The 56,647-nt window shown below is 73.3% G+C and carries 51 protein-coding genes and 1 pseudogene (1 of these 52 cut by a window edge); 27 read left to right on the top strand and 25 right to left on the bottom strand.

Annotated features, from left to right (window positions below; all coding sequences use genetic code 11):
• Nucleotides 1-604 carry the 5' portion of a Tat pathway signal sequence domain protein gene (locus ACF1A1_RS32220; RefSeq protein WP_392004535.1) on the bottom strand. Its footprint begins 788 nt before the window's first position, so only the first 604 of its 1,392 coding nucleotides appear in the window; its start codon is at nt 602-604; its stop codon lies off the left edge, out of view.
• Between the two features lie 385 nt (nt 605-989).
• Between ACF1A1_RS32220 and ACF1A1_RS32215 the strand changes: the two genes are divergently transcribed.
• From ACF1A1_RS32215 to ACF1A1_RS32200, 4 genes are all read left to right on the top strand, one after another.
• Nucleotides 990-3,047 carry a discoidin domain-containing protein gene (locus ACF1A1_RS32215; protein WP_392004534.1) on the top strand — a complete coding sequence of 686 codons (2,058 nt, stop codon included), beginning with the start codon at nt 990-992 and terminating at the stop codon, nt 3,045-3,047.
• A 32-nt stretch (nt 3,048-3,079) separates the two neighbouring features.
• Complete coding sequence (locus tag ACF1A1_RS32210) at nt 3,080-3,685, top strand: TetR/AcrR family transcriptional regulator (protein WP_392004533.1); 606 nt, start codon at nt 3,080-3,082, stop codon at nt 3,683-3,685.
• 115 nt (nt 3,686-3,800) lie between these two features.
• Nucleotides 3,801-4,304, top strand: coding sequence for a DUF1360 domain-containing protein (locus ACF1A1_RS32205; protein WP_392004532.1), 504 nt, complete (start codon nt 3,801-3,803; stop codon nt 4,302-4,304).
• 3 nt (nt 4,305-4,307) lie between these two features.
• On the top strand, nt 4,308-4,460 hold the full coding sequence (locus tag ACF1A1_RS32200; RefSeq protein WP_392004744.1) for a hypothetical protein: 153 nt from the start codon (nt 4,308-4,310) through the stop codon (nt 4,458-4,460).
• A 75-nt stretch (nt 4,461-4,535) separates the two neighbouring features.
• On the opposite strand, the gene ACF1A1_RS32195 is transcribed toward ACF1A1_RS32200, so the two are convergent.
• Genes ACF1A1_RS32195 through ACF1A1_RS32140 form a run of 12 tightly spaced genes read right to left on the bottom strand, consistent with a single transcriptional unit; the run spans nt 4,536 to nt 17,308 of the window.
• Entirely contained in the window at nt 4,536-5,432 is an 897-nt protein-coding gene (locus tag ACF1A1_RS32195) for a glycosyltransferase family 2 protein (protein ID WP_392004734.1), read from the bottom strand.
• Between the two features lie 29 nt (nt 5,433-5,461).
• Nucleotides 5,462-6,388, bottom strand: a complete 927-nt coding sequence (locus tag ACF1A1_RS32190; RefSeq protein ID WP_392004531.1) for a glycosyltransferase family 2 protein — start codon at nt 6,386-6,388, stop codon at nt 5,462-5,464.
• Nucleotides 6,378-7,376: a glycosyltransferase family 9 protein gene (locus ACF1A1_RS32185; protein ID WP_392004530.1), complete on the bottom strand. Its 999-nt coding sequence runs from the start codon at nt 7,374-7,376 to the stop codon at nt 6,378-6,380. Before ACF1A1_RS32185 ends, ACF1A1_RS32190 begins: the two co-directional genes overlap by 11 nt.
• Nucleotides 7,373-8,800: a D-glycero-beta-D-manno-heptose 1-phosphate adenylyltransferase gene (rfaE2, locus tag ACF1A1_RS32180; protein WP_392004529.1), complete on the bottom strand. Its 1,428-nt coding sequence runs from the start codon at nt 8,798-8,800 to the stop codon at nt 7,373-7,375. Before rfaE2 ends, ACF1A1_RS32185 begins: the two co-directional genes overlap by 4 nt.
• Nucleotides 8,797-9,438, bottom strand: a complete 642-nt coding sequence (locus tag ACF1A1_RS32175) for an SIS domain-containing protein (RefSeq protein WP_392004528.1) — start codon at nt 9,436-9,438, stop codon at nt 8,797-8,799. The genes rfaE2 and ACF1A1_RS32175 overlap by 4 nt, the downstream gene beginning before the upstream one ends.
• Nucleotides 9,435-10,670, bottom strand: a complete 1,236-nt coding sequence (locus tag ACF1A1_RS32170) for a glycosyltransferase (protein ID WP_392004527.1) — start codon at nt 10,668-10,670, stop codon at nt 9,435-9,437. Before ACF1A1_RS32170 ends, ACF1A1_RS32175 begins: the two co-directional genes overlap by 4 nt.
• Nucleotides 10,667-11,629 (bottom strand): glycosyltransferase, encoded by a 963-nt coding sequence (locus ACF1A1_RS32165; protein ID WP_392004526.1) that lies wholly within the window; start codon nt 11,627-11,629, stop codon nt 10,667-10,669. Before ACF1A1_RS32165 ends, ACF1A1_RS32170 begins: the two co-directional genes overlap by 4 nt.
• Nucleotides 11,626-12,633, bottom strand: coding sequence for a glycosyltransferase family 9 protein (locus ACF1A1_RS32160; RefSeq protein WP_392004525.1), 1,008 nt, complete (start codon nt 12,631-12,633; stop codon nt 11,626-11,628). Before ACF1A1_RS32160 ends, ACF1A1_RS32165 begins: the two co-directional genes overlap by 4 nt.
• Nucleotides 12,630-13,637 carry an HAD-IIIA family hydrolase gene (locus tag ACF1A1_RS32155; protein ID WP_392004524.1) on the bottom strand — a complete coding sequence of 336 codons (1,008 nt, stop codon included), beginning with the start codon at nt 13,635-13,637 and terminating at the stop codon, nt 12,630-12,632. The genes ACF1A1_RS32160 and ACF1A1_RS32155 overlap by 4 nt, the downstream gene beginning before the upstream one ends.
• The gene (locus tag ACF1A1_RS32150) at nt 13,634-14,647 is read right to left on the bottom strand and encodes a glycosyltransferase family 2 protein (RefSeq protein ID WP_392004523.1); all 1,014 of its coding nucleotides are present in this window, start codon (nt 14,645-14,647) and stop codon (nt 13,634-13,636) included. Before ACF1A1_RS32150 ends, ACF1A1_RS32155 begins: the two co-directional genes overlap by 4 nt.
• Complete coding sequence (locus ACF1A1_RS32145) at nt 14,644-16,278, bottom strand: carbamoyltransferase (protein ID WP_392004522.1); 1,635 nt, start codon at nt 16,276-16,278, stop codon at nt 14,644-14,646. Before ACF1A1_RS32145 ends, ACF1A1_RS32150 begins: the two co-directional genes overlap by 4 nt.
• Before the next feature lie 34 nt (nt 16,279-16,312).
• Nucleotides 16,313-17,308, bottom strand: a complete 996-nt coding sequence (locus ACF1A1_RS32140) for an NAD-dependent epimerase/dehydratase family protein (RefSeq protein WP_392004521.1) — start codon at nt 17,306-17,308, stop codon at nt 16,313-16,315.
• Between the two features lie 356 nt (nt 17,309-17,664).
• Here ACF1A1_RS32140 and ACF1A1_RS32135 point away from each other — a divergent pair, with 356 nt between their 5' ends.
• Nucleotides 17,665-18,228, top strand: coding sequence for a hemerythrin domain-containing protein (locus tag ACF1A1_RS32135; RefSeq protein WP_392004520.1), 564 nt, complete (start codon nt 17,665-17,667; stop codon nt 18,226-18,228).
• 496 nt (nt 18,229-18,724) lie between these two features.
• Nucleotides 18,725-20,038: an MFS transporter gene (locus ACF1A1_RS32130; protein ID WP_392004519.1), complete on the top strand. Its 1,314-nt coding sequence runs from the start codon at nt 18,725-18,727 to the stop codon at nt 20,036-20,038.
• A 478-nt stretch (nt 20,039-20,516) separates the two neighbouring features.
• Here ACF1A1_RS32130 and ACF1A1_RS32125 read toward each other — a convergent pair whose 3' ends face one another.
• Both ACF1A1_RS32125 and ACF1A1_RS32120 read right to left on the bottom strand, forming a co-directional pair.
• Nucleotides 20,517-21,026: a hypothetical protein gene (locus ACF1A1_RS32125; protein WP_392004518.1), complete on the bottom strand. Its 510-nt coding sequence runs from the start codon at nt 21,024-21,026 to the stop codon at nt 20,517-20,519.
• A gap of 253 nt (nt 21,027-21,279) precedes the next feature.
• Entirely contained in the window at nt 21,280-21,858 is a 579-nt protein-coding gene (locus tag ACF1A1_RS32120; RefSeq protein WP_392004517.1) for a hypothetical protein, read from the bottom strand.
• A 437-nt stretch (nt 21,859-22,295) separates the two neighbouring features.
• On the opposite strand from ACF1A1_RS32120, the gene gndA reads away from it, so the two are divergent.
• A complete protein-coding gene (gene gndA / locus ACF1A1_RS32115; RefSeq protein WP_392004516.1) occupies nt 22,296-23,738 on the top strand; it encodes an NADP-dependent phosphogluconate dehydrogenase in 1,443 nt (480 codons plus the stop codon).
• 46 nt (nt 23,739-23,784) lie between these two features.
• Here the strand turns inward: gndA and ACF1A1_RS32110 are convergent, their stop codons facing one another.
• Both ACF1A1_RS32110 and ACF1A1_RS32105 read right to left on the bottom strand, forming a co-directional pair.
• On the bottom strand, nt 23,785-25,230 hold the full coding sequence (locus ACF1A1_RS32110; protein ID WP_392004515.1) for a glyceraldehyde-3-phosphate dehydrogenase: 1,446 nt from the start codon (nt 25,228-25,230) through the stop codon (nt 23,785-23,787).
• Nucleotides 25,231-25,524: 294 nt separating this feature from the next.
• A complete protein-coding gene (locus ACF1A1_RS32105; protein ID WP_392004514.1) occupies nt 25,525-25,926 on the bottom strand; it encodes a DUF3291 domain-containing protein in 402 nt (133 codons plus the stop codon).
• A gap of 58 nt (nt 25,927-25,984) precedes the next feature.
• On the opposite strand from ACF1A1_RS32105, the gene ACF1A1_RS32100 reads away from it, so the two are divergent.
• A complete protein-coding gene (locus ACF1A1_RS32100) occupies nt 25,985-26,602 on the top strand; it encodes a MerR family transcriptional regulator (RefSeq protein WP_392004732.1) in 618 nt (205 codons plus the stop codon).
• Between the two features lie 554 nt (nt 26,603-27,156).
• On the opposite strand, the gene ACF1A1_RS32095 is transcribed toward ACF1A1_RS32100, so the two are convergent.
• Nucleotides 27,157-27,477, bottom strand: coding sequence for a DUF2795 domain-containing protein (locus ACF1A1_RS32095; RefSeq protein WP_392004513.1), 321 nt, complete (start codon nt 27,475-27,477; stop codon nt 27,157-27,159).
• Between the two features lie 319 nt (nt 27,478-27,796).
• Here ACF1A1_RS32095 and ACF1A1_RS32090 point away from each other — a divergent pair, with 319 nt between their 5' ends.
• Entirely contained in the window at nt 27,797-28,195 is a 399-nt protein-coding gene (locus ACF1A1_RS32090; RefSeq protein ID WP_392004512.1) for an SseB family protein, read from the top strand.
• Nucleotides 28,196-28,498: 303 nt separating this feature from the next.
• Here ACF1A1_RS32090 and ACF1A1_RS32085 read toward each other — a convergent pair whose 3' ends face one another.
• The 5 genes from ACF1A1_RS32085 to ACF1A1_RS32065 all read right to left on the bottom strand — a co-directional run bounded on the left by ACF1A1_RS32085 (nt 28,499) and on the right by ACF1A1_RS32065 (nt 33,220).
• Entirely contained in the window at nt 28,499-28,888 is a 390-nt protein-coding gene (locus tag ACF1A1_RS32085) for a MarR family winged helix-turn-helix transcriptional regulator (RefSeq protein WP_392004511.1), read from the bottom strand.
• Nucleotides 28,889-29,029: 141 nt separating this feature from the next.
• Nucleotides 29,030-30,061: a LacI family DNA-binding transcriptional regulator gene (locus ACF1A1_RS32080; protein ID WP_392004510.1), complete on the bottom strand. Its 1,032-nt coding sequence runs from the start codon at nt 30,059-30,061 to the stop codon at nt 29,030-29,032.
• Nucleotides 30,058-30,963, bottom strand: coding sequence for a carbohydrate ABC transporter permease (locus ACF1A1_RS32075; protein WP_392004509.1), 906 nt, complete (start codon nt 30,961-30,963; stop codon nt 30,058-30,060). Before ACF1A1_RS32075 ends, ACF1A1_RS32080 begins: the two co-directional genes overlap by 4 nt.
• A complete protein-coding gene (locus ACF1A1_RS32070) occupies nt 30,960-31,895 on the bottom strand; it encodes a carbohydrate ABC transporter permease (RefSeq protein ID WP_392004508.1) in 936 nt (311 codons plus the stop codon). Before ACF1A1_RS32070 ends, ACF1A1_RS32075 begins: the two co-directional genes overlap by 4 nt.
• Complete coding sequence (locus ACF1A1_RS32065; RefSeq protein ID WP_392004507.1) at nt 31,892-33,220, bottom strand: ABC transporter substrate-binding protein; 1,329 nt, start codon at nt 33,218-33,220, stop codon at nt 31,892-31,894. Before ACF1A1_RS32065 ends, ACF1A1_RS32070 begins: the two co-directional genes overlap by 4 nt.
• A 228-nt stretch (nt 33,221-33,448) precedes the next feature.
• Between ACF1A1_RS32065 and ACF1A1_RS32060 the strand changes: the two genes are divergently transcribed.
• The 16 genes from ACF1A1_RS32060 (at nt 33,449) to ACF1A1_RS31985 (ending at nt 51,789) form a co-directional block, all read left to right on the top strand.
• Nucleotides 33,449-35,470, top strand: coding sequence for a beta-galactosidase (locus tag ACF1A1_RS32060; RefSeq protein ID WP_392004506.1), 2,022 nt, complete (start codon nt 33,449-33,451; stop codon nt 35,468-35,470).
• A 165-nt stretch (nt 35,471-35,635) separates the two neighbouring features.
• Nucleotides 35,636-37,204 (top strand): arabinogalactan endo-beta-1,4-galactanase, encoded by a 1,569-nt coding sequence (locus ACF1A1_RS32055; protein WP_392004505.1) that lies wholly within the window; start codon nt 35,636-35,638, stop codon nt 37,202-37,204.
• 239 nt (nt 37,205-37,443) lie between these two features.
• Nucleotides 37,444-37,731: an ArsR family transcriptional regulator gene (locus ACF1A1_RS32050; RefSeq protein ID WP_392004504.1), complete on the top strand. Its 288-nt coding sequence runs from the start codon at nt 37,444-37,446 to the stop codon at nt 37,729-37,731.
• A 136-nt stretch (nt 37,732-37,867) separates the two neighbouring features.
• Nucleotides 37,868-38,860, top strand: a complete 993-nt coding sequence (locus tag ACF1A1_RS32045; RefSeq protein WP_392004503.1) for an SMP-30/gluconolactonase/LRE family protein — start codon at nt 37,868-37,870, stop codon at nt 38,858-38,860.
• Between the two features lie 49 nt (nt 38,861-38,909).
• The gene (locus ACF1A1_RS32040) at nt 38,910-39,365 is read left to right on the top strand and encodes a fluoride efflux transporter FluC (protein ID WP_392004502.1); all 456 of its coding nucleotides are present in this window, start codon (nt 38,910-38,912) and stop codon (nt 39,363-39,365) included.
• On the top strand, nt 39,362-39,784 hold the full coding sequence (locus ACF1A1_RS32035) for a DUF190 domain-containing protein (protein WP_392004501.1): 423 nt from the start codon (nt 39,362-39,364) through the stop codon (nt 39,782-39,784). The genes ACF1A1_RS32040 and ACF1A1_RS32035 overlap by 4 nt, the downstream gene beginning before the upstream one ends.
• The gene (gene crcB, locus ACF1A1_RS32030; RefSeq protein WP_392004500.1) at nt 39,781-40,146 is read left to right on the top strand and encodes a fluoride efflux transporter CrcB; all 366 of its coding nucleotides are present in this window, start codon (nt 39,781-39,783) and stop codon (nt 40,144-40,146) included. Before ACF1A1_RS32035 ends, crcB begins: the two co-directional genes overlap by 4 nt.
• Nucleotides 40,147-40,219: 73 nt before the next feature.
• Entirely contained in the window at nt 40,220-41,056 is an 837-nt protein-coding gene (locus ACF1A1_RS32025) for an undecaprenyl-diphosphate phosphatase (protein WP_392004499.1), read from the top strand.
• 161 nt (nt 41,057-41,217) lie between these two features.
• The gene (locus tag ACF1A1_RS32020; protein ID WP_392004498.1) at nt 41,218-41,895 is read left to right on the top strand and encodes a FadR/GntR family transcriptional regulator; all 678 of its coding nucleotides are present in this window, start codon (nt 41,218-41,220) and stop codon (nt 41,893-41,895) included.
• On the top strand, nt 41,892-43,331 hold the full coding sequence (locus ACF1A1_RS32015) for an amino acid permease (protein ID WP_392004497.1): 1,440 nt from the start codon (nt 41,892-41,894) through the stop codon (nt 43,329-43,331). Before ACF1A1_RS32020 ends, ACF1A1_RS32015 begins: the two co-directional genes overlap by 4 nt.
• Nucleotides 43,332-43,375: 44 nt before the next feature.
• Nucleotides 43,376-44,392, top strand: a complete 1,017-nt coding sequence (locus tag ACF1A1_RS32010) for an asparaginase (RefSeq protein ID WP_392004496.1) — start codon at nt 43,376-43,378, stop codon at nt 44,390-44,392.
• A gap of 733 nt (nt 44,393-45,125) precedes the next feature.
• Nucleotides 45,126-46,538: an aspartate ammonia-lyase gene (gene aspA / locus ACF1A1_RS32005; RefSeq protein ID WP_392004495.1), complete on the top strand. Its 1,413-nt coding sequence runs from the start codon at nt 45,126-45,128 to the stop codon at nt 46,536-46,538.
• A gap of 60 nt (nt 46,539-46,598) precedes the next feature.
• The gene (locus ACF1A1_RS32000) at nt 46,599-47,537 is read left to right on the top strand and encodes a glutaminase (protein ID WP_392004494.1); all 939 of its coding nucleotides are present in this window, start codon (nt 46,599-46,601) and stop codon (nt 47,535-47,537) included.
• A gap of 50 nt (nt 47,538-47,587) precedes the next feature.
• On the top strand, nt 47,588-48,907 hold the full coding sequence (locus ACF1A1_RS31995; RefSeq protein WP_392004493.1) for a hypothetical protein: 1,320 nt from the start codon (nt 47,588-47,590) through the stop codon (nt 48,905-48,907).
• Nucleotides 48,908-49,009: 102 nt separating this feature from the next.
• A complete protein-coding gene (gene mptB, locus ACF1A1_RS31990; protein WP_392004492.1) occupies nt 49,010-50,407 on the top strand; it encodes a polyprenol phosphomannose-dependent alpha 1,6 mannosyltransferase MptB in 1,398 nt (465 codons plus the stop codon).
• Nucleotides 50,404-51,789, top strand: coding sequence for a glycosyltransferase family 87 protein (locus ACF1A1_RS31985; protein ID WP_392004491.1), 1,386 nt, complete (start codon nt 50,404-50,406; stop codon nt 51,787-51,789). Before mptB ends, ACF1A1_RS31985 begins: the two co-directional genes overlap by 4 nt.
• A gap of 83 nt (nt 51,790-51,872) precedes the next feature.
• Here the strand turns inward: ACF1A1_RS31985 and ACF1A1_RS31980 are convergent.
• Nucleotides 51,873-52,709 (bottom strand): annotated as a pseudogene (locus ACF1A1_RS31980) (D-alanyl-D-alanine carboxypeptidase family protein); the annotation flags it as partial.
• Between the two features lie 130 nt (nt 52,710-52,839).
• The gene (gene rho, locus ACF1A1_RS31975; protein ID WP_392004490.1) at nt 52,840-53,982 is read right to left on the bottom strand and encodes a transcription termination factor Rho; all 1,143 of its coding nucleotides are present in this window, start codon (nt 53,980-53,982) and stop codon (nt 52,840-52,842) included.
• A 611-nt stretch (nt 53,983-54,593) separates the two neighbouring features.
• On the opposite strand from rho, the gene ACF1A1_RS31970 reads away from it, so the two are divergent.
• Nucleotides 54,594-55,496: a hypothetical protein gene (locus tag ACF1A1_RS31970; RefSeq protein WP_392004489.1), complete on the top strand. Its 903-nt coding sequence runs from the start codon at nt 54,594-54,596 to the stop codon at nt 55,494-55,496.
• 118 nt (nt 55,497-55,614) lie between these two features.
• Nucleotides 55,615-56,647 (top strand): DUF2332 domain-containing protein (locus ACF1A1_RS31965; RefSeq protein WP_392004488.1); only part of this gene is annotated, 1,033 nt, incomplete at its 3' end.

The raw sequence follows: 56,647 nt of genomic DNA, 5'->3' as shown, positions 1-56,647 counted from the left end.
CGCCGATCCGCACCGCCCCGGTGAGGAAGCGGCGCTCGCCGGTCCGGCGGGCGAGGGCGCTCAGCGCGATGCCGGCCCAGGCCATGTCGCCCACGGCGGTGCCGGTGAAGCCGAACTGGGTGCCGACGTTGGCGGTTCCGTCCGCGCGGACGAAGCCGTACGGCTGCGGGGAGCCGTCGTAGAAGGTGTACGGGCCGACGTTGTAGGCCTGGCGCAGCCGGCCGTCGTCGTGGGCGGGGTCGTGCGCCTGGGCGTAGAGCAGCGCGTCACCGAGCGCCACGGCTCGGGCGTGGCCCTCGCGGGTGCGGGCGGCGAGGTGGGCCAGGACCGTGAGGGCGTTGTCGTAGGTGAACGCGGTGCTGAACAGGCCGGCCTGGTCGGTGTAGCTCTGGGCCAGCCGGATGGTGCCGTGCTCCGGGTAGGCGTCCATGGTGGCGGCGAGGAAGGAGTACGCCCGCTGCCGGGCGGGGAGCCGGGTGGTGGACGGGCGCTCCGCCGCCCCGGCGGTGCCGGAGCCGGCCGCGGTCAGGGCCGCGGCGCCGACGGCGAGTCCGGTCCCGATGAGCGCACGGCGGCTGAGTACCGGGCGTCGACTGCCGGTCATGGGGCTCCTCGAAGGTGGGGCGCGGTGGAGAACGCGAAGGTCGGTGGGTTTGAGAGCGCTCTCAGGAGCGCGCGCCCATTGTGCTGGCACGCCCGGTTCCGGTCAACGGCTTTGGCGGCAACGGGGGTTGGGGAGGGGGAAGGCGCGGTACCCCGGTCAGCCCCCGGGTGCACCGGCGCCCCGGCTGACCGGCCCGAAGGCTCATCAGGTCAAGCGTCCCGGACCCTTGACTCGGAAAGCGCCAGTCGCGATCCTCGTCACACATCTTGCGCCGGTCATGACAACTCCGAGGTGGCCCCCGAGCCGCCCCGAGGTGGCCCCCGAGCCGGAGGCCACCGGTCGTCGACCGTGCCGTCCCGCCGACCGATGGACGTGGGTAGTGACCATGGCTCGACGCCCGTACCGCAGCCGCAAAGACGTCACCGTTGTGTCGCTGCTCCTCCTCGTGCTGGCCATGGCCCTCGGCCCCACGCCGAGTTCGGCGGCCGGCACCGACTGGTGGGACCCGACCGCCCGGCCCACGCCGGACTCCCGGATCGACGTCACCGGCGCACCCTTCACCGGCACCGACGCCCAGGGCGAGGTGCGCGGCTTCGTCGACGCCCACAACCACCTGATGTCCAACGAGGCCTTCGGCGGGCGGCTCATCTGCGGCAGGACCTTCTCGGCAGCCGGGATCGCCGACGCGCTCAAGGACTGTCCCGAGCACTACCCCGACGGCACGCTCGCGGTCTTCGACTACATCACCCACGGCGGCGACGGCCGGCACGACCCGGTCGGCTGGCCGACCTTCAAGGACTGGCCCGCCCACGACTCGATGACACACCAGGCGAACTACTACGCCTGGGTCGAACGCGCCTGGCGCGGCGGCCAGCGGGTCCTCGTCAACGACCTCGTCACCAACGGCGTGATCTGCTCGGTGTACTTCTTCAAGGACCGCGGCTGCGACGAGATGACCTCGATCCGGCTCCAGGCCAAACTGACCTACGACCTACAGGCCCACATCGACAAGATGTACGGCGGCACGGGCAAGGGCTGGTTCCGGATCGTCACCGACAGCGCGCAGGCCCGCGAGGTCGTCCGGCAGGGCAAACTGGCCGTCGTCCTGGGCGTCGAGACCTCCGAGCCGTTCGGCTGCAAGCAGATCCTGGACATCGCGCAGTGCAGCAAGGAGGACATCGACAAGGGACTGGACGAGCTGTACGCGCTGGGCGTGCGCAGCATGTTCCTGTGCCACAAGTTCGACAACGCGCTGTGCGGGGTCCGCTTCGACGAGCACGGTCTCGGTACGGCGATCAACGTCGGCCAGTTCCTGTCCACGGGCACCTTCTGGCAGACGGAGAAGTGCACCGGCCCGCAGAAGGACAACCCCATCGGCGGTGCGGCCGCCCCCGAGGCGGAGGCCACACTCCCGGCGGGCGTCGAGGTCCCCGCGTACGACGAGGACGCCCGGTGCAACGTCCGCGGGCTCACCGGCCTCGGTGAGTACGCCCTGCGCGGCATGATGAAACGCAAGATGATGGTCGAGATCGACCACATGAGCGTCAAGGCCACCGGCCGGGTGCTCGACATCCTCGAGGCCGAGTCCTATCCCGGCGTGCTCTCCTCCCACAGCTGGATGGACCTGAACTGGACCGAGCGGGTCTACTCCCTCGGCGGCTTCGTTGCCCAGTACATGCACGGCTCCGAGGAGTTCAGCGCCGAGGCCCGGCGCACGGACGCGCTGCGGGAGAAGTACGGCGTGGGCTACGGCTACGGCACCGACTTCAACGGCATCGGCGACCACCCCGCCCCGCGCGGCGCGAACACCGCGAACCCCGTCACCTACCCCTTCCGCAGCGTCGACGGCGGCTCGCTCATCGACCGGCAGACCACCGGCGAACGCACCTGGGACTACAACACCGACGGCGCCGCCCACGCCGGCCTCATCCCCGACTGGATCGAGGACATCCGGCTCGTCGGCGGCCAGGACGTGGTGGACGACCTCTTCCGGGGCGCCGAGTCCTACCTCGGCACCTGGGGTGGCACGGAGAAGCACCAGGCCGGTGTCAACCTCGCCGGGGGCAGGACGGCGACGGCCAGTTCACAGGAGTCGAACCCGTTCACCAGCTACGCCCCCGGGCGGGCCGTCGACGGGGACGCGGCCACCCGCTGGGCCGCCGACTGGAGCGACGACCAGTGGCTGACCGTCGACCTCGGTTCCACCCACCTCGTCGGGCGCGTCACGCTGGACTGGGAGCGCGCGTACGGGAAGTCGTACCGCATCGAGCTCTCCACCGACGGCAGGACCTGGCGGACCGCCTGGTCCACCACCTCCGGCGACGGCGGTCTGGACACGGCCCGGTTCACCGCCACACCGGCCCGCCACGTCCGCGTCCACGGTCTGGAGCGCGGCACCGACTGGGGATACTCGCTGTACGAGGTGGGCGTCCACAGCGGCTGACGCCGGCCGGTTCGACCAGGGGGGCACGCGCAATGGCACGGATGCCGTCGGCGGAACGGCGCCGGCAACTTACGGAAGCGGCGATCAGAGTGATGGCCCGGGACGGCGTCGCCAGGGCGACGACCCGGTCCATCGCCGCCGAGGCGGGCGTGTCCCTCAGCGTCTTCCACTACTGCTTCGACTCCAAGCAGGAGCTGGTCGAGTCCGTGATCACCACCATCACCGACCACTCCGTGACGGTGGTGAAGGAGGCGCTGCGGGCCCGGGCGACGCTCGAGGAGACCGTCCGGGCCGGCTTCCAGGCGTACTGGGACCACGTCCGCGCCCACCCCGACGAGCACATGCTCACCTACGAACTGACCCAGTACGCCCTGCGCCAACCGGGATTCGAGCATCTGGCGCGCCGCCAGTACGAGGTGTACGGCGCCACCTACGCCGAGCTCATCGACGAGCTGCGGCAGACCATGGACTTCCGGCTCCGCGTCCCCGTCGCCGTACTCGCCCGTTACCTGGCCGCCGTCACCGACGGGCTGACCCTGAACTACCTCGTGCTCGGCGACGACGCGACCTGGACCGACATCCTCGACACCGTCACCGCCCACATCGCCGGCCTGGTCGACGCCGGCACCTCGGCCTGACCTCGGCGGGAGGCGGCGGACCCGCCGCTGAGCAGGAGCCGGCCGGGTGTGCGGCCCGCGTGCGGGGGAACTCGGGGCGCGCCCGGGGAAGACCCGGATCGCTCCAGGAGGTGCCATGACCACTGATGCCGTGCGTGACGAGGAGCGGGCCGACGGCGAGGAGGACGTGCCCCTCGGCGGGTACGCGGTGCTCGCCGGCACGTTCACGACGGCCGCCGCCGTGTACGCCGGCGTGGCGCGCCGCCGAGGGATACAGCTGCCGCACCACGTGCCCCCGTGGGACGTCGCCCTGCTGGGGACGGCCACGTACAAGGCGGCCCGGCTGCTGTCCCGGGACAAGGTCACCAGCTTCCTGCGGGCGCCGTTCACCCGGCGCAAGGGCCAGGCTCTCGGCGCGGAGGTCATGGACGAACCCCGGGGCACGGGCGTCCGGCGCGCCGTCGGTGACCTGGTGTCCTGTCCGTTCTGCGTCTCGGTGTGGGTGGCCGGCACCCTGGTCGGGGCCTACGCCTGGACGCCCCGGGCCACCCGCCTGGTCTGCGCGGGTCTCGGCGCCGTCACCCTGTCGGACTGGCTGCAGTACGCCTGGACCTGGACCCAGCAGAGCACCGAGGAGTGAGAAGTGAGCACGATGAGCCACCGGACCCCGTCCCAGGCCGAAGGCGAACGGGACGACGAGGACACCGACGACACGACCGAGTACCCGACCCCCTCCCAGGCGGAGGGCGAGCGCGACGACGAGGAGGACACGGACGACGTGAAGAGCGATTCCTGACCGTCCGCGGCGGCCGGCCCTCCTCCGCCGCACCGGCGCGCCGACGATGCGCCCGCCGCACCGGCGCGCCGACGATCACCCGATGTACCGGCGCGCCGACGAAGAGCGCCGGGCCCGTTGCAGTGCCGCCAGCCGGCGCTCGATCTCCGGCGGCACGGGGGAGCGCTGCCTGAGCACCCAGGGCAGCCCGGCCGCCGCGTACGCGAAGGCCCGCACCGAGGCCGCGTCGCGGGGCACCGTGACCATCAGGTGGGCGGTGCGGCGCAGGGCCGGCAGCAGCGGGCGGCGCAGCCAGGTGAACCACAGCGTGTTGCGGATCCCCAGGATCCGGCGCGCCGTGCTGTCCCGCAGGACCGACGCCTGGTGATGGACGGTCAGGTCCTCGACGTAGCTCAGCCACCAGCCCTGCCGCAGCAGATCGGTGGCCAGGAGTTCCTCCTCGCCGCCCAGCCACAGGCCGGGATGGAAGCCGCCCGCCCCCCGGAAGGCGTCGGTGCGCAGCACGGTTGCGCCCGCGAGGAAGGAGCCGAGGGCCGGTCCCGGCAGGAAGTCCGGCCCGGACAGGGGCGACTCCCGCAGCTCCTTGACGACGGGATCCTCGGTGCCGGACGGCTCCACGACGATACGGGCCGTGATCCCGGCCAGACGAGGCCGCCCGTCGAGCAGGTCCGCCGCCCGCCGCAGGCTGCCCGGCGCCCACCAGGTGTCGTCGTCACAGAACGCCACGTACGGCGTACGCACCAGACGCACCGCCAGATTGCGCCCGATCGCGCCCAGGTTCTCCCCGGGCTCCAGCAACACCACCTCGGGAAAGTCGCGGCGCACCGCCTCGGCGGTGCCGTCGGAGGAGCCGTTGTCGGTGACGATCACCAGGGGCCGCTCGGGCAGCTCCCGCAGCCGCGTGAGCGTGCGCAGCAGCTCGGCGCGGCGGTTGTGGGTGATGACCACCACCGTCGTGCGGGTGTCGCGCACCGTCGTGCCGGTGTTCCGCCCGTCCACGCTCATGCCGGCCCGCCGTACCCGCCGCCCCGGTCCAGCAGCCGGGCCGCCCGCTCCACGCTCGGGGGCAGCGGCCTGCGCCGCGCGAGAGCCGCGGGCAGCCGTGCCGTCACCTCCCGCAGCGCGCGGCGGGCGCCCGGCTCGCCGCTGATCGCGGCGGCCGTCAGCCGTGCGCCGGCGCGCACGGCCACACCGAGGGGGCGGCGCAGCCACAGGGTCAGCACCTCGTTGCGGAGGATCAGATGGTGCCGCCCGTCACGCCCCCCGGGCTCCGGGTGATGGTGCGCCGTCAGCGTGGGCTCGTACGTCACGCCCCAGCCGGCCGCGGCGAGGTCGTAGGCGAGCAGGGTCTCCTCGCCGCCGAAGAAGAGCAGCGGATGGTAACCGCCCGCCTCGAGGAAGGCGTCCCGGCGCACGACGCAGGCGCAACCCAGGAAACCGAGCACCGGGCGGCCCGGCAGGTCCGGCTCGTGCGGCAGGGGCGAGGCGGCGAGTACGGCGTTCAGCGGGTCCTCCGCCCCCTCCGGGCCGACGAGGGTACGGGCGGCCACCAGGCCCAGCCGGGGATACGCGTCGAGCAGGTCCGCCGCCCGCCGCAGCGCACCCGGCGCCCACCAGGAGTCGTCGTCGCTGAACGCGACGTACGGGGTGGTGGCCTGCCGTACCGCGAGATTGCGGCCCACGGCGCCGGTGTTCCCGTGGGGCCGCAGGACGCGGGCCGCCGCCGGGTGCTCGCACAGCGCCGCGAAGGTCGCGTCGTCCGAGCCGTTGTCCACGACGATCACGGGCGGCCGCTCCGGCAGCGCGGTCAGGGCGTCGAGGGTCCGCAGGACGCCGGCGCGCCGGTCGCGGGTGATCACCGCGACCGTCACGCGGTCGTCCGGTGCCCCGCGGACGGGCTCGGCCTCGCGGACGGGCTCAGCGCACACGGGCTTCCTCTCCCTTCCGGGGCGGGTCGGTCGTTCGGCCGGGCCGCAGCAGCGCCAGGGCCGCGGCGGTGGCCTCCTCCGCCCCGATGCGCAGGAGCTGGGGGTCGGGGACGTCGCCGTGCGGATCGCCGGGCGGTCCCGGTTTCCACAGGGCGATGTGGCGCCCGGAGCGGGGCGGGCCCCACAGGTGCGGGGACACCGGACCGAACAGGGTCACGGACGGCGTGGCGTGGGCGACGGCGAGATGCGCGAGCCCGGTGTCGCCGCTGACGACCAGCGCGGCGAGGGCCACCAGCGCCGACAGCTCGCCGAACGGCAGCCCGCCGCGCAGCACGTCCCGCTCCGGCAGGCCCGCGCGTCCGGCGACGTCCAGGACCAGCGCGTCCTCCTTCGGGCCACCGGTGACCACCACCCGGTGACCGGCGGCGCCCAGCTCCCGCACGAGCGCGGCGTAGCGCCCGGCAGGCCAGCGGCGGGACGCGGACTCCGCCCCCGGGTGGACGACCACGGCTCCCGGCGCCGGGGAGATTCCGGCCGGAACGGGCAGCCGTACGTCGTCGGGGTCGGCGGCGATGCCGTAGGCCGCGAGGAAACGGCACCACCGCACGCGTTCGTGTTCGTCGGGCCGCCACTCGGGGGGCCGCGGGGTGGGCTGGGCGAAGGCCAGCAGCCGGCGGGGGGCGAGGGCGGCGAGCGCGTCACGGCTGGCGGGGCCGTTGCCGTGCAGGTCGATCGCCAGGTCCGGGGGCGGCCCCGGCCAGTGGCCGAGCGACGGCACCCCCCGGTTCGGGGCCTCGGCCGGGAACACGGCGTCCACGGCCGCGGTGGCCAGAGCGGCTTCGCGCAGCGCCGGAGGCAGCGCCAGGACGACCCGATGTCCGGGGAAGGCCCGGCGGACACCCCGCAGCGCGGGGACCCCGGCGAGCAGGTCGCCGAGGCCCAGCGCACGCAGCACCAGCAGGCGGGGGCGGTGTGGTGCGGTGGTCACCCGCGCTCCCGTTCGTGCGCCAGGCCGACCGGCCGCGGCGACAGGGCCGCCTTCTCCGCGATGCCCGTGGTGGAACGGCCGTCCAGATAGGGGAACAGGACGACCTGCCCGCCCCAGCTCTCCACGAGCGGCGCCTCCGGCAGCCGCTCGAGGGCGTAGTCGCCGCCCTTCGCCCAGATGTGCGGACGCAGCTCGGCGAGCAGCCGCTCCGGGGTGTCCTCCTCGAACACCGCCACCGCGTCCACGCACTCCAGGGCACGCAGCACCCGGAGCCGGTCCGCCACCGGCACGAGCGGCCGTCCGCCGCCCTTGCGGCGGCGCACCGACGCGTCCGAGTTGACGCACACCACCAGACAGTCCCCGGTGCGGCGGGCGGCCTGGAGCAGGGCGACATGACCGGCGTGCAGCAGGTCGAAACAGCCACCGGCGGCGACGACGGTCCCGCCCGCGGCCCGGACCCGGGCGGCGGTGCGCAGGGCGTCCTCCGTCGGGTCGCCGTCGGCCGGCGGGAATGCGGCCGGGCTGCTCGCCGGGTCCGTCGCCAACGAGCGGACGCCTCCCTCGGCGACGTACCGGGTCGCCGCGTGCACGGCTTCCCGCACGGCGGTCTCGGTGAGCTCGCCGTCCGCCAGGAATCCGGCGGCGGTGGCGGCGAAGCGGTCGCCCGCCCCGCAGGCGTCGCCCTCGGCCGTCACCGGCGACGGCACCAGCAGCGGCGTCTCGCCGTGCGACAGCAGCGCGCCCCGCCCGCCCAGGGTGACGGCCACGGAGGCGGCCTGCCAGGACCGGACCAGGGCGTCGGCGTCCCGTGCCGCCGTCTGCAACGGACTGGCGTCCGCGTGCGGCTCGCCGCCGACGAAGGCGCGCGCCTCGCTCGCCGACGGCGTGACCAGCCGGGCACCGGGCACCGGCTGCTCCCCGCGCGGATGCGGATCCCACACGACGGGCACCCGCGCGGCCGCCGACTCCAACGCCTCGCGCAGGACCTCGGCCGCGCCGCGCCCGTAGTCGGCGACGAGGACGGCACCGGCCTCGGCGACGGCCCGCCGCGCCTCGTCCGTCGCCTCCCGGGCCCGGCCCTCGCCGTCGTCCAGGCGCAGCAGGGGAGTGCCCTCCGCGAGGACCCGGGTCTTGCTGGACAGGGTGCCGGACAGGGGCAGCCGAACCAGGCGCACCCGGTCGCCCAGCAGCCGGACCAACTGCTCGCTGGCCTCGTCGTCGCCGAGCGCGGTGACCAGGGTGACGGGCCTGCCGTCGGCCGCCGCGAGCGTGGCCGCGAGCGCGGCTCCCCCGGGCCGGGAGGTGCGCCGGGCCTCGCTGACGACCGGCACGGGCGCGTCGGGAGCCAGGCGCTCGGCCCGCCCGCACAGGTCGTGATCGAGCAGCGCGTCCCCCACGACGAGCAGAGAGGCCGGGGCACTCATACGCCGTCCTTCCCCGTCACGGCCGTCCACCGGTCGGGCTGCGCCCGCCGCCGCTCGACGGCCATGCGCCGTTCGACGCTCCGGTCGAAGGACTCGCAGAGCATGTGGACGGCCACGAGGTGCAGCTCCTGGACCGTGGCGGCCGTCGCCGCCTCCACGCACAGCGCCGCGTCCGCCGCCCCCTCCAGGGGGTTCGGCGCCGGCCCGGTCAGCGCCCACACGGTCATGCCGAGACGGTGGGCCCCCTTCGCCGCGACGAGCAGGTTCGCGCTGGCACCGCTGGTCGACAGCAGCATCAGGACGTCCCCGGCCCGGCCGTGCGCGGCGACCTGCCGGGCGAAGATCTCCTGGACGCCGTAGTCGTTGGCGATCGCGGTCGTGGAGGAGGTGTCGGCGTGCAGGGCGAGCGCGGAGAACGGCGGGCGGTCGTCGCGGTAGCGGCCGACCAGCTCGGCGGTCAGGTGCTGGGCCTGCGCGGCGCTCCCGCCGTTGCCCGCGACCAGCAGCCGGGCACCCGTCCCCAGCCGGTCGGCCAGGTGGGAGCCCCACCGCTGGAGGACGGGGGAGGCGTACTCGCGGAAGCCCCCGAGCGCCTTCATCAGGTCGTCGCAGTGCGTGACGTCGGTGGCGGTCTTCATCGGACGACTCCCGAGAGCGAGGGGACGGAGGACACGGCGCCGTAGACCCGGGTCACCCCGTCGGCGACGCGGTCCCAGGTGTAGCGGGCCAGGACCCGGCGCCGGCCGGCGGCGCCGTACCGGGCGAGCCGGTCCGGGTCGTCGAGGAGGCCGCGGATGGTGGCGGCGAGGTCGTGGTCGTCGTCGGCCGGCACGAGCACGCCGGTGACGTCGTCCACGACGGTGTCGAGCTGCCCGCCTACGGCGGTGGCCACCACGGGAGCGCAGCAGGCCATCGCCTCCACCGGGACGATGCCGAACGGCTCGTAGCGGGGCAGGGACAGCACGAGGTCCGCGCCGGACATCAGCCGGGGCATCCGGGTGGGGCTCACCCCGCCCAGCAGCGTCACCCGGTCGGCGACCCCGCACTCCTGCGCGATCGCGCACAGCCGCTCCGCCTCGGGCTCGGCGCCCAGCAGCGCCGGCTCGGGCCCGCCCGCGATGAGCAGTTCGGCGTCGGGGACACCGGCCAGGGCGCGGATCGCCCGGTCGAAGCCCTTGCGGGGGACGAGCCGGCCCACCGAGAGCAGCCGCCGGGGCGCCGACGCGGGCCGCCGGGCAGCGGCGACCGGGGCGAACGCCGTGGGGTCCACCCCGCACGGGACGACGGAGACACGGTCCCGGGGCAGACCCATGGCGACCAGCTCGGCCACCTCGTCCTCACAGGTGGCGATGATGCCGGCGCACTCCCGCCCCACCGCCGTCTCGATCGCGACGCGCTGCGGCGGACTGGTGTCGGCGGCGCCCTGGTGCCGCTTCTTCACCGTGCCGAGCGCGTGGTACGTCTGCACCACGGGCACGCCCAGGGCCCGCGCCCCCGCCACCGCCGCCATCCCGGACATCCAGAAGTGGGCGTGCACCACGTCGGGTGGCTCCGTCGCCCACTCCCGCGCCAGCCACGCGCCGAACTCCGGTATGTACGGCAGGAGTTCGTCCTTGGGTATCGGAGCCGGCGGTCCGGCGGGCACATGGACCACCTTCACCCCGTCCGATGTGGTGACCCGCTCCGGCAGCCGGGGGTCGTCGCGGCGCGTGTACACGGCGACCTCGTGGCCCCGGCGGGCCAGCTGTCCGGCGAGTTGGGCCACGTACACGTTCTGTCCGCCCGCGTCCGGGCCGCCGAGCTCGGCCAGGGGGCTGGCGTGCTCGGAGACCATGGCGACGCGGCCGGCCGTCGGGTGGCTGGGGCTCATCGGGTGACCTCCTTGATCAGGCGCTCCCAGTCGTCCCGGAAACGCCGTTCTCCGTAGCGGGCCTGTACCGCGGTCCGGGCGGCCTCCCCTGTCGCGCGGGCGTACGCCGGGTCGCCGGCGAAGCGGCGCACGGCGTCCTCCAGCACGTCGAACCGGTTGGAGACCACCCCGGCGCCCTCGGGCACCGCCTCCCGCACCTCGGTGGTGTCGAGCGCCACCACGGGCATCCCGAGGAACATCGCCTCCAGCAGGGAGAGCCCGAGCGACGTCCACCGGACGGGATGCAGGTAGAGGCGGCAGCGGGCCATCGCCGGATGCAGTTCGCCCTGGGGCAGGTCCCGGCTGCGGCAGCGGTCGGACGGCAGTCCGAGGTGGTCCGCGAGTCCTTCCGTGCGCATGCCGAAGACGTCCAGCGGCACGGCGCGGGCGAACCCGGGCAGCAGGTCCGTCCCCGTCGTACGGCCGCGCCGCAGGGGCTCGTTGACGACGACCGCGGCGCGGGCCTCCTCACCCGTCCACAGGTGACCGGGGTCGATGATGCCGTGCTCGATCACCTCGGTGGGCGCGCGGCCGTTGTCCCACATCAGCCGGTTGAAATGGGTGACGTGCACGAGCGTGAGGTCGGTGCGGTCGGCGAGGGGATGGCGGCTGTCGACGGCCGTCCCGTGCGGGCTGTTGTGCTCGACGTACACGGCGGGCACGTCGATGCCCGGCCGGCGGCCCGTCCACTCCCGGGCCAGCTCCAGCTCGTGCGGCCGCTGCAACACCATCAGGTCGATGTCCGCCTCGCGCAGCTCGGCGGGGCTCAACTCCTTCACCGTGCGCGGCCAGTCCCACGTCCTGGCCCGGCCCAGCCCGTCCGGCCCGCGGTCGGGCGTCACCGGGACGAGGAAGGTGTACGGGCCCTGGACGAACGACGTCAGCCATGAGCCGTGCACATGCCAGACAAGAATGTTCATGCACGCTCCTTGAGGAGTTTCCGTACCGCCTGCACCACGTCCTGGCCGGTGACCTCGTCCAGGCACGGATGGCCCGGGACGGGGCAGTGCCGGGCCCGGCTGTCCGCGCACGGCGCCCGCTGATCGCCGAGCAGCACACTCGGCACGCCGTACGGCCCCCACCGCTCCGCCGGGACGACGGGCGCGAACAGGGACACGACCGGGGTGCCGACGGCCGCGGCCAGATGGGCGGGACCGGTGTTGCCGCACACCACGACGTCGGCCGTGCGCAGCACGCCCGCCAGGGTGCGCGGCTCCGTCCTGCCGCCGAGGTCCACCGCCGTGTCCCCGCTCACCCGCCGGGTGAGGTCCGTCTCTCCCGGACCGCCGGTGACGACCACCCGGTGGCCGGCGTCGGCGAGCAGGGCGACGGCCTCGGCGCAGCGCTCGGGACTCCAGGCGCGGGCCGGCGCGCTGGCCCCGGGGTGGACGACGACGTACGGCCCGTTGCCGGTCAGCGCGATGGTGTCGGGCGGCGGCAGCACACGCAGCTTCCCGTCGTCCCCCGGGTGCGGCGGGAAGCCCATCGCGACGGCGGTGTCGAGAGCGGCCTCGGCCTCGTGCCGGCCGGGCAGCCGCCGGTGCCGCACGTCGAGGAGGCTGCCCGGATGGTCGACGCTGTCGGCGCCGATCCGGCCGACGCCGGCCAGCCGCAGCACCAGGGCCGTGGGCAGGGGGCTCTGATGGAACGACGTCAGGATGAGCGCGACGTCGAACGCGGCGTCCCTCAGCCGCTCCACCAGGCCGTCGACGTCGGCCTCCCGGACCGAGGGCGGCTCCACGCCCTCCCACGGCGCCGCCCACACGATCACCTCGTCCACCCCGGGCAGCAGCCGGGCCGCGGGCTCGCCGCGCGGGCCGCAGAGCATCGTCACCCCGGAGCTGTGCGCGGCGACCGCGCGGACGGCGGGCCCGGCGAGCAGCACGTCGCCGAAGCTGTCGAGCCGTACCACGAGTGCCTTCACGACGCGCCTCCCCGTGTCCGGGCCAGGACCAGACCGACCGCGGCCGGCAGGTCCCGGGCGGTGAGGGATGCCGACTCGACCTCCTCGGGCCGGGTCGCCGCGTTCGGTACGAGGACGCCCCGGGCGCCCGCCGCACGGGCGGCCAGGACGTCGGCCGCGATGTCGCCGATCACCACGCAGTCGCCCGGACTCACCCCCAGGCGCCGTGCCGCCTCGATCACCAGCCCCGGCCGGGGCTTGCGGCAGCCGCAGCCGTCGTCGGGCAGATGCGGGCAGTACACCCAGGTGCCCAGGCCGCCGAGCAGGGCGTCGGCCCGGTCGTTGACGCGCCGCACCTCGTCGTGCGTGAGCAGCCCCCGGCCGATGCCCGACTGGTTGCTGACCACACCGGTCGGGATGCCCTCGGCCCGCAGCAGGTCGAGGGCCAACCGGGCGCCGGGCATCAACCGCACCCGGTCGGGATCGCCGTTGTAGGGGACGTCCACGACGAGGGTGCCGTCGCGGTCGAAGAGGACGGCGGCGACGGGGGAGTGGGCGTGCGCTGCGGGGCGGCGCCCGGTGTGCGCCACGGCTGTGGGGGCCGTGGTGGGGTGGGCCTCGGCGCGGGCGATGGCCGGCGGGGCGGTGGTGGGGCGGGTCTCGGTGTGGTTCGTGCTCGCCGGGGCCGCTGGGGGGCGGTGCGCGGGGTGTGCTCCGGTGGGGTCGGTCATCGGGCGGTGCGGCATGGTGTGGCGTGCGGCAGGGGCGGTGGCCGGGTGGTCGTGGGGGTGCTCGCTTGCCGAAGGGGGCGTGACGGGGCGGGCCTCGGTGCGGGCGATGGCCGGCGCGGCCGCTGCGGTGCGGGCCTCGGGGTGGTCCGTGGTCGGCGGGGCCGCTGGGGGCCGGGCCTCGGTGTGCTCCGTGGTCGGTGGGGTGGCCGTGGGCCGGTGGACGCGGGCGTGCTCGCCCGCCGCGCCGGTCCCGGCGCGTGGCGCGGGGGAGTGGTTCGTCGCGCGGGGGGTCACGGCCTGCCTCCCACCGGCATGGCCCCGCGGTGCCGTACCCGGCCGTGGAGCCAGTGGCCGACCGCGAGCGGGGGGATGAGCACGCTCGTGGACAGCATGGTGGTGATCTCCTGCCGGGTCCGGGGGCCGGGGCCGATGCGGGCCAGGGCGAACTCGGCCGTGCCCAGGGCCCACAGGGCGCCGGCGACACCGGCGGCCCGGCGGCGGCCGGTCAGCGCGCAGGCGGACGCGACGAGCGCGGCGGCCGTCACCAGGACGTGCCGGGGGAGCCGCCCGCGCGGAGCCTCGGCGCGGGTCCACCAGTCCCGGCCGTGCAGCCGGTTCATCAGGGCGTCGTCCGCGTTGCCGCGCTGGGCCCGCACCGACACCCACCGGTCGGCCGGGCGGACGGGGTGGCGGGTCTGCCGCCGGCCGCGGCGAAGGGTCCAGCCGGCCTCCCGGACACGCAGCGCGAGATCGGCGTCCTCGCGGAAGGCCCGGCGGAACCGCTCGTCGAAGCCACCGACGCCGGCCAGCGCGGCCGTGCGGTAGGCCATGTCGGCGGTGGCCCAGGCGGCCTGCTCCAGCCCGGCCGTGCCCCGCTCCCAGTCGGTCGGCCTGCGGTCCTCGGGCAGTGGGACGGTCAGCCGCCCCTGGATGCCGCCCGTGTCCGTGTCGGCCGCCTTCAGGTCCTCCGCGAGGAGCCGGGACCAGGACGGCAGCACCTGCACGTCGTCGTCGAGGAAGACCGTCCACGGCGTGCCGACCGTGCGCCAGCCCGCGTTGCGGGCCGCCGCCGGGCCCCGGCCGCCCGAGCGCAGGGTGCGGACCCGGCCGCGCAGTGCGCCGGCCGCCTCCAGCGGCAACTCGCCGGTGGGATCCGGGCGGTCGTCGACCACGACGACCTCCTCGGGAGGGTGACCGACGGCCGCGGCGAGCGCGCGCAGACAGTCGGCGAGGCAGGGGCGCCCGATCGTCGGCACGACGACGGAGTAGGCGGGGGCGCCCGTCCCGGCGAACGCGTCCGTCATGCGAACACCCTCTTCCGCCGGATCGCGAACGGCCCGAGCGCCAGCAGGTCCACGGGCGCGGACCCGAAGCACTCCAGGGCGTCCCGCGGATCGTCGACCATCGGCCGGCCCGCGGTGTTGAGACTGGTGTTGACCACCACCGGCAGCCCCGTCCGCCGCTCGAAGCCGTCGATCATCCGCGCCACCAGGGGCTCGTCCGCCCGGTCCACGGTCTGGATCCGCGCCGTGCCGTCCACGTGGACGACGGCCGGGATCCGCTCCCGCCACTCGGCGGCGACCTCGTGCACGAACAGCATGTAGGGACTGGGCAGCGGCCCGTCGAAGAGCTCCGCGGCCCGTTCCGCCAGCACCATCGGGGCGACCGGGCGGAACTCCTCCCGCCCCTTCACGGCGTTGAGACGTTCCAGGTTCTCGGCGCGCCCGGGATGGGCCAGCAGCGAACGGTGACCGAGCGCCCGGGGACCGTACTCGCTGCGCCCCTGGAACCAGGCCACGACGCCGTCGCGGGCCAGCTCCTCGGCGACGGCCTCGGCGATGTCGTCGGGCTCCTCGTACGGGACGGCCGCCCGCTCCAGCCAGGCGCGCAGCTCGGCGTCGCTCCAGCCGCGGCCGAGGGCGGCGGTCGGCATGGCCTCCACCGTCTCCTTCTGGTGCGCGACGTGCAGGGCGGCGCCCAGCGCCGTGCCCGCGTCGCCGGCCGCCGGCTGCACCCACACGCGTTCGAACGGCCCTTCCCGGTACAGCCGCGTGTTGGCCACGCAGTTGAGGGCCACCCCGCCGGCCAGCGTCAGCACGTCCTCACCCGTGCGCTCGTGCAGCCACCGCACCAGCCCGAGCAGCACCTCCTCCAGACAGGCCTGCGCACTGGCGGCCAGGTCGGCGTGGTCCCGCGTCCACGGGGCGCCCGCCGGACGCGGCGGCACCAGCGAGGACCAGGGGACGGGCCGGGCCCGGAAACCGCCCTCGCCGGCCGGCCCGACGTACTCGCGCAGTCGGTCGAGGAAACGCGGTTCTCCGTAGGAGGCGAGGGCCATCACCTTGAACTCGTCGCTGCTGCGCAGGAATCCGAGGTGCTGGGTGAGGTCCTCGTAGAACAGGCCCATCGAGTCGGGCAGCGACTGCGAGCCCAGCACGGTCAGTTCACGGTTCGCGTAGCGGCCCGCCAGATGGGAGCCGCACTCCCCGCGGCCGTCGAGCACGAGGACGGCGCAGTCCGGATAGGGGGAGGCCTGGCCGGCCGAGGCGGCGTGCGCGACGTGGTGGGGGACGAAGCGGACCTTGGCCGGGTCGAGTCCCGGCAGGGCCTCGGCGAGGAACTCGGGGGCGCGGCGCGCGTATTCCTGACGCAGGTGGTCCCAGGGGTCGTTCAGCCCCAGCTGGTCCGCGGGCCGGGCGAGGTCGGGGTCGTAGGAGTAGGCGACCGCGTCCAGGTCGGACGGGTCGAGGCCGGCCTGCTCCAGACACCAGCGGGCGGACAGCTCGGGCAGTTCCCACGCGGAGAAGGGGACGGGCCGCTTGCCGTGCTTGCGACGGCTGAAACGCTCCTCCTCCGTGGCGGCCACGATCCTGCCGTCCATGACCAGGGCGGCCGCGGGGTCGTGAAAGAGGGCGTTGATTCCCAGGACGCGCATTCAGTGCCTCCGTGGCGGCGTGGTGGAAGACGTCTCAGACCCGCGGCGCCGGCTCCCGCGTCGGCTGCGTCGCGGCGAAGTAGGCGATCGTGTGCTTGATCCCCTCCTCCCAGGGCACCCGGGGCGCCCACCCGAGCAGCTCCCGGGCGAGGGTGGTGTCCGGGCGGCGGCGCTGGGGATCGTCGACGGGCCGGTCGACGAACTCGATGCGTGAGGCGGACCCCGTCAGCTCCACCACCCGGCGGGCTATGTCACGGACGGTGACCTCGTCGCTGCCGCCGATGTTGACGGGCCGCACCGAGTGGCTCGCGGCCACCAGCAGGATCCCGTCCACGGTGTCGTCCACGTAGCACAGCGACCGCGTCTGACTGCCGTCGCCCGCCACCGTCAGCGGCTCGCCGGCCAGCGCCTGGCAGACGAAGGTCGGGACGGCGCGCCCGTCGTGGGCGCGCATCCGCGGCCCGTACGTGTTGAACAGACGTACGATCCCGGCGTCGGTGTCCCGGGCCCGCACATGGGCGGTCACCAGCGCCTCGGAGAACCGCTTGGCCTCGTCGTACACGCTGCGCGGGCCGACGGGGTTGACGTTGCCCCAGTAGTCCTCGCGCTGCGGATGCACCAGGGGATCGCCGTACACCTCGGACGTCGACGCCAGCAGGAAGCGCGCCCCGTCACGCTCCGCGACGGCCAGCATGTTCCGGGTGCCCAGGCTCCCCACGTCGAGCGTCTCCAGGGGCAGCCGCAGGTAGTCGGCGGGCGAGGCCGGGCAGGCGAAGTGCAGGACCACGTCGTACGGCCCCCGCAGCCGGTCCGGACACTCGGGCGCCGAGACGTCGCACTCGACGAACCGGAAGCCGGGCAGTCCCTCCAGGTGGTTGATGTTCCCGCGTGAACCCGACACGAGGTTGTCCACGCAGTCGACTTCGGCACCTGAACTCAGCAGGCGCTCGCACAGGTGGCTGCCGAGGAAACCGGCGCCGCCGGTCACCACGGCGCGACGCCAGGGCAGGCGGGAGGTCGCATCAGTCATGGGACACCCTTCTCCGCACCGGGAAGCGCTGAGACAAGCGCCCGGGGTCCGGTGCGGCACGGGGGAGGATTGTGGAGACAGTGAAGGAACAGGACGCTCGGGTCGCGCCGAGCATCGGCACCGTCCTGGCCGGGCCGCCGTTTTCCCGACGACTCCGGCCGGTGTTCCGTACCAGTAGCTTTCACACCTTGATCCCTATTGTGCGTAAGCACCGACTCATCCGCGACTCCTGCCGCAGGAGCACCGCGCGCACCGCCCTTACCGGAAGAAAACGGTGTCGATCTCGCGACGCGGGGCACTCGGGGCCCCGGCGGATCCGTACCGGAGCCGTCGTGCCCAGGCTGGAGGTGAAGGACATGGGTCATGGTGGGAACGTCATCGACGAGCTGGTGACCGATCACCGCGAGGTCGAGGAGCTCTTCGGCAAGATCGAGGCGCTGCCGTCCGGACACAAGGACCGCAAGCTGTACGCCGACCAGGCAACGATGGAACTGGTCCGGCACTCGGTGGCGGAGGAGGCCTACCTCTACCCGGCCGTGCGCGAGCACGTGGCCGGCGGGGACGCCCTCGCCGACAAGGAGCTCGAGGACCACGCCAAGGCCGAGCAGATCATGAAGGACCTCGAGGGCTGCGAGGCGGGCGACGCCGAGTTCGACCGGCTGGTCGGCATGCTGATGAGCGAGATCCGCGAGCACGTGGCCGACGAGGAGGGCAACCTCTTCCCCAGGCTGCGCGCGGCGTGTCCCGCGGACGCCCTCGACGACCTCGGCGACAAGGTCCGCCAGGCGAAGAAGACGGCGCCGACGCGCCCCCACCCGTCCGCCCCGGACAAGCCGCCGGCCAACAAGCTGCTGGCGCCGGGCGTCGGCATGGTCGACCGGATGCGTGACGCGCTGACCGGGCGGGGCAAGAAGAGCTGAGACCGGCTGCGACCTGCCGGAGATCCACGCAGGTCAGGTACGGGCCCGTGCAGGCGTGCGCAGCCCCCGGGGGCCTTCGCACTCAGGCCCGTGGAGGGCCATAGGGCCATTGCACCCCAGGCCCGTGAGGGGCTCGGCACGCCCGGGCCCGTGAGGGCTTCCGCCCGCCTGTGATCAACCACACTCGACACGGCAAACACCCGACGACCGGGGCGACTTGAGGCTTGCGGCGGCGGTGCGGCAGGGCGCACCGCCGCCGCATCGTCCGTCCCGTCTGCCACCATGGTCGGCGCCGTAACCGGCTAGGTGGAGTGGCCGCGCAGCGCAGCCGGCGTTCCCCGGTTCCGCTGCCCCTGTGATCCACTCACCCCTCGGGTACCGCACTGTGTCTTCCCTCCCTGCCTCCGCACCCCGCCCTGCCCCCAACACCGCCGACGCCCCCGCCTCCGCCGGGAAGGCCTCGCGCTCGCCGTGGCGGTCCCTGAGGCACCCCAGCATGCGCTGGTGGTCCGTAGCGAACTTCCTGTCGAACGCCGGCACCTGGATGCAGCTCACGGTCCAGAACCTGCTCGTGCTCGAGATCACCGGCTCCGCCGCCGCCACCGGACTGTCCATGTCCGTCCAGGCCGCCCCCGCCCTCTTCATGAGCCTGCTGGGCGGCGCCGCCGTCGACCGCTGGCCGCTCAAACTGACGGCCGCCGTCAGCCAGGCCCTCCTCGGCGCGGTCGCCTTCACCACGGCCGTGCTCGTCGCGCTGGACCGGCTCGACCTGACGACGCTGATGGTGCTGGCCGCCGTCACCGGCATGATCGCCACCGTCGACGGACCGGCCTGCGCCCTGCTGGGCAACGACCTCGTGCCCGTGGAGGACGTGCCGTCCGCCATCGGCGTGGGCGCGCTGGTCCACAACGCGGGCCGGCTCGCCGGCGCGGCGCTGGCCGGGGTGACGGTGGGCTTCCTCGGCACGGCCGCCGCGTACGCGGCCAACGGGCTGTCGTTCCTCTTCGTGACCGCCGTCATCCCGTTCCTGCGGCCCGCGCACGGCGCGGCCGGGCGGGCCGTGGCCGGCAGGTCCCCGGGCGCCGGCAAGCGCACCGGGGCCGGCAAACGCACCGAGGTCGGCAAGCCCCTGATTCCGCGGCAGCGCGACCGGCGTGCCGACATGACCGTACGAGAGGGTCTGCTCTTCTTCGCGCGCAGGCCCCGCCTGGTCGCGCTCGCGAGCATCACCGGCGTCAGCAGCGTCTTCGGACGGAACTACGGACTCACCCTCGCCGTGCTCGTCACCGGCCCGCTCGCGGGCGGGCCGGGAGCGTTCGGCACGGTCTCCACCGTCCTCGCCGTCGGCGGCATCGTCGGCGCGGTCCTCGGCGCCCGGCTGCGCAAGCCCTCGGTGCGGGCCGTGGGCGCCCTGGCGGCGGCGGGCGCGCTGCTCCAGGTGGTGGCGGGCCTGTCCCCCTCCCTGGCCGTACTGCTGATCATGGTCCTGCCCATGGCCGTGGTGGAGTCCGTCTCCGACACCGCCGGCACGGCCGTTCTCCAGACCGACCCGCCCGCCCACCTGCGCGGACGCGTGCTCGGCGTGTGGAGCAGCATCGGCACGGTGTGGAGCCTGGGCGGCCCGCCGGCCCTGGGCCTGCTCATGGAACTGGCCGGCGCCCGCGGCGCCCTCGTCACCGGCGGTCTCGTCATCGCCGGCACGATCGGAGCGGGCTTCCTCCTGCGCGCCCGCCGCACCCCACAGCCGGTGCCCCTGCCGACGCCGGGCGAGGAGATACCGGGGCGCGAGGCCCTGGAGACGGCTGCCTGAGACCGGGTGCGCGGGACGGCCGTCGGAGTGCGTTCGCTCCGGGTTGCCGGGTTGCCGGGTTGCCGGGTTGCCGGGTCACCGAGTCGCCGGGTGGTCGCCTGGTAACCGGGGGGTCGCCGGGTAGCCCGGTGGGACAGGCGGACGGGCGGCGGGGCAGAGGTGGTGCGCGGGGGCTGTCCCCGAAGGGGACGACCGGCGAGGTGCGGCTCAGCGAGGGCACGCGCTGAGGCACTCCTGGTCGGCCGAGGAGGACGCTTGCGGTGAGCCGGTGAGCCGGTGAGCCGGTGAGGCCGTGAGCCGGTGAGGCAGTGAGGCCGTGAGCCGGTGAGGCGTTTGCGGTGAGCCGGTGGGACATCTCCGGCGGAGGGGTGGCCGAGGTTCGTTCCGGCATACGGCAATTCCGCCGCCCGTCGGCGACGTATGCGCGTCGGCCGCGGTCACCCGCTGCCGGTCGTGTCTGCCGTGTTCGTCCGGCCCCTCAGGCGATGAGCGCCTGCCCCGGCCCAAGGAGGTCCAGGAGCTGGGCCCGGTGGAGTTCGGCGACGGGGGCGAGGAGATCGGGGTGGCGCAGCAGTGCCGCCGCCTGGCGGTCGCTCGCGTCGGGGGCGACCAGGCGACGGAACTCCATCGGTATGCCGGTCGTGTGATCGCCGCCGTCGAGGGCGGCCACGGCCAGCCCGGCCAGTTCCTGGTCGATGAGGAGGGAGGCCGCCCAGCTCGCGACGACCTCGTCGACCCAGCTGCGCCAGGCCTCCTCGTCCGCCTCCGCGCCGCTGATCCAGTCCAGCCTGGCCGAGCCACCGGGGCCCGCCATGCCGACCAGCGCCGCGTCCATCACGGTGGGGTACCGCAGCCACGCCGCGACGGTCACCGCCTGGCGGGCCTGCACCTCGCACAGGGCCGAGGCCAGCGCGCCGCCGGAGGCCGGATAGGCCCGCGTCAGCCACTGGGCGGTCGCGGCTATGAGAGGGGAGAGGTCTGCGCGCACTGAGGGCCGTCCGAGCTGCGTACGGAGAAACGGGCTGAGGAGAAGCTGAAGGGAAACGGTAGCCCGCGGCCCCCGCGCGACGACACGGCCGAACCCCCGCCGACGGCGTGGCTTCGGCCACACACGGACCCGCCCCACACACACGGACCCGCCCCCCTCACACACACGGACCCGCCCTCCCGGCCACACACGGACCCGCCCACCGGTCTCGCGCGTATTTCGCCCCGGTCTCGCGCCGATCCCGTCCCCGGTGTCAGTGGTGCAACAGGAAGCGGGTGAGGAGGGAACGGGCCCTGTCCGGGCTGATGCCCAGCGCGGTGCCGACCGACTCCCAGGACAGATCGTCGTCCTGGACCGCCTGGGCCGCCTCCTGGCCGATGTCGGGGAGGAGGCGTTCCAGCGTGGCCACCGCTCTGAGGGCGGCCACCGGCGCCCGCTCCACCAGGGTGGCCAGCTGGTCCTCCAGCCGGTCGATCAGGTCGGTGACCTCGTCCGGGAGCGGTACGGTCCGCCGCTCGACGGCGCGCAGGTGCTCGCTCCAGTCGTCGTGGGCGAGGGTGGTGTCCAGGTCGTACAGCCGGCCGTCCGGCAGCTGCTCCCAGTCGATCGGACGGGTCTCACCACGCCAGCCGCACGCGCACGCCGCTCGGTAGGCGGCCGCCCTCGGGCGGCGCAGCTTCCCGTCGTAGGCCCACCACTCGCTGGTCTCCAGCCCACTGTCGGCGCCGCTGCCGAAGTCCAGGTAGACCGGCTTGGGCTCGCTGCCGTCGGCGAGGACCGCGCCGGCGATGCCCTCGTGGGACTCCCCGAACTCCTCACTCGTCCAACCCACGGAATCTTCCCCCCTCGGTTCGGAGCCTGTCCGGGGCCGGGTACGCCACCGCACGGCGACGGCCGCCCCGCAGGCGAGCATGCCCCGGCCCGCCCGCCCCCGAACGGCGGTTTCTCCCCAACACCGGCCCGTTCCCCACGCCTCGGCCGGATGGGACCGACCACCTCGGCGAGGCGCGCTGCTTCAACGGGTCCCTCCCCGAGTCCGAGTCCCGTCCCGGTCCCATCGGCTCGCGCCGGATTCCTTCCTCGGCCCCGCTCCCGGGCCCCGCCCCAAGGCTCGTGTCCCGAGCCCCCGCCCCAGCTCCCACCCAGCAGACGCCGAGAAAGGTGCCCCTCTTCCCACCGGCATCGAGAAGAACGGGCCTGCGGGCCGTACCTGGTGGCACGAGGGGCCGCCCGCCCCCGACCGCGCCTCCGATACAAGGGACGTACCTCATGAACGCAACCGCTGCCATCGGCGTCACCGGCCTCGGCGTGATGGGCCGCAACCTCGCGCGCAACTTCGCCCGCCACGGCCACACCGTCGCCGTGCACAACCGCAGCGCGGGCCGTACGCGCGCGCTCGTCGCGGAGTTCGGGCACGAGGGCGCGTTCGTCCCCGCGGAGACGGCCGAGGAGTTCGTGGCCGCGCTGGAACGTCCCCGCCGACTGATGATCATGGTGCAGGCGGGCGCGGTCACGGACGCCGTCATCGACGAGTTCGCCCCGCTCCTGGAGCCCGGCGACATGATCATCGACGGCGGCAACGCCCACTTCGCCGACACCCGCCGCCGTGAGGAGGCCCTGCGTGAGCGCGGCATCCACTTCGTCGGCACCGGCGTCTCGGGCGGCGAGGAGGGTGCCCTGAACGGGCCGTCGATCATGGTGGGCGGCTCGACCGAGTCGTACGACGTGCTCGGCCCGATGTTCGAGTCCATCAGCGCGCGGGTCGGCGGCGAGCCGTGCGCCGCCCACGTCGGCACCGACGGAGCGGGGCACTTCGTCAAGATGGTCCACAACGGCATCGAGTACGCCGACATGCAGCTCATCGCCGAGGCGTACGACCTGCTGCGCCAGGTCGCCGGCTACACCCCCGCCGAGATCGCCGGCATCTTCCGCACCTGGAACGAGGGCCGGCTCGGCTCCTACCTGATCGAGATCACCGCCGAGGTGCTCGCGCACACCGACGCCGCCACCGGCCGGCCGTTCGTGGACATCGTGGCGGACGCCGCCGGTCAGAAGGGCACCGGCCGCTGGACCGTGCAGACGGCCCTCGACCTGGCCTCCCCGGTCACCGCCATCGCCCAGGCCACCTTCGCCCGCGCCGCTTCCGGCCAGAGCGACCTGCGCGCCGCCTACGCCGGTCTGCCCGGCGGCACCACACCACCGCTCAGCCGCACGGAGGCCGCCCGCTTCACCTCGCAGGTGGAGCACGCGCTGTACGCCGCCAAGGTCATCGCCTACGACCAGGGCTGGAAGATGATCCAGGACGCGGCCGGGGAGTTCGGCTGGAAGATCGACCTGGGCGCCGTCGCCCGGATCTGGCGCGGCGGCTGCATCATCCGCGCCTCCTTCCTCGACCGCATCCGCACCGCGTACGCCGCCGACCCGGACCTGGTCAGCCTGCTCGCCGAGAAGGAGTTCGGGGCGGAGATCGCCGAGGCGCAGGTGCCCTGGCGGGAGACGATCGCCTCCGCCGCCCGCCGCGGCATCCCCGTCCCCGCGTTCTCCGCGGCCCTCGCCCATTACGACACCCTGCGCGCCGACCGTCTGCCCGCCGCCCTCCTCCAGGGCCAGCGCGACTACTTCGGCGCCCACACCTACCGCCGTACCGACCGCCCCGGCGCCTTCCACACCCACTGGTCGGCGCCGGGCCGCCCGGAGACGGCGTCGGACTGAGGGGGCATGTCCGGCCCGCCCCCGACCGGGCGGGCCGGACCGTCGGTCAGGCGCTCGGCGCCGGGTACGTCGGGTACTCCACCCCGGAGACGTGCTGGACGACGCGGACGACCTGGCAGGAGTAGCCGAACTCGTTGTCGTACCAGAGGTAGAGGATCGCGTTGTCGCCCTCGACCTTCAGCGCGCCGGCGTCGACGATCGAGGCGTGGCGCGAGCCGATGAAGTCGCTGGAGACCGCGTCTGGGGCGCTGATGAAGTCGATCTGGCGCTTCAGCGGAGAGGTCAGGGACACCTCGCGCAGGTGGTCGAGGACCTCCTCGCGGGTGGTCTCCCGGGCGAGCTGGAGGTTGAGGATCGCGATCGACACGTCCGGCACCGGCACCCGGATCGAGCTGCCGGTGATCCGCGCCTTCAGGTCGGGCAGCGCCTTGGCGACGGCGGAGGCGGCGCCGGTCTCGGTGATGACCATGTTCAGCGGCGCGGACCGGCCCCGGCGGTCGGACTTGTGGTAGTTGTCCAGCAGGTTCTGGTCGTTGGTGAACGAGTGCACGGTCTCCACGTGGCCGCGCTGCACCCCGTACTCGTCGGCCATCGCCTTCAGCGGCGGGACGATCGCGTTGGTGGTGCAGGACGCGCAGGACAGGATCCGCTCGTCCGGCTTGATGGTGTCGTGGTTGACGCCGTGGACGATGTTCGGCACGTCGCCCTTGCCGGGCGCGGTCAGGACGACCTTGTCGATGCCGGGGCGCAGGTGCTTGGACAGGCCCTCGCGGTCGCGCCACTTGCCGGTGTTGTCGATGAGGATGGCGTTCTTGATGCCGTACGCCGTGTAGTCCACCGCGGTCGGGTCGTCGGCGTGGATCAGCGTGATCTCGTTGCCGTTGGCGATGATCTTGTTGTTCGCCTCGTCGACCGTGATCGTGCCCTGGAACTGGCCGTGGACGGAGTCGCGGCGCAGCAGCGAGGCGCGCTTGACGATGTCCTGATCGCCGCCGCCGCGCACGACGATGGCCCGCAGCCGCAGACCGTTGCCGGAGCCGGACTTCTCGATGAGGAGGCGGGCGACGAGACGCCCGATGCGCCCGAAGCCGTACAGCACGACGTCCCGCGGCTCGCGGCGGTCGATCTTGTTGGCGCCGGTGGCGCCGGCGACCGCCTCGGCGGTGAACTCCTCCACCGGCAGACCGCGGTCGTCGGCCCGGTAGGTCGCGGCGAGCATGCCGATGTCGATCTGCGAGGGACCGAGGTCCAGTGTGGTGAGGGCCCGCAGGAAGGGGAGCGTCTCGGTGACCGAGAGTTCCTCACCGGCGATCTGCCGGGCGAAGCGGTGGGTCTTCAGGATGCTGACCACCGACTTGTTCACCAGGGAGCGGCTGTGCAGCAGGACCGTGACGTCCCGCTCCCGGTGGAGCTTGCCGATCATCGGGATCATCGACTCCGCGATCTCCTCGCGGTTCTTCCAGTTGGTGAACGAGTCCTCGTTGACAGTCACAGATATCTCTTTCGAGCTAGGTGGCGCTCATATGCTAACCCCATGCTCATTCGATCATTCAAGCGCCCACCTGCGCGGTGCTGGCTGGGCTCGCGGCAGGTCGGTGACGCGGCGGGTCGGTTCCCCAAGTGACGTGAAAGCGAGATGAGTTGGGGTGGCGGATGCCGTGCCGTGTCCGTTCGGGGCTTCGAGTTCCTGGTCGACCTGACGCACGCTCACCTCTGCTCGCCGGTCGCGGCCGGCCGGCGCGGACCGGCGTCGGCCGCGACGGCGGAGTGCGGGGCGGGCGGCGGATCAGGAGCCGGTACGCGCCTGTTCGGCGAGGCGGCGCCGGGCCTCCGCCCAGTCGACGGGCAGACCGGTCGCCGGTACCTGCCAGAACGTGAAGACCGACTCCTTCGTCGCGGAGCGCGCGCCGGTCATGATCGACCGGTGGGGTTCGGTCTTCGCGTACGCGTACAGCGCCTCTCTGTCCTGCCAGGCGGACAGTGTCCAGAAGGTGCGCTTCAGCGGCTGCGCGATCAGGGAGGCGCCGTACACGCCGGGGGCGCCGGTGACCTGTTTCCAGGCGGCCAGGGACTGGAGGAAGAAGCGGGGGACGTCCTTGAGGGAGCGGACTTCCAGCCGGGACGCCATGACGAACGCCTCGGTGTCCGGTGCGGGGGTGCTGACGGTGGTCCAGCGCAGGGTGGGCATGGTGGCGGCCTCTCCTTAGACAGTGACGGTATCCAATTTCCAGGGCGGAGCCACCCCGATGCGCATCTCCGAGCTGAGCCGCCGTAGTGGCGTCTCCGTGACGACGATCAAGTACTACCTCCGCGAAGGGCTCCTCCCGCCCGGCCGGCAGACCTCGGCGACCCAGGCCGAGTACGACGACGAGCACCTGCGTCGGCTGCGCCTCGTCCGCGCGCTGACCGGCGTGCGGGGGCTGTCCGTCAGTACGACCCGGGAGGTGCTGGACGCCCTCGCGGAGCACACCGGCGACACCCACCGCCTGCTGGGGCTCACCCTCGGCTCCGTGCGCCTGTCCGAGGAGTCCGCCGGGAAGGCACCGGAGGCGGGCGAAGTCGACGCGTTCGTCAAGGAGTTGGGCTGGGACGTGCACGAGTCGGCGCCCGCCCGTGCCACCCTCGCCGAGACCCTGACGACCCTGCGCTCGCTCGGCGTTCCCGTGGACCGGCACACCCTGCTGCCCTACGCCCGCCTCGCCGAACGGACCGCCGTCCTCGACCTCGACCAACTCGACGGCCTCACCGACCCGTTGGAGACGGCCGAGCGCGCCCTGCTGCTGACCGTCCTCCTGGAACCCGCGCTGATGGCGCTCCGCCGCATGGCCCAGGAGAACGAGTCGGCCCGCCGACACACGTCCTAGCCGCGCGGCGCCGCGGCGACTGGGCCGCGACCTCGGGTGAGCCGATCCGGCCGTGGCGGTGGCCGCCCTGGAGGCCTCCCGCTGCCCGCCGGCCAGGGGAGCGCGGGGCGGGGATCGCGGGTCGGGAGGTCGGCGCGTGAGGTGCTGTCCGCCGCCGGCCTTCCGGCTGCGGAGTCCGGACCGGCCGGCCCTCACAGCCGCGGTTCCGTCCCGGACCGCGGCCCCGGACCCGGCCGGTCGGCGCCCGCCCGTTCGGTCACCAGGAGATGCTTGCGGCTCCCGCGCCAGCCCCGACACCGGCCGGCCGGGAGATTCCCTCCAGGTGGGCCCCTCACCGCCGTGTCGCTGCTCGGCGGTGAGGGGCCCGGAAGACGTGTTCGTGCCGGTCGGTGCGGCCGGGGTGTTCCCGTCCGCCGGAGCCGCGCCCGGGGCCAGGAGTCGCGGGACCCCCGACATCCCGCTCGGCCACCGCCGCACGCTGCCGCTCGTCACCCCCCGGCCCGTCGTCCGCCCTGAGGGCTCCTCCCGTCTCGTCACGCGCCACGCCTCACGCGTCACTCATCGAGTTCCTCCTGCACCGGAGGCTCGGGCACCTCCCGCAGATGCTGCGACTGTCCGGGCCGGCCGCCCGCGCGGGCCTGCTCGGCGCGCTGCGCCGGGCTCAGCCCCAGGTCGGAGGCCGGGTCCACGCGCACCGACCGGGCGACCTCCTCCCGGTTGGCGTACTCCTCCGGTGGAATGCCGCGCAGCGCCGCGACGACCTCTCCGGAGGCGCCCGCCCGGCGTGCCGCGTCGATCAACTCGTCCTTTCCCGCGGGGAAGCGGACGTCTCCGAGGGCGTCCACCACCTCGCGGGCACTGGTCGTACGGGTCATGACTGCTTCCCTTTCCTGTGAACGTCCCCGTGGGTCACGCGGGAGCGTGTCGGGTGGGGACTCCTCCGGGTAACCACGAGCATCGCGCCGCTCACATCGAGGCCCCGGTCACATCCGGCACCGCACGCGTCATGGACCTGTACCGTCCGCCGGCCCGGGTCACGACGGTCCCGGATGCCCTCGCCGGTGACCCGGTCGTGACCGCCGATCCGGTGCCGGCACGATTGAGCCCCCGTGGGCCGGGTACGCGAGGCCGGACCGCGACCGGACGGATCCCGTCCGGCCGGACCGCCGGACCGCCGCTACCTGGGGAGCTGCCATGGAGACACCCGCCCACGACACGAATGCCACCCCCGCCGCGCGGGCGCTGGACGCGCTGGCCCGGGACACCGGGGACACGACGGCATTGGACACCCTCGCGCACTGCGACGTGCTGGTGCCCGTGCCCGACGACGCCACCGACGAGGACGTCACCAACCCCAGCACCCTGGCGCTGCCCGTGCTGGAGCAGCCCGGTGGAGCCTCCGTGGTGCCGGTGTTCACCTCCGAACCGGAGATGGCCGACCTGCTGCCGGGTGTCTCCCGCTACCGCGTGGTGCCGCTCGGCGCGCTCGCCGCGCAGTGGCCGGAGAGCGAGCTGTCGCTCGCCATCGACGCGGCCGGCGCCCACCCGCTGACCCTCACCTCGGAGGGGGTGCGCACCCTGCTGGCCCGGTGAGCCGCAGGCTCCGCGTCCCGCCCCCGTCGGCCCGGCCTCCGCGGCCGGGCCGACGTCGTACGCCGGTCTCCCCGCCGGGCTGAGGCGCGTGCGCCGACGGGGCCGGTGTCACGTTTCCGGCCCGGCTGGTTCCGTCCACGGGGCCCTCGGGGCCCGCCTCCGGGTGGGCGACCACCACCTTGGGGGCGTGGGCGGTGTTCCTCGCGCTGCCGGTGGCATCGCTGCGCTGAACATGGCCCTGAACGGGCCGTGAGGCCGGGAAGAGACGTCGGCTTCCCGGACGTCGCGGGCTTCCGCGGGTGCTCAGCCGCCCAGCGTCCGCGCCAGGACCTCCCGCTGGAGCGGCAGCACCGCCGTGTGCAGGTCGCGGCCCTTGGGGGTGAGGGCGACCCACACGCCGCGCCGGTCCTCCACGCAGACGGAACGCTCCACGAGGCCGTCCTTCTCCAGTCGGCCGATGAGGCGGGACAGCGCGCTCTGGCTCAGGTGCACCCGCTCCACGAGGTCCTGCACCCGGCACTGGTCGCCGTGCCGGGGCGCCTCGGTGGCGAGGATGTCGAGCACCTCGAAGTCGCTGGCGCCCAGGCCGTGCGGATGCAGTACGCGGTCGATCTCACACATCGTGCGCGCGTGCACCGACAGGATGTCCCGCCACCGCTCCTCGAGGCCGGCCCCGGCCGTTTGTGCTGCCATACCCGCACGGTAACACCGAAATCGCCATTTGTTTACAGTGCAACTAGTGCGGACGCATGCAAGCCGGGCGCGCCCGTGAGGTCGTCCGCCCCGGTGGGCACGAGGACCTGGCCACGTGCCCACCGGGGCGGTCGTGAGCCGTCAGGTCGACTCGCGCCGGACCAGCTCCGTCGGCAGGATCACCGCGGCCGGGTCCTCGCCGCCTATCTGGGCGAGCAGCACCCGGACCATCTCGCTGCTGATCCGGTCCCAGGGCTGGCGGATGGTGGTGAGGGCGGGACTGGCGGCCGTGGCCGCGGGCGAGTCGTCGAAGCCGCCCACCGCGACGTCCTCGGGCACGCGCCGGCCCGTCCGCTGCAACGTGGCCAGCACGCCCTGCGCCATCAGGTCGGACGCGACGAACACCGCGTCCAGGTCCGGGGTCCGCGCCAGCAGCCGTTCGGCGCCCGCCTCACCGCTCGCCCGGCTGTAGTCGCCGGAGACGACCAGCCGCTCGTCGTACGCGATGCCCGCGTCCGCGAGCACCTCCTTGTAGCCGGCGAGCCGCTCCACACCGCCCGGGGTGTCCAGCGGACCGGTCACCACGCCGATCCGGCGGCGGCCGAGCGCCAGCAGGTGGCGCACCATGTCACGGGCGCCGTCCCGGTCGTCGGCGGCCACGTAACTCACCTTCGACCCGATCCCCATCGGCTTGCCGCACGCCACCAGGGGTACGCCCGCCTCGCGCAGTTCCTGGGCGATCGGGTCCCCGAAGTGGCTGGAGACCAGCAGCACGCCGTCGACGTGCCCCGCGGTGATGTACCGCGTTATGCGCCGCCGTTCGTCCTCCGTCCCGGCCAGCATCAGCAGCAACGGGACGTCGTGCGCGGCCAGCGCCTGCGTGCAGCCACGCAGCAGGACGTTGAAGTTGGGGTCCTCGAAGAACCGCTCCTGGGGCTCCGTGAGCAGGAACCCCACGGAGTCCGAACGTCCGGTGATCAGCGAGCGGGCGTGCCGGTTCACGACGTAACCCGTCTTGCGGATGGCGGCGTTGACCGCCTCTTGGGCGGACGGACTGACGTAGTGGCCGCCGTTGAGCACGCGCGACACGGTGCCTCGTGAGACCCCCGCCTCGCGCGCGACGTCGTGGATCGTCGGCGGTTTGCGCCGGCCGCCCGCATGGTTCATGGTCATGACTTTACGGCCCCGGAGAGCAGATCCAGGCTCCAGAACCGCTGAATGACCAGGAACAGCGCCACCAGCGGGATCACCGCGAGGAACGCGCCGGTGATCACCAGCGTGTACAGGGCCGGGGTGTTGGCGCCCTGCTCCAGGAGCGTGTACAGGCCGAGCGTGATCGGGAACCTCTCGTCGTCGCTGAGCATGATGTACGGCAGCAGGAAGTTGTTCCACACCGCCACGAACTGGAACAGGAACACCGTCACCAGTCCGGGGATCATCATCGGCAGCGCGATCCGGGTGAAGATCCGCCACTCGCCCGCGCCGTCCATCCGGCCGGCCTCCACCACGTCGCCCGGCACGGCCGCGGCCGCGTAGATGCGCGAGAGGTAGACGCCGTACGGGGAGAGGATCTGCGGCAGCAGCACGGACCAGTAGGAGTCCGTGAGGTCGGCCTTCGCCAGCAGCAGGTACTGCGGGATGGCGAGGATGATCGGCGGCATCAGGACGCCCGCGAGCAGGACGTTGAAGATCGTCTCCCGGCCGCGGAAGCGGTAGGTGGCGAGGGCGTAACCGCTGAACGCGGAGACACACGTCGACAGCAGGGCGCCGAGACCGGCGTAGAGGGCGGAGTTGCCCATCCACTTCCAGTAGACGCCGTCACGGTAGGCGTCGAGGTCCTTGATGTTGTCGGCGAAGCCCGTGCCCGGCAGGAAGGTGAACGTGGAGAACAGCTCACTCCCGGACTTGGTGGCCGCGATCACCACCCACGCCACCGGCAGCAGACAGTAGACCGCGCCGAGCAGCAGCGTGACCGTCGGGACGAGCGCGATCCGGCGGCGCAGCGGCGGACGGCTCTGGTCGGCACCGGTGGCGCCGGCCGCCGAGGGGGCCTTCTGGACGGCAAGAGAACTCATCGTGCGGCTCCTTGACCGACGTCCTGCTTGTTTCGACGGTTCGCCGCCCGCAGGAACCCGAAGGAGAGCAGCAGCGTGGCGAGCGCGATGATCACGGCCTGGGCGGCCGCCGCGTAGATGTCACCCGTGCCGAACGCGTCCCGGTACACCTTCATCAGTGGACTCCAGGTCGTGGACACGGAGTTGGTGAGCGGCTTCAGGGTGGTCGGCTCGTTGAACACCTGGAGCGTGGCGATGATCGAGAAGAAGAAGGTCAGCACCAGCGAGGGTGCCACCATCGGGATCTTGATCCGCAGGGCGATCTGCAACGGGGTGGCCCCGTCCAGCTTCGCCGCCTCGTACACCTCGGCCGGAATCGCCTGGAGCGAGGTGTAGATGACGATCATGTTGAAGCCGGTGCCGCCCCAGACCGCGATGTTCGACAGGGCGAGGTACAGCGGTCCGCCGTCCAGCAGGTCCGGCTGCGGCAGGCCCATCCTCTCGAGCACGAAGTAGAAGGGACTGACGTCCGGCAGGTACAGGAAGCCCCACAGCAGCGCCGCCACCACGCCGGGGATGGCGTACGGCAGGAAGATCGCGAGCCGGGTGAACGGGGCGAGCCGCACCCTGTCGGAGTCGAGCATCAGCGCGAACAGCAGCGCGAGGCCCAGCATCACGGGGACGACGATGCAGCCGTAGCCCAGCACGCGCAGCGCGCCGTGCAGCAGCTCGCTGTCGCCGAGGGCGGCGGTGTAGTTCTCCAGGCCGGCCCAGACCTCCTTGCGGGCGCCGGAGCCCAGGCCGAGCCCGGAGACCTTCACCTTGTGGAAGCTGAGCCAGAGCGCGTAGCCGATGGGCAGCGCGAAGAACAGGGCGAAGAGGATCGCGGCGGGGAGGAGAAAGCCGTACGGGGCCCCCTTGACCCCGTACGACTTCGGGCGTGCGCTGGTCACTCGGAGACCTCGAAGCCCTGCTTCTTCATGTCGGCGACCGTGTCCGCCTGCATCTTGTCCAGGGCGGCGGTGAAGTCCGACTTGTTCTTCGCGGCGGCGCCGAATGCGTCCTTGAAGGTCGTGTAGGCGACGTTCACGTTGGGGCCCCAGGCCGAGGGCGCCGTGGTCTTCGCGATCTTGGCGGCCACGGTGTAGAAGTCCGCCTGGTTGGAGAAGAAGTCCGGCGGGGTGGTGAAGGCGCCGCTGAGCTGGGCGGAGGTGGAGGCCGGGTAGATGCCGCCCTCCTTGGCCAGCGCGTTGAGCGCGTCACCGTCGGTGTTCAGCCAGGCGGCGAACTTGGCGGCGGCCTCCTTGTGCCGGGAGTCCGTGGTGACGGCGGTGGAGGAGCCGCCCCAGCTGCCGGTGACGTTGTCGCTCTGCGACCACTGGGGGAGCGGGGCCATGGCCCACTTGCCCTTGGTGTCCGGCGCGGCGGTGGTCAGTGTGCCCGGCGCCCACACGGCGCTGACCCAGGCGATCTGCTGGCCGGTGTTCAGCGCCTTGTTCCAGGCCGGGGTGTACATCGGCTGGTTGTCGACGGCGCCCTCCTCGACGAGGCCGCCCCAGAAGTCGGCGACCTTCCGGGAGGCCGCGTCGTTGATGCCGACCTTCCACTCGTCGCCGGAGGTCGTCCACCACTTGGCACCGGCCTGCTGGGCCAGGCCCGCGAAGAGACCGGAGTCGTTGGCGGAGAAGGTGGTGAGGTCGAGGTCCGGGGCCTTCTTCTTCAGCGCGCGGGCGGTCTGCGCGAACTGCTCCCAGGTGGTCGGGACGGTCAGGCCGTACTTCTCGAAGAGGTCCTCGCGGTAGTAGAACATCATCGGGCCGATGTCCTGCGGCACCGCGTAGACCGCGTCCGTGCCCAGCGTCGTCTGCTGCCAGACGCCGTCGGCGAACTTGCTCTTGGCGTCCCCGACGTTCTTCGCTATGTCCGCCAGCGCGTCATTGCTGACCAGCGTCGGCAGCGCCTGGTACTCGGCCTGGACCAGGTCGGGGGCCTTGCCGGCCTTGTGCGCGGTGAGGATCTTGGTGACCAGCGTGTCGCCGGACGCCTGCTTCTTCACCGTGACCGTGATCCGGTCCTCCTTGCCGGGACCCTTGTTCCACAGGTCCACGACCTTGTCCATGCCGGGCGTCCAGGTCCAGTACGTCAGCGAGACCGGCCCCGACTGGGCTTCGGTGTCGTCGTCGGACGAGCCGCACGCGGCGAGGGCGGTGGCGCCGAGCGTGACGGCGACGGCGGAGGCTGCGACCTTGAAGAGCCGCCGGCGCTGGGTGTTGGGCATGGGTTTCTCCCCTGACCTGGGTTCCCGCCTGCTGCGAAAACCTGCCATGCGATCGCATGTCCTGGGGCCCCGCCCGTCGCGAGGCCCTGTCATGCTGTCTGTGAGCGTTCACAGTAGAGAAACATCCTGGACACTTGTCAATGGTTGTTGCTGTGCGGTTATGTTGGGATCGCACCGCCGACATCATGTGTGCACGTTCCCAAATGATCGATTAAACGGGAGAGATCCATGCCGGAGACCACCCCCAGGGGCCTCACCAGGCTCGCCTTCGGTGGGGACTACAACCCCGAGCAGTGGCCGGAAAGCGTCTGGCACGAGGACGTCCGGCTGATGCGCGAGGCCGGCGTCACCATGGTGAGTGTCGGGATTTTCTCCTGGGCCCTCCTGGAACCCGCGCCCGGGGTGTACGACTTCGGCTGGCTCGACCGGATCCTCGACCTGCTGCACGAGAACGGCATCCGCGTCGATCTGGGCACCCCCACCGTGGCCCCGCCCGTCTGGTTCTACCGGCGGCACCCCGAGGCGCTGCCCGTCACCCCCGACGGCGTGCGCTACGAGTTCGGCTCCCGCGCCGCGATCTGCCACAGCAACGCCGACTACCGCGAGGCCGCGGCCGGCATCACCACCCGCCTCGCCGAGCGCTACGGCGACCACCCGGCGCTCGCGATGTGGCATGTGCACAACGAGTACGGCGTCCCCGTCTCCGCCTGCTACTGCGACTCCTGCGCCGCCCACTTCCGCCGCTGGCTGGAGACCACGTACGGCACGGTCGACGCGGTGAACGAGGCCTGGGGCACCGCCTTCTGGGGCCAGCGCTACGCGCGCCTCGAGGACGTCAACCCGCCGCGCACCACGCCCACCGTCGGCAACCCGGGCCAGGCGCTGGACTACCGCCGGTTCGCCGACGCCACCATGCGCGAGAACTTCGTGATGGAGCGGGACATCCTGCACCGCCTGTCGCCCGGCGTCCCGGTGACCACCAACTTCATGACGGCCCTCAGCCAGTGCGACTCGGTCGACTACTGGGCCTGGGGCCGCGAGGTCGACATCGTCACCAACGACCACTACCTGATCACCGACGGCCGCCGCACCCACGTCAACCTCGCGATGGCCGCCGACCTCACCCGCTCCGTCGCGGGCGGCGCCCCCTGGATCCTCCTGGAGCACTCCACCTCGGGCGTCAACTGGCAGCCCCGCAACCCCGCCAAGGCACCCGGCCAGATGGCCCGCAACTCCCTCGGGCACGTCGCCCGCGGCTCCGAGGGCGCGATGTTCTTCCAGTGGCGGCAGTCCCGGCGCGGTGCCGAGAAGTTCCACTCGGCGATGGTCCCGCACGGCGGTACCGACACGCGCGTGTGGCGCGAGGTCGTCGAACTCGGCGCCGCCCTCGACTCGCTGAGCGCGGTCCGGGGCACCCGCACCGAGGCCGACGTGGCCGTCCTGTGGGACTGGCACTCCTGGTGGGCGCAGAACCTCGCCTGGCGCCCCACCGAGGACCACGACCCGCGCGAGCGCGCCGACGCCTTCTACGAGGCCCTCTACGACCGCCACCTCACCGTCGACTTCGCCCGCCCCGAGGCCGACCTGTCGGCGTACCCGCTGGTCGTGGTGCCCGCCCTGTACCTGATGACCGAGGCGGCCGGGAACAACCTCGAGGAGTACGTCCGCAACGGCGGCACCCTCGTCGTGTCCTTCTTCTCCGGCATCGTCGACGAGCACGACGCCGTCCACGAGGGCGCCTACCCGGGCGCGCTGCGCGACGTCCTGGGCCTGACCGTCGAGGAGTTCTCGCCGCTGCTGCCGGGGGAGAGCGTCCGGATCACCGGCCCGGACGGCTCCGAGCTGAGCGGTGACGTGTGGACGGAGTTCGTGGTGCCGCGCGGCGCCGAGACCGTCTGGACGTACGCCGACGGCCTCACCGCCGGCCACCCGGCCGTCACCCGCCACCGCCTCGGCGAGGGCACCGCCTGGTACGTCTCCACCCGCCTCGGCCACGAGGGTCTGGACGCCCTGCTCGGCTGGGCCGCCGAGGACGCCCGGGTGGCGCCGCATGCCGACCTGCCGCGCGACGTGGAGGTCGTGCGCCGCACCGGCGAGACGGGCCGCTACCTGTTCGCCGTCAACCACACCGGCACCGACGCCAAGGTGCCGCTGGACACGCCCGGCACCGAGCTGCTGACCGGCGAACGCGCCGCCGGCCGCCTCGAAGTCCCGGCGGGCGCCGTCCGGGTCGTCCGACTCGACGGCTGAACCGACTCCCCCTTCGCCCGTGGAGCCGCGAGCCGCGGGCGGAGGGGGCCCCTCACCCCCGAGGGAAACCCCTGCCGGTCTCCCTCACCCCCGAGGGGACCATCCGGGACCCTCACCCCCGAGGGAATCCCCATCCCCATCACGTCGAAGGGACGACGGACGACGATGTTCCATCCCAGACGCACCCTGAAGGCCCTGCTGCTTCCGCTCGCCGCGGGGCTCGCCCTCACCTCCCTGCCCGCGCAGACCGCCCAGGCGGCCTCCACGCTCACCAACGGCGGCTTCGAGTCCAACGGCACCGGCACCGCGACGCCGACCGGCTGGTCCACGTACTCCGCGGCCGGCCAGAACTCCGCCTCCTTCACCGAGGCCGGCGGCCACAGCGGCAGCTACCGCCTCAGCCACTGGTCGTCGTCGGCGTACAAGGTGGAGACGTACCAGTACCTGTCGGGGCTGACCAACGGCAACTACAAGCTGACCGCCTGGGTCCGCTCCGGCGGCGGCCAGAAGGCGGCCTATATAGCCCTGAAGAACTGCGGCGGTGCCGAGCAGCGCACCGACCTGCCGGTCTCCTCCAGCGGCTGGATCCACATCGTCGTCCCGGTGGCGGTGACGAACAACCAGTGCACGATCAGCATCAACAGCGACGCGAACGCGGGCAACTGGATCAATGTCGACGACCTGACCTTCACGTCCGGCACCACCGGCCTGTCGATCAAGGGCGCCGACATCTCCTCCCTCCCCAAGAGCGAGGCCAAGGGCGGCGTCTACAGGACCGGTTCCGGCACCACCGGTGACGCGGTCACCATCCTGAAGAACGCCGGCATGAACTACGCGCGCCTGAAGGTCTGGGTCAACCCGGCCGACGGCTACAACAACAAGACGCGCGTGCTCGCCATGGCCAAGCGCGTCAAGGCCGCGGGCCAGAAGCTCCTGGTGGACTTCCACTACTCGGACACCTGGGCCGACCCGGGCGCCCAGAGCAAGCCGGCCGCCTGGGCGGGCCACTCCTACACCCAGCTCAGGACGGACGTGTACAACCACACGTACGACGTGCTGAACGCGCTGAAGGCCCAGGGCACCACCGCCGACATGGTCCAGGTGGGCAACGAGATCAACGGCGGCATGCTGTGGAACGAGGGTTCCACCTCCAACTGGTCGCAGCTCGCCGGTCTGCTCAACTCCGGCTACGACGCGGTCAAGGCGGTCAACGCGTCCACCACCGTCGCGCTGCACCTCGCCAAGGGCGGCGACCTGTCCGGCACCCGCTGGTGGTTCGACAGCGCGGTCTCCAACGGCGTGAAGTTCGACGCGATCGGCCTGTCGTACTACGGCTACTGGCACGGCACGCTGGCGGAGTTCCAGACCACCCTGGACGACGCCGCCTCCCGCTACGGCAAGCCGGTCTTCGTGGCCGAGACGGCCTACCCGTTCCGGCTGGACAGCGAGGACTCGCACGAGAACATCATCAACACCACCGGCGAACTGGTCTCCGGCTACCCGGCGACCGCGGCCGGCCAGCTCGCCTGGATGAACGCCGTGGCCAACATCGTGGAGGCCGTCCCCAACGGCCGCGGTCTCGGCGTCTTCTACTGGGAGGCGACCTGGACCGCCGTCACCGGCAACGGCTGGGACCCCACCGACGCCTCCTCCGGCAACGGCTGGGAGAACCAGGCCCTGTTCGGCTACGACGACAGGGCGCTGTCCTCGACGGCGTGGTTCAGCCACCGCTGACCGCGGGGGCACGGCTCAGCCACCGCTGACCCCGTGACCTGCTCACCCAGGGGCCCGGCCGCCTCCCCGCGGCCGGGCCCCTGCCCGTGTTCCCGCGCTGTGCCCAACACCCCGACAGGGCAGGGATGTTGGGTCCCGGCCAAGGGTGAGGGAGTCCGGGACGCGGCGGCCTCGACTGCGGAAGAGTGGGAAGACGCGGTACGAGGGGTGCTCCGACGGAAGGGACGGAGGGGACGACGATGCTGAGGGCTCCTGTGAGTGAACGGCGACTGGACATCCTGGAGTGGCTGAAGGAGCCGGCCCGGCACTTCCCGCCACAGCGGTACGGCGACCTCGTCCGGGACGGCGTCACCGCGGACGCCGTCGCGGCGAAGCTGGGCGTGCGCCGCGGCGTGGCGGACACCCACCTCTGCCTGCTCGCCGACCTCGGCCTGCTGCGCACCAGGCGGATCCGCCGCCGCACCTACTACCGGCGCGACGAGATGCGCATCGCCGAGGTGGCCCGGATGTTCGAGAAGGGCTGGTAGAAGCGGCTGGCAGCAGGGCCACCGGGGAACAGAGGGGCGCTTTCCGCCCATCCGCGACGAACAACCACGGACGCGCCACGCGGCGGACCTGCCGGTCTGAGACGGTGGCTGCCTCCGACAGGAAGGGCAGCACTCCATGGACCGTCGCACGGCTCTCGTCCCCCTCCGGTACGTCACCCTCCCCGGCCACGGGCCCGAAGACGTCGTCGCCGACCCACGGGGCCGGGTCCTGACCGGATTGGCGGACGGGCGGATCCTGCGCATCGACGGCCTGGACGACCCGCCGACGGCCCGGGTCGAGCGGATCGGCGAGATCGGCGGCCGCCCGCTGGGCCTCGAACTCCTCCCGGACGGCGATCTGCTGGTGTGCGACGCCGACGGGGCGCTGCTGCGGATGGACCCCGACACCGGCCGGGTGCGCGTCCTGGCCGAGTCGGCGGCGGGGGAGCGGCTGCGGTTCTGCAGCAACGCCGTCGCCCTGGCCGACGGGACCGTCTACTTCACCGTCTCCAGCCGGGTCCACCCCTTACGGGACTGGATCGGCGACCTCGTCGAACACACCGGCACCGGACGCCTGCTGCGCCTCGCGCCCGGCGACCGGGAACCCGAAGTCGTCCTGGAGGGGCTCCAGTTCGCCAACGGCCTCGCCCCGAGCGGCGACGGCTCCTTCCTGATCGTCGCCGAGACCGGCGCCCGCCGCCTCACCCGCTGCCGGCTCACCGGCCCGAGGGCGGGGCAGGCCGAGCCGTTCGTCGAGAACCTGCCGGGCTTCCCGGACAACCTGTGGCGCGGCGCCCCCGACGGCCCGGTCTGGGTCGCACTCGCCGGCCCCCGCGTCCCCCCGCTCGACCTGCTCCACCGCGCCGGCCCCGCCGTCCGCCGCCGCGCCGCCCGTCTCGCCCTGCACGCCCCCTTCCGCCCCTCGGGCACGACCGGGGTCCTCGCGGTGGACGACGAGGGCCGCGTCGTCCACCGCCTCTCCCGCCGCCACTCCGGGTTCCGCATGGTCACCAGCGTCTGCGAGGCCCGCGGCCGGCTGGTCCTGGGCAGCCTGTGGGAGCGGGGTATCGCGGTCTGCGAGGCACCCGGGGGCCACATGATCCGGCGTTACGCTGGAGACCGGCCGTGATCCACCCCGTGGGCGGGGCGGCGGGCGCCAGGCAGGAGAGACGTACGACATGACAGCCCAGGAGGCCGAGAGCCTCCGCAGCAGTGCCCCGCGGCGGCCCGCCGGGACGGGGCAGCTCCCGGTGGTCACCGTGGTCGCGGTCGGCGGCGGCCTCGGCGCCGCCGCCCGCTACGCGGCCTCGCTGTGGTGGCCCACGCCGGCCGGCGGTTTCCCCTGGACGACGCTCTGGGTCAACGTCGTCGGCTGCGCGCTGATCGGCGTGTTCCTGGTACTGATCACCGAGGCGCTGAGCGTCCACCGCCTCGTCCGCCCCTTCTTCGGCACCGGCGTCCTCGGCGGCTTCACCACCTTCTCGACGTACGCGGTCGACCTGCGGGGACTGTTCGACGCGGGCCGGCCGGGCACGGCCCTGGCCTATCTGACGGCGACCCTGTTCGCGGCGCTCGCCGCGGTCTGGCTCGCGGCCACCGGGACCCGCCTCGCCCTGCGCGGGAGGCGGCGATGACGGGTGCCACCGGCCGCGCCCTGCGCCTGACCGTCCTGGTCGGCGAGGACGACACCTGGAACCACAAACCCGTGTACACGGAGATCGTGCACCGTGCCCATGCGGCGGGCCTCGCGGGCGCGAGCGTCTTCCGCGGCATCGAGGGCTTCGGCGCCTCCTCGCTGATCCACACCTCCCGGTTGCTGTCCCTCAGCGAGGACCTCCCCATGGCGGTCGTCGTGGTCGACACCGAGGAGCGCGTCCGGGCCTTCCTGCCGCAGCTCGACGAGCTCCTCACGGAAGGGCGAGGGCTCGTGACCCTCGACGAGTGCGAGGCCGTCATCCCCCGCTCCTGGCCGCGCCCGGCCGGAGGCACCCCCGTCGCCGACCGCGACGGCGAAGCGGGCGAAACGGACACGAAGGGTAAGAGATCGTTGTGAACTGGCTGGTGGTCGTCGTCGGCGGAATGATCGGCGCCCCGCTCCGCTATCTGACCGACCGCGCGATGCAGGCGCGCCACGAGTCGGTCTTCCCCTGGGGCACCTTCGTGGTCAACGTCGTCGGCTGCCTCGTCCTCGGCGTGCTGACCGGTGCCGCTCCCGTCGGCCCCGACCTGCGGTTGTTCCTGGGTACCGGGCTGTGCGGGGCCCTGACGACGTACTCCACCTTCTCGTACGAGACCCTGCGGCTCATGGAGACCGGCGCCGGGCTGTACGCCATGGCCAACGCCCTGGGGAGCGTGGCGGCCGGGCTCGGGGCGGCCTTCGCGGGGGTCGCGCTCGGCCAGCTCGTGTGGCCGTAGACGCACCGGATCCGTACCCGGGCCTGGTAGGACTGTGCCCCGCACCGTCGACCCGCCCGCAGAACTGGATCCCATGAGCGCCATCTCCGTCGGCCAAGCCGTCGTCCTCGGAGCCGTCGAGGGAGTGACCGAGTTCCTCCCCGTCTCCTCCACCGGCCACCTGAAGATCACCGAGGGCCTGATGGGCATCCCGGTCGACGACGACGCGGTCGTGGGGTTCTCCGCCGTCATCCAGGTCGGGGCGATCGCCGCCGTCCTGGTGTACTTCCGCAAGGACATCGCGCGGATCGTCTCCGCCTGGTTCCGCGGCCTGGCGGACAAGGACGAGCGCCACCACCACGACTACCGGTTCGCCTGGTGGGTGATCTGCGCGACGATCCCGATCGTCGCCGTCGGCCTGGCCGCCAAGCCGCTCATCGAGGGGCCGCTCGCCTCCCTCTGGGTGGTCGCCGGCTCACTGCTCGCCGGCAGCGGCGTGATGTGGGCGGCCGACCAGATGGGCCGGCACAAGCGGGGCGAGGACGACACCTCGTTCAACGACGCCATGCTGGTCGGCGGCTCCCAGATCCTCGCGCTGCTCTTCCCCGGCTTCTCCCGCTCCGGCGCCACCATGTCCACCGCGCTCATGCTCGACCTCGACCGCGTCGCCGCCACCCGCCTCTCCTTCTTCCTCGGCATCCCGGCCCTGACCGGCGCCGGCCTCTACGAGCTGAAGGACGCCCTCGGCACCGGCGTGGGCGCGGCGCCGCTGGCCGTCGGCACGGCCGTGTCCTTCGTGGTCGCCTACGCCTCCATCGCCTGGCTGCTGAAGTTCGTCGCCAAGCACTCCTTCAACGCGTTCGTGATCTACCGGATCGTCGTCGGCCTGCTGCTGTTCGGGCTGCTGGGGACGGGTGTGCTGAGCGGGTGAGCCGTGCCCCGGGCGTGAAGTCCGCGTTTTTTCAGGACCCGCGCCCGGTGAATGTTTCCTTTCACTCGCCTTGACATCGGCCGTGCGTCACCCGGATCATCTCTCCCGTGAACCTGTCAGACAGCCAGACAGGTGGTCGGCCGCCCCGTCGCGTCAGCGCGATGGAAGCGGTTCTCGGCCACCTCCGTGGCGCCATCGAGCGCGGCCAGTACGCCATCGGCGACAAGCTCCCCTCCGAGGCGGAGCTCTGCCGCACCCTCGAGGTCTCCCGGCCCGTCCTGCGAGAAGCACTGCGCGCCCTGCAGACGATGGGTCTGACGGTCTCCCGGACCGGCAAGGGCACCTTCGTGGTCGCGAACACCGTCGAGGACCCCACCTTCGGCGACTACGCGGCCAGCGACCTGCTGGAAGTGCGCCGCCACGTCGAGATCCCGGTCGCCGGGTACGCGGCCCTGCGCCGCACCCCGGAGAACCTCGACCACCTGGCCCACCTGCTGGACCGGATGGAACGGGAGACGGACACCACGGCGTGGGTCGCAATGGACACCCTCTTCCACCTGGCCGTCGCCGAGGCCGCCCAGAACCCGGTCTTCCGCCGGGTCATCGAGGAGATCCGTGACGCACTGGCGCGTCAGTCGGCCTTCCTCAACGAGCTGGGCGGGCGCCGCGAGCAGTCCAACCGCGAGCACCGGGCCATCGTCGAGGCGCTGATCGACGGTTCCGAGCACGACGCGGTGGAGGCCATGAGCCATCACCTCGACCGCGTCGAGACGACCCTCACCGACATCGTGCGGACCCCCGGCACGAGCACTCCCCTGGAAGGCGGACCCGAGGCGTGAGCGAACAGCACCTCAAAGACGAGACGCGCCCCTCGACCCGTCACGTCGACGCCGGAGACGCGGGCTACAGCAAGTCCCTGAAGTCCCGGCACGTCAACATGATCGCCATCGGCGGCGCCATCGGCACCGGCCTCTTCCTCGGCGCCGGCGGCCGACTCGCCGACGCCGGCCCCTCCCTCTTCATCGCCTACGCGGTCTGCGGAGTCTTCGCCTTCCTCGTGGTGCGCGCCCTCGGCGAACTCGTCCTGTACCGCCCGTCCTCCGGCGCCTTCGTGTCGTACGCCCGCGAGTTCCTCGGCGAGAAGGGCGCGTACACCGCGGGCTGGATGTACTTCCTGAACTGGGCCACCACCGGCATCGCCGACATCACCGCGGTGGCCACCTACACCCACTACTGGGGCATGTTCTCCGACATACCCCAGTGGGTGATCGCGCTCATCGCCCTGGCCGTGGTCCTCACCGTGAACCTCATCTCGGTGAAGATCTTCGGCGAACTGGAGTTCTGGTTCGCCATCGTCAAGGTCGGCGCGCTCGTGGTCTTCATGTGCATCGGCATCTTCCTGCTGGTCACCCAGCACCCGGTCGACGGCACCACCCCCGGCCCGTCCATGATCACCGACCACGGCGGCGTCTTCCCCAACGGCCTGCTGCCCATGCTGCTGATCATCCAGGGCGTCGTCTTCGCCTACGCCTCCGTCGAGCTGGTCGGCGTCGCCGCAGGGGAGACCGAGAACCCCGAGAAGATCATGCCGAAGGCGATCAACTCGATCATGTGGCGGGTCGGCCTGTTCTACGTCGGCTCGGTCGTCCTGCTCTCGATGCTGCTGCCGTGGAACGCGTACACGGCCGGCGAGAGCCCCTTCGTGACGGTCCTGTCCAACATCGGGGTCCCCGCGGCCGGCGGCGTGATGAACCTGGTCGTCCTCACCGCGGCGATGTCGTCCCTCAACTCGGGCCTGTACTCCACCGGCCGCATCCTGCGCTCCATGGCAGTCAACGGCTCCGCCCCCGCCTTCACCGCGAAGATGAGCCGCAGCCAGGTCCCCTACGGCGGCATCCTGCTCACCAGCGGCATGTGCGTCCTCGGTGTCGGCCTCAACTTCGTCGTCCCGGCGGACGCCTTCGAGATCGTCCTGAACTTCGCGGCGATCGGCATCCTCGCCACCTGGGGCATGATCATGATCTGTCACCTCCTCTTCTGGCAGAGGACCCAGAAGGGCGAGCTGACCCGGCCCGGCTACCGACTGCCGGGCTCCCCCTGGACCGAACTCGTGACGCTGGCCTTCCTCGCCTCCGTCCTGGTCCTCATGTACGCCGACGGCGGCGCCGGACGCACCACCGTGCTGTGCCTGCCGCTGATCGTCGCCGCGCTCGTCGCGGGCTGGTACGCCATCCGCGGCCGCCTCCCGCGCACCTCGTCCAGGGCCGACGCGTGAACCCGCCGCAGGCCCCCGCCCACTCACCAGTGATCCAGGCAGTGATGTACAGCAGTTCCCTCGCCGACGCCCCCGCGATCCGCGAACCCCTCCACGCCCCCGTCGCCCACCTCGTCCGCGGCGGGGTGACCGAAGGCATCCACTACGGCTCCGTCGTCGTCCTCGGCACGGACGGCGAGGTCGACTTCCAGCTCGGCGACGTCGAGGTCGCCTTCTACCCCCGCTCGGCGCTCAAGCCCGTCCAGGCCGTCGCCATGGTGCGGGCCGGGCTCCCGCTCGACGGCGAACTGCTCTCGCTCGCCGCCGCCAGCCACTCCGGCGAGGAACGCCACCTCGCCGGCGCCCGGCGGATCCTCGAGCTGGCCGGTGTCACCGAGGACGACCTGCGCAACGTCACGGACATGCCGTACGACCCGGTCGTCCGCGACACGTGGGTCCGGGCGGGCCGGCTGCCCTCCCGCCTCGCCCAGAACTGCTCGGGCAAGCACGCGGCCATGCTGTACACCTGCCGGCTCAACGGCTGGCCCCTCGACGGCTACCTCGACCCCGAGCACCCGCTCCAGCAGGCGATCGCCGAGATCGTCGAGGACCTCACCGGCCAGCGCATCGCGCGGGTCACCGTCGACGGGTGCGGCGCCCCTCTCTTCTCCGTGTCCCTGAACGGCCTGGCCCGGGCCGCCGCCCGCATCACCACCGCCGCGCCCGGCACCCCCGAGGCGCGGGTGGCGGACGCGATGCGCCGGCACGCCGAGATGGCCTCCGGCTCCGGCCGGGACGTGGCCGCGCTGATGCGGGCCGTGCCCGGACTGCTCGCCAAGGACGGCTTCGAGGGCGTCGAGGTCGCCGCGCTGCCCGACGGCCGCGCGGTCGCCGTGAAGATAGCCGACGGCGCCAACCGGGCCCGCGTCCCGGTCACCGCGGCCGCGCTCGCCCGCGCCGGTGTCGACCCCGCCCTGCTCACCGAGTTCGCGGGCGAGCCCCTGCTCGGCGGCGGCGAACCGGTCGGCTGCGTCCGCCCGGTACGGGCACTGGACCCGGTCACCCTGCCGGCCTGCGCGTGATGCCTGCCGGCGGCCGGCACGGTCGTACGGCGCCTGTCGGTCGTGCGCCGGCCCGCGCCGGACGGCTCCGGCCGGTCAGCGCCGGCGCGGTGCGGCCCGGGGGGCCGCCGTCAGGGCCGAACCGGCCGCCGGTGCCGGGGAGCGGTGCGGGCCGCACGGCCCGTACGGCCGTCACCCGACCGGGGTGTGCGGCGGTCACCGCCTGCCGTCCGGCCCGGCCGCACGTCGACCTGTGGTCGGCTCGGCCGGCCGGCTCGGCGGCAGAGGCCGCACAGCCGCTCCGGCCGGCTGCGGCGGGCGGCGCGGACGGCGGTGGACGGCGTGCCGGTTTCGCGGCGGGGCGGGGCTTGGTGCTCGGCCGGGTCGGTGGGTTTCCGCCGGGGTGCCGTTCGGCCGGGTCGTGTTCCCCGGGGGACCGGCCTGCCGGTTCGTCGCCGCGGTACCCGCCGACGGGCGCCCACCCGGCTCGGCCGGTCGCCGTCGTTCGCCGTCCCCGTGCCGGACGACCACCCGTCCCGGCCGGGTCCGCCGGCCGCTCAGCCCCTGTCACGCGCCACCGACGCCCGCCCGGCTCGTGTGGCACCACCCCCGAACCGCCGCCCCGGTCACCCGCCGGTCCGGCTCCGGGGACCGGCCCGGGCGGGCGTCACCCCGTACCGCCCGGGCCGGCCCCCACCCCCGCAGACGTCGCCCGCTCCTCCCACCCTCACCCTCAGAAAGAGGCCGCACCCTCATGACCGCCGCCGCCACCCGCAGCGAACACGACCTGCTCGGAGACCGGGACGTCCCCGCCGACGCGTACTGGGGTGTCCACACCCTGCGCGCCACCGAGAACTTCCCCATCACCGGCACCCCGATCTCCGCCTACCCGCACCTGATCGACGCCCTCGCCGCCGTCAAGGAGGCCGCCGCCCTCGCCAACGAGGAGCTCGGTCTGCTGGCGCCCGAGAAGGCCGCCGCCATCGTCGCCGCCTGCCGCGAGATCCGCGCCGGCCAGCTGCACGACCAGTTCGTGGTGGACGTCGTCCAGGGCGGCGCCGGGACCTCGACCAACATGAACGCCAACGAGGTCGTCGCCAACCGGGCCCTGGAGCTGCTCGGCCACGACAAGGGGCAGTACCGGTACCTGCACCCGAACGAGGACGTCAACCTCGGGCAGTCGACGAACGACGTCTACCCCACGGCCGTCAAGGTCGCGACGGTCTTCGCGGTACGAGGTCTGCTGAAGGCCATGGCGGTCCTCCAGGACGCCTTCGCCCGCAAGGCCGTCGAGTTCCGTGACGTCCTGAAGATGGGGCGCACCCAGCTCCAGGACGCGGTGCCGATGACGCTCGGCCAGGAGTTCTCCGCCTACGCCGTCATGCTCGACGAGGACCGCAGCCGGCTCGCCGAGGCCGTCGAGCTGATCCACGAGATCAACCTGGGGGCGACGGCGATCGGCACCGGCCTCAACGCCCCCGCCGGGTACGCCGAGTCCGCCCGCCGTCACCTCGCCGAGATCACCGGCCTGCCGCTGGTCACCGCCGCCAACCTGGTCGAAGCCACCCAGGACTGCGGTGCGTTCGTCCAGATGTCCGGCGTCCTCAAGCGGATCGCCGTCAAGCTCTCGAAGAGCTGCAACGACCTGCGCCTGCTGTCCTCCGGACCGCGCGCCGGCCTCGGCGAGATCAACCTCCCGCCGGTGCAGGCCGGTTCGTCCATCATGCCCGGCAAGGTCAACCCGGTGATCCCCGAGGTCGTCAACCAGGTCGCCTTCGAGGTGATCGGCAACGACGTGACCATCACCATGGCCGCCGAGGCCGGACAGCTCCAGCTCAACGCCTTCGAGCCGATCATCCTGCACTCCCTCTCGGAGTCCATCACCCACCTGCGCGCGGCCTGCCTGACCCTCGCCGAGCGCTGCGTGTCCGGCATCACCGCCAACACCGAGGTGCTGCGCGCGACGGTCGAGAACTCCATCGGCCTGGTCACCGCCCTCAACCCGCACATCGGGTACACGGCGGCCACCGACATCGCCAAGGAGGCCCTGGTCACCGGTCGCGGCGTGGCCGAACTCGTCCTGGAGAAAGGCCTGTTGCCCGCCGAGCGACTCGCCGACCTGCTGCGTCCCGAGGTCGTCGCGGGCAACGGCTCACCCCTGGTGTGACCGGCGCCTGATCCAATCCTGACCTGCGGCGACGCTCCAGGACCGACCCGAAGGGGCACAATGGTGATCATGACAACGACGTCGTCCCTCACCTTCCAGCCGGTCCTGGAGCGCATCGCCGAGGAGATGGAGCGCACCCCCGGCCGCGGCCGGCCCGCCGACTACATCCCGGCGCTGGCCGCCCGCGATCCCCGCGCCTTCGGCATGGCCGTCGCGGAGCTGGACGGCACGGTGTACGGCGTGGGGGACTGGCGCGAGCCGTTCTCCACGCAGTCCATCACCAAGGTCTTCACCCTCGCCCTGGACCTGGCCCGCGAGGGCGACGCGCTCTGGGAGCACGTGGGCCGCGAGCCCTCGGGCAACCCCTTCAACTCCCTGGTCCAGCTGGAGTACGAGAACGGCATCCCGCGCAACCCCTTCATCAACGCGGGCGCCCTGGTCGTCACCGACCGCCTGCACACCCGCAGCGGGGACGCGGCCGGTGAGCTGCTGGCCTTCCTGCGCGCCGAGAGCGGCAACCCGGACCTCGACTTCGACCGGCAGGTCGCCGCCTCCGAGTCCGCGCACGGCGACCGCAACGCCGCGCTCGCCCACTTCATGGCGTCCTACGGCAACATCGACAACCCGGTGCCGGTCCTGCTCGACCAGTACTTCCGCCAGTGCTCGATCACCGCCTCCTGCGCCGACCTCGCCCTGGCCACCACCTTCCTCGCCCGGCACGGCGTCCGCGCCGACGGCACCCGCCTGCTCACCCGCAGCCAGGCCAAGCAGGTCAACGCCGTCATGCTGACCTGCGGCACCTACGACGCGGCCGGCGACTTCGCCTACCGGGTCGGCCTGCCCGGCAAGAGCGGCGTCGGCGGAGGCATCATCGCGGTCGTCCCCGGCCGCTGCACCCTGTGCGTGTGGAGCCCGGGCCTGGACGAACGCGGCAACTCGGTGGCCGGCGTGGTGGCGCTGGACCGGTTCACGACCATGACGGGACTGTCGGTGTTCTGATCGGATAATCCGGTTGAGCGCCTGCCGGGTCACCGGCGAAGATCCTCGGCATGTTCTCGCGCAGGCTCCGCCGCCCCAAGTCCCCCGAACTGCTCACGGCCTGGGAGCGCCTGGACGCGGGCGACGTCCCCGGAGCGCTGCGCCGGTTGCGGCAGGCCTCCGAGCCCCAGCCCCTTGCGGAGGTCGCCCTGGTGGTCGCACGGGCCGCCGAGGCCGCCGGGTTCGACGACCTCCACCAGGCCGCCACCGCTCTGTCCGCCCAGCCCGACACGGCACAGACGCTGTACGCCTACGGGTACGCGTGCGTGGAGCGCGGCGTGTCCCACCTCGCGATTCCCGCGCTGCGCGAGGCCCTGCGCCGGGCACCGGACTCCCCGGCGGCCCTGCGTGAACTGGTCTCGGCGTACGAGGACGAGGGCCGGCACCGTGAGGCCGCCGACCTGCTGGCCGCGCGCGAGGGCGGGTTCGCCGAGTGGCCCGACCGCTACCTGCTGGTCTTCAACGCCGTCCTGGCCGGCGACCTGGACCTGGCCCGCCGTCACCACGCGCTGCTGCCGGCCCCGCAGGACGCCATGTGGCTGCCCGCCCGGGACCGCCAGAACCGCGTCCTGGAACGCGCGGCGGTCGTCGAGGCGGTGAGCGCGCTGGACCGCGCGGACCTGCGCGGCTGGCAGTACGTCATGGGCGGCACCGTACTGGGCACGCTCTCCCCGTACGGCTTCGGCGCGGGCATGGCCGGACGGTTCGCCTACCTCCAGGACACCCACGACACCTGCCTTCAGGGCCTGCTGCGGCTGAGGGCGGTGCTCGACGCGGCTGGGACGCGCCCGCGTTCGGTCTCCCTGCTGCCCGACCGCGGCAGCCGCATCCTGGGCCTGGCCGCCGCGGAGGTCCTCGGACTCCCGCCGGAGCCCTTCGACGCGGCACGCGAGGACACCGTCGTCATCGCCTACGACCTGAACGAGACGGCCGCGGGCGACCAGGGAGCGGAGACACTCGGCCGGCTGTTCGGCAGGGTCCCGGGGCAGGTGCTCCACGAGCACGCGAGCTGCTGGACCGACCCGCCCGCCGTCACCCCCGACAGCGTCACGCTGCTCCACCAGTCGGTGGTGGCGCCCTGGGGCGAGGTGCTGCGGCAGAGCGCCGACGGCGGGGTGGAGCGGGGCGAGCCCGACGAGCGGCCCGAGGCGGAGATCGCCGCGGAGATCGTGGCCGCCGACCCGACGCCGGACCGGGGCGACGGCGAGACGCCCGCGGACCCCGTCGAACGGCTCACGGACTTCGTCACGGCCGTCCGCGGCACCTGGCTGCGCGGCGACCGGGCCCGGGTGAAGTCGTCCGGGCCCGTGTCCAGTCCGCGCTTCCGCTGACGGCCGGGACGCACACACGGCGGTCAGGCGCAGGCCCCCGCCCGGAGGGCCGAGCGTCGCTTTCCGGCCACCCGGCGTTGACACGCTGACGGAGTGTTGGCCGTGGCTTTCCCCGTCGATCTCCGTCGCTGTCAGGTGCTGGGCCTGGCCGGCACCGCCTGTCTCGCCCTCGGCGGCGAGACGGCCGGCGCGCTGCCCGTCCGCGAACTGCTCGCCCCGTCCTCGCCGCAGGCCGTGCTCGGCCTGGTCGGCGTGTACTTCGGGCTCGTCCTGCTGACCGCGGCCTGGGTGCTGCTCGGCCGCCTGGTGCGCGGCGGCGACCCGCCCACCCCGCGCGCCCTGGTGCTGGTCCTCGCCGTCTGGGCGGCGCCGCTGCTGATCGCGCCGCCGCTGTTCAGCCGGGACGTCTACAGCTATCTGGCCCAGGGCGCCATGGTCGACGCCCGCATGGACGTCTACGCACACGGCCCGGCGCGGCTCGGCGGTCCGCTCGCCGAGGAGGTCGCCCCGCTGTGGCAGCACACCGGCGCCCCCTACGGCCCGGTGTTCCTCGCCGTCGCCGCCGCCCTGTCCGCCCTGACCCGCGGGGAACTCCCCGCCGGCCTGATCGGGATGCGCTGCGTCGCGCTGTGCGGGGTGGCGCTGATGGCCGCCGCCCTGCCCCGGCTGGCCCGGCACAGCGGCGCCGACCCGGCCGCCGCGCTGTGGCTGGGCGCCCTCAACCCGCTGGTCCTGCTGCACCTGGTGGCCGGCGCCCACAACGACGCGGTCATGCTGGGTCTGCTCGGCGCCGGCCTGGTCGCCGCCCTCGGCCGCCGCCCGGTCCCCGCCGCCGTCCTCGTCACCCTCGCCGCCCTGGTCAAGGCGCCCGCCGTGCTCGGCCTCGCCGCCGTGCTGGTCCTCCACCCGCGTGCGGGACGGCACCCGGTCCGCGCCGTCCTGACCACGGCGGCCGCCTGCGCCGCCACCACGGTCACCGCGACCGCCGTCGCGGGCACCGGCTACGGCTGGATCGGCGCCCTCGACACCCCGGTCTCGGCCCAGAACTGGGCCCTCACCAGCCTGCTCGGCCGGGCCACCCGCGCCCTGCTGGAGACCCTCGGCAGCGACCTGGCCCCGCTCGCCGTGCCCGCCTGGCACGCCCTGGGTCTGGGCGTCACGGCCGTCGCCCTGGCCGTCATCTGGTGGCGGCTGCGCCCGCGCCCCGTGTACGCGCTCGGCCTGAGCCTCGCGGCGGTCGCCGCGTTCGGCCCGGCCATCCGCCCCTGGTACGCCCTGTGGGGCATGTTCCTCATCGCCGCCGCGGCCCCCAGCACCTCCGTACGGCACCGTACGGCGGCCGTCGCCGGCGTGCTCGCCCTCGCCGTCCTGCCCGACGGCGGCCCGGCCGACACCGGCCGCCTGGTCCTCGCGGTCTCCGGGGGCGCGCTCGCGGTGGTCGTCCTGTGGCAGGCCCACCTCGCGGCCCAGGCCCCGACGGCCCTGGGACGCGCGGCATGAGACCACCCCTGACCCCGGCCACCGACCGCGGCCGTCTCCTGCTGGTCCTCGCCCTCGCCGCCGCCGTGACCGTCTTCACCGCGACGGTCCCCCTCCTGCGCGACTGGTTCGACCTGCGCGTCTACTACGGCACCGTCAACTCCTGGGCGCACGACGGCGGCCGTGTCTACGACTACCGGGTGCCGGGCACGCCGTACGGCTTCACCTATCCGCCGTTCGCGGCCGTCGCCATGCTGCCGATGGCGCTGGTCGGGCTGCACACCGCGATCACGGCGGCCCTGCTGCTCAACCTGACGGCCCTCGCCGTCGTCGCCCGCGTCCTGGCCGGCCGGGCCCGGCGCCGCCACGGCTGGTACGGCACCGCCCTCGCCGCCTGCGCCCTCGCGCTGTTCGAACCCGTGCGGGACACCTTCAGCTTCGGCCAGGTGAACCTCCTGCTGCTGGCCCTGGTGCTGACCGACTGCCTGCTGCTGTCCACCGGACGGACCCGCTGGGCCGGGATCGGCATCGGGCTCGCGGCGGCGACCAAGCTCACGCCGGCGCTCTTCATCGGCCTGCTGCTGATCGCCCACCGCCGGCGCACGGCCGCCGTCGCCACCGGCGTCGCCGTCGGGGCCACGGCGCTCGCGGCCCTCGCCGCCCCGGACGCCTCCCGCTTCTACTGGACCCGGGCCCTGTGGGACACGAGCCGGGTGGGCCGCCTCGACTACGTCTCCAACCAGTCGCTCCAGGGGGTCCTGGCCCGGCTGGGCGTGGAGAGCCGGCTTGTGTGGGCGGTGCTGGTCGTGCTGGTGCTGTGCGGGTGGGCCTGGCGGTCGCGGCGGGCGGTGGCCGCGGGGGACTGGCGGGCGGCCTTCGCGCTCACCGGCCTGACCGCCTGTCTGGTCAGCCCCATCACCTGGGTGCACCACCTGGTATGGCTGCTGCCCTCCTTCGCCGTGCTGATCCGCGCCGGGCACCCGCGCCTGGCGGGCGCCCTGTACGCGGTGCTGTGCACGAGCGTGGTGTGGCTGTGGTCCGACGACACGTCCGGCGTGGACGGCTTCGTGGGCGGCAACCTCTACACGTGGATCACGCTCGGTCTGCTGGTGCGGCTGCCGGTGGGTCACCGCCCGAAGGGGCGGCGCCCCAGCAGCCACAGCACGAGCGCCACGAAGGCGCCGCCCAGCACGGCGGCGCCCGTGATCACGGCCGCCTCGGACCAGCCGGGCCGCCCGTCCCCGACCGCGCCCGCGGCGGCGACCGGCCCGGCGGCGACCACCGGCATCGCATCGGAATCCGCCCGGGATCGCGCCGTCCGCAGCTCGTCCAGCGAACCCACCGGATCGACGCGCCCGGCGGCCTCGAACCCCCAGTCGAGCAGCTCGCGCGCCTCCTCGTAGACGGCGAACCTGCCCCCCGCCCGAGGGTTCATCACCGTCACGACGAGGGTGCGCCCGCCCCGGCGGGCGGCGGCGACGAGCGTGTGGCCGGCCTCGCTGGTGTAGCCGTTCTTGACGCCGATCAGCCCCCGATACGGCTCGACACCGTCCTCGCCGGTCAGCAGCCGGTTGGTGTTGACGATCGGGTACGCGCCGTCGCTCCCGGGAAACCACGCCTCCTCCGTCGCGCAGTACCGCGCGAAGTCGGCATGGCGCAGCCCGGCCCGCCCGAACACGGCCAGGTCGTACGCCGACGACACCTGGCCCGGCGCGTCGTAGCCGTCCGGGGACATCACGCGTGTGTCGAGGGCGCCCAGCGACCGCGCCTTGGCCTGCATCCGGGCGGCGGTGGTGCGCCAGCCGCCGTTGAGGGCGGCCAGGACGTGCACGGCGTCGTTGCCGGAACTGAGGAACACCCCGTGCCACAGGTCGGAGACCCGGTACGTCCCTCCCTCGGCGACTCCGACGAGACTGCTGCCGGCACCGATGCCGGACAGCTCCTCCTCGGCCACCCGGTGCCGGACGCCCCCGGGCAGGACCGGCAGCACCGTGAGGGCGAACAGCGTCTTGAGGGTGCTGGCGGGCGGCAGCTTGCGGTGCGCGTTCGACGCGGCGAGCACCTCCCCGGTGCGGACGTCGGCCACCAGCCACGACCGTGCGGAGACGTCCGGGACCTCGGGTGCTCCGGAGCGGGGTCTGACCTGTGTACCGGAGCGGTGGAGCAGCCCGGGCCGGGGCGCCGTGGCCCGTGGGCCGCCGGGCGCTCCGGGGTCGGCTGCGGCGGGGGCGGCGGCCGCGGCGGGGCCGAGGGCGGCCAGGACGCCTGCCACACAGAAGGCGCAGGCCGGCACAGCGACCCGGGAAGAGAATCCGATTGTCATATGATCAACGTAGAAACGAACCGGGTCTTCCTCGTGCTTGTCCGTGCCGAACACCCCGGGCGTGCACCCGGATGCCGCACGCCGCGTGCTCGTGGGGCCGCAGGTCCGGGTGACCTCCGGCGGCGGTGAGCTACGCGGCCGGCAGCGTCGGCTGGATGCGGCGCAGGAACGTCGCGTTGTCCGGTGTCGCCCGCATCCGCTCCAGCAGCGTCTCCAGGTTCGACTGGCCGTCCCGCGTGTGCAGCGCACGGCGCAGTCCGCGTACGGCCGCCAACTCGCCGGGGTTGAGGAGCAGTTCCTCACGGCGGGTGCCGGAGGCGTTGACGTCGACGGCGGGGAAGACACAGCGGGAGGCCGGTTCCCGGTCGAGGCGGAGCTCCATGTTGCCGGTGCCCTTCAGCTCCTCGAAGAAGTAGTCGTCGGCCCGGGAGCCGGTTTCGACCAGGGCGGTGGCGAGGACGGTGAGCGAACCGCCCTCCTCGGCGGCCCGCGCGGCGCCGAAGAACCGCTTCGGGCCGATCAGCGCGGTGGCGTCGACGCCACCGCTGAGAGTGCGGCCGCCGGCGGCGGCCGCGTTGTTGTGCGCCCGGCACAGCCGGGTCAGCGAGTCGAGCAGGATCACGACGTCCTCGCCCGCCTCGACGAGCCGCTTGGCCCGCTCGACGATCAGTTCGGCGAGGGCGATGTGCTGCTTGGGTGTCCGGTCGAAGGTCGAGGCGTACACCTCGCCGCGCACGGAGCGCCGCATGTCGGTGACCTCCTCCGGGCGTTCGTCGAGCAGCACCACCATCAGCCGGGCCTCGGGGTGGTTGCCGGCGACGGCGGCGGCGATCTGCTGGAGCAGGACGGTCTTGCCCGTCTTGGGCGGGGCGACGAGCAGCCCGCGCTGTCCCTTGCCCACGGGTGCGAGCAGGTCGGTGACCCGTCCGGCGAGACCGGCCGCCGGATGTTCGAGGCGGAGCCGCTCGTGGGGGTGCAGGGGGGTGAGGTCACGGAAGTGACGGCGGCCGGGCAGATCCTCCGGTGTCCGGCCGTTGACGCGCGCCACGTCGGTGAGCGCGCGCCGCCCCTCGCCGGTTCCCTCGACGAAGTCGCCCTTGCGCAGGCCGAGTCGGCGGATCAGCGCGGGCGGGACGGGGAGGTCGGCGGGGGAGGGCAGGCAGTGCTCGGCCCGCAGGTGCCCCTTCCCGTTGCCGTCGATGTCGAGGACACCGGTGACGAGCTGGGCCGGGGGCTGCTGCCGGACAGGGGGGTGTTCGACAGTGGTGGTCATGGTGGTCGGTCCTTTCGAGGACGGAAGGCTTGAGACATGCGGAAGGGAAGGGGGGAGAAGCCGCGACGGGAGGGGCGGGAACGCACGCCTCCGACGGCGGGGAGCATCACCTCGGGTACAGCGGAGAAGTCCTGCTCACGAGGGGTGCGGGAGAGCCGACGCACCGGCCGTGACCGGCGGGCGGGTCAGCGAACTGAAGGAGAACCGGCATCGGCGCCGACAACGGGGCGTCACAGATGCCGACATCACCGTAGCACTCGGTGTACGGCCTTGGCCATGGGATGCGGGACTCCTGCCGGGGGAACGCGGCGCCGGCCCGGTTCATTCCCGGCACGAGACGGAGCCGCCGCCGCCTCAGGGAACGCGGTGATCTGCGGCCGCGTCCCTCCTCGGTGCGCTCGTCACTCCGCTGCCGGTGTGCGGGAACGCGGCGCGGAGACCGGTGGGGGCGGACGAGCCGGACGTACGGGCCGCGTCCGCGTGACACGGGTCGCGACGGAGGAGGCCGGAACCCGCCCCGGCCTCCTCCTGTCTCGCGCCAGATGTCCCCAGACCATAACGATCCCTGACCACAAGGGACTTGACCGCCATTGCTGCCTTATCTTCACATCATGTCCACGCCGCCGAAGCCTCCGCAGCAGCCCGAGCAGCAGCCGTCCGAGGCGCCCGCCCAGCCGAGCGCGTACCCGTATCCGCATCCGCAGTCGCCGGGCCCCGGTGAGACGGCGGGCTTCCCTCCGCCGGCGCCCGCGTCCCAGCCGGGACAGCATGCCTTCTACGCCCAGCCCACCCTGGCGGGCCAGCCGGGGCTGCCCCAGCCGGCCAATCCGTACCTCCACCAGGCTCCGTACGGCCCCGCGGCCGTCCCCCCGGCCGGCGGCGGGGCCGGCGGGGCCGCACGGGCGGTCCTGTGGGCGGTCGTCGGCGCGGTGGTGGCGTCCGCCGCCTGGGCGGCCGGTGTCTTCCTGACCGGCGGCGCGGAAGCCGACGCGGACCTGCGCGGCTACACGGCACCGGCGAACCTCTGCAGCAGCGCGGACTACTCGTCGTTCCAGACGGAGTACCCGGAGAAGGACGGTTCCCCGAGCCACAACGAGCTGGAGGACTCCGCCCTCGACGAGAGCCACTGCAGCCTCAGCCTGAAGAAGTCGGGTTCGACCTACTCGGACGCCTACCTCTCCATCGAGGTCGGCCTGCACAAGAAGACGGACCCCGGGCCGGAGTTCACCGCCCGGTGGAAGAACTACGGTCAGAGCCGCTCGGATTATGACGTGGACACCGTCACGGGCATCGGCGACGAGGCCTACCTCGTCAGCGAGGACACCACCGACACCTCCGACAGCGGCTCCATGGACGCCACGCTCGCCGTACGGGACGGCTGGGTGACGTACACGATGAACTACAGCGTCTACCTCTCCTCGTACGACGAGGACGACGACCCGCCGCAGCTCGACGAGGTGACCGACTGGCTGAAGACGGACACCAAGGCCACCCTGGAGGAGCTCAGGAACTGATCCGGCGCCCAGCGCGCCCGCATGACCGGGGTTGCCGTCCCCGTGGCTAGACTCGTCGGGATGTCAGGACCAGCCACAGGAAGCGCCGTCCGTGGGTAGGGCCCGCACACTCGCTCAGGTGTACCGGCACTTCGGTGAGGTCGACGCCGCCGCGACATCGCCGCTGTACGCACGCGTCGCCGTCGCCCTGAGCGAGTCCGACGAGGCGCTGCGCGCCATCGAGGCGGCGCCGGCGCGCAAGCGGCACCCCACCGTGATCCTCGCCGCGCTGCACGACCTCGCCCTCGCCGGACGCGCCCCGGCGCTTGCCGCGGCCTATGCCGCCGCGGACGGCGAAGCCGCCGCCGGCGCGGCGATCGACACGCTGCTGCGCATGACCGACCCGGTCGTGGCCCTCGCCGTGCGCCGCACGACACGAACCCACGAGACCGGACGCTGCGCCGTGCTGTATCCGGCCATCGCCGAGGCGGCGCGCCGGGTGGGCGCGCATGCGGTGGGGCTGATCGACGTGGGCCGTTCGGCCGGGCTCAATCTCCATGTCGATCGCGTCGGCATCACGTACGGCAACGGGCAAAAGCTGGGCGACCCGTCATCTCCCGTGCAGATGTCGTCGTCGATCGTGGGAGACCGGCCCGTCCCGACGCGGGCGATGCCCGAGGTCGTCGCCCGGGTCGGCGTCGACCCCGATCCGGTCGACGTGACCGACGCCGATGACGCCCGGTGGCTGCGCGCCTGCCTGTGGCCGGACCAGCCGGAGCGGATCGCGAGGCTCGAAGCGGAGATGGCGTTGGCGGCGGCGGCCCCTCCGCTGCTGCTGCGAGGCGACGCCGTCGAGGTGCTGCCCGACGCCTTCGCCCGGGTGCCCGCGGACGCCCTGCCCGTCGTCACCACGACGTGGGCGCTGTCGCACCTCCCGCTCGAGAGCCGCCTGCGCTTCCTGCACCGCCTCGACGAAGCGGCGGCCGGCCGGGCGGTGGCGTGGGTGTCGGCGGAGGGGGTCGGAGTCGCGCCGACGATACCGACACTCGGCGATCGCCGCGCCTCGGGCCACAGCATCATCGGTCTGGCGGTGTTCGACCGGACGGCTCTGCGCGCCGAGGCCATCGGCCGCTGCTGGTCGCGGGGCCGCATGCTGGCGTGGCTGGCGGACT

Origin of the sequence: Streptomyces sp. NPDC014995, assembly GCF_043080745.1 — a bacterium.
Taxonomy (GTDB): domain Bacteria; phylum Actinomycetota; class Actinomycetes; order Streptomycetales; family Streptomycetaceae; genus Streptomyces.
Note: the sequence above shows the minus strand (reverse complement) of the source record. Positions and strands in the feature narration are given on the sequence as shown.

Bases quoted from the DNA above. Each gene is read 5' to 3' on its own strand.
- ACF1A1_RS32045 (WP_392004503.1), top strand. From the start codon at position 37,868: ATGGACCGTCGCACGGCTCTCGTCCCCCTCCGGTACGTCACCCTCCCC.
- ACF1A1_RS31985 (WP_392004491.1), top strand. From the start codon at position 50,404: ATGAGACCACCCCTGACCCCGGCCACCGACCGCGGCCGTCTCCTGCTG.
- ACF1A1_RS32065 (WP_392004507.1), bottom strand. From the start codon at position 33,220: ATGCCCAACACCCAGCGCCGGCGGCTCTTCAAGGTCGCAGCCTCCGCC.
- ACF1A1_RS32130 (WP_392004519.1), top strand. From the start codon at position 18,725: ATGCGCTGGTGGTCCGTAGCGAACTTCCTGTCGAACGCCGGCACCTGG.
- ACF1A1_RS32140 (WP_392004521.1), bottom strand. From the start codon at position 17,308: ATGACTGATGCGACCTCCCGCCTGCCCTGGCGTCGCGCCGTGGTGACC.
- ACF1A1_RS32150 (WP_392004523.1), bottom strand. From the start codon at position 14,647: ATGACGGACGCGTTCGCCGGGACGGGCGCCCCCGCCTACTCCGTCGTC.
- ACF1A1_RS32040 (WP_392004502.1), top strand. From the start codon at position 38,910: ATGACAGCCCAGGAGGCCGAGAGCCTCCGCAGCAGTGCCCCGCGGCGG.
- ACF1A1_RS31995 (WP_392004493.1), top strand. From the start codon at position 47,588: ATGTTCTCGCGCAGGCTCCGCCGCCCCAAGTCCCCCGAACTGCTCACG.
- ACF1A1_RS32085 (WP_392004511.1), bottom strand. From the start codon at position 28,888: ATGGCAGCACAAACGGCCGGGGCCGGCCTCGAGGAGCGGTGGCGGGAC.
- ACF1A1_RS32080 (WP_392004510.1), bottom strand. From the start codon at position 30,061: ATGACCATGAACCATGCGGGCGGCCGGCGCAAACCGCCGACGATCCAC.
- ACF1A1_RS32210 (WP_392004533.1), top strand. From the start codon at position 3,080: ATGGCACGGATGCCGTCGGCGGAACGGCGCCGGCAACTTACGGAAGCG.
- ACF1A1_RS32020 (WP_392004498.1), top strand. From the start codon at position 41,218: ATGGAAGCGGTTCTCGGCCACCTCCGTGGCGCCATCGAGCGCGGCCAG.
- ACF1A1_RS32035 (WP_392004501.1), top strand. From the start codon at position 39,362: ATGACGGGTGCCACCGGCCGCGCCCTGCGCCTGACCGTCCTGGTCGGC.
- ACF1A1_RS31970 (WP_392004489.1), top strand. From the start codon at position 54,594: ATGTCCACGCCGCCGAAGCCTCCGCAGCAGCCCGAGCAGCAGCCGTCC.
- ACF1A1_RS32105 (WP_392004514.1), bottom strand. From the start codon at position 25,926: ATGCCCACCCTGCGCTGGACCACCGTCAGCACCCCCGCACCGGACACC.
- ACF1A1_RS32025 (WP_392004499.1), top strand. From the start codon at position 40,220: ATGAGCGCCATCTCCGTCGGCCAAGCCGTCGTCCTCGGAGCCGTCGAG.
- rfaE2 (WP_392004529.1), bottom strand. From the start codon at position 8,800: ATGAGTGCCCCGGCCTCTCTGCTCGTCGTGGGGGACGCGCTGCTCGAT.
- ACF1A1_RS32090 (WP_392004512.1), top strand. From the start codon at position 27,797: ATGGAGACACCCGCCCACGACACGAATGCCACCCCCGCCGCGCGGGCG.
- ACF1A1_RS32175 (WP_392004528.1), bottom strand. From the start codon at position 9,438: ATGAAGACCGCCACCGACGTCACGCACTGCGACGACCTGATGAAGGCG.
- ACF1A1_RS32060 (WP_392004506.1), top strand. From the start codon at position 33,449: ATGCCGGAGACCACCCCCAGGGGCCTCACCAGGCTCGCCTTCGGTGGG.
- ACF1A1_RS32055 (WP_392004505.1), top strand. From the start codon at position 35,636: ATGTTCCATCCCAGACGCACCCTGAAGGCCCTGCTGCTTCCGCTCGCC.
- ACF1A1_RS32010 (WP_392004496.1), top strand. From the start codon at position 43,376: ATGTACAGCAGTTCCCTCGCCGACGCCCCCGCGATCCGCGAACCCCTC.
- ACF1A1_RS32165 (WP_392004526.1), bottom strand. From the start codon at position 11,629: ATGAACATTCTTGTCTGGCATGTGCACGGCTCATGGCTGACGTCGTTC.
- ACF1A1_RS32100 (WP_392004732.1), top strand. From the start codon at position 25,985: ATGCGCATCTCCGAGCTGAGCCGCCGTAGTGGCGTCTCCGTGACGACG.
- ACF1A1_RS32135 (WP_392004520.1), top strand. From the start codon at position 17,665: ATGGGTCATGGTGGGAACGTCATCGACGAGCTGGTGACCGATCACCGC.
- rho (WP_392004490.1), bottom strand. From the start codon at position 53,982: ATGACCACCACTGTCGAACACCCCCCTGTCCGGCAGCAGCCCCCGGCC.
- ACF1A1_RS32095 (WP_392004513.1), bottom strand. From the start codon at position 27,477: ATGACCCGTACGACCAGTGCCCGCGAGGTGGTGGACGCCCTCGGAGAC.
- ACF1A1_RS32145 (WP_392004522.1), bottom strand. From the start codon at position 16,278: ATGCGCGTCCTGGGAATCAACGCCCTCTTTCACGACCCCGCGGCCGCC.
- ACF1A1_RS32205 (WP_392004532.1), top strand. From the start codon at position 3,801: ATGACCACTGATGCCGTGCGTGACGAGGAGCGGGCCGACGGCGAGGAG.
- ACF1A1_RS32050 (WP_392004504.1), top strand. From the start codon at position 37,444: ATGCTGAGGGCTCCTGTGAGTGAACGGCGACTGGACATCCTGGAGTGG.
- ACF1A1_RS32215 (WP_392004534.1), top strand. From the start codon at position 990: ATGGCTCGACGCCCGTACCGCAGCCGCAAAGACGTCACCGTTGTGTCG.
- aspA (WP_392004495.1), top strand. From the start codon at position 45,126: ATGACCGCCGCCGCCACCCGCAGCGAACACGACCTGCTCGGAGACCGG.
- ACF1A1_RS32000 (WP_392004494.1), top strand. From the start codon at position 46,599: ATGGTGATCATGACAACGACGTCGTCCCTCACCTTCCAGCCGGTCCTG.
- ACF1A1_RS32170 (WP_392004527.1), bottom strand. From the start codon at position 10,670: ATGAGCCCCAGCCACCCGACGGCCGGCCGCGTCGCCATGGTCTCCGAG.
- ACF1A1_RS32075 (WP_392004509.1), bottom strand. From the start codon at position 30,963: ATGAGTTCTCTTGCCGTCCAGAAGGCCCCCTCGGCGGCCGGCGCCACC.
- gndA (WP_392004516.1), top strand. From the start codon at position 22,296: ATGAACGCAACCGCTGCCATCGGCGTCACCGGCCTCGGCGTGATGGGC.